Here is a 56,123-nt window from a genome sequence, read left to right as displayed (position 1 = left end):
TTGTCCGATTGGGCCCGCGGCCACGCCATCAACGCAGTTGCGCTTGGCCATACCGCCGACGATCAGGCCGAGACGTTCCTGATGCGCCTTGGCCGCTCCGCTGGTGTCACTGGACTGTCCGGAATGCGGGGGAAGCGATTGCGGGACGGGCTGACGCTGCTTCGGCCTATGCTTGGCGTGACTCGCCGTGACTTGCGCACGTATCTGACGGAGCAGGGGGTTGAGTGGGTCGAGGACCCCTCGAATCAGGACATTCGGTTTGACCGGATCAAGGCGCGGCAAGCGTTGTCTGACCTCAAGGACTTTGGCATCACGGCGCATTCGTTGACACGTGTAGCAGAAAACCTGACCCAAGCGCGTGAGGCTTTGGAGGTTTTTGCGCAAGAATCTGCCCGTTCGATGGCGCAGGTGGATGCCGGGGACATCTGCTTGGATCGAGCCGCCTTCCAAACGCTGCCCCAAGAAATCAAGCGCAGGCTGGTGGTCGGCAGTATCGGATGGATCGCGGGGCGAGGGTATCCGCCCCGTCAGAGCGCAGTCGACCAGGCCGTTCAGGCTATCGACAGGGGAACTGCAACCTCAATCGGTGGCTGCCTGTTGGTGCCTCAGGGCAATAAGATGTGGATTTGCAGAGAGCTAAACGCCGTCCAGGGTAAAATTGCGCGCCCAGGCCAGAAGTGGGACAACCGCTGGATCGTGACGGGGCCGTTGGTCGCTGATGCGCAAATCCGCGCGCTTGGCGAAGCGGGCTTGCCGCAGGTGCCAGACTGGCGAAACTTGGGCAAACCAAGACAAGTTTTTCTGGCCTCACCCGCCGTTTGGGTGGCTGATGAGTTGGTTGCGGCCCCAAATGCTGGTTTTTCCAACGGATGGCACGTAGAATTGGCCCCAGACTGGCCTCAGTTTCACTCTTCTTTTTTATCGCATTGAACCTGCTTGAATCATCTCTATTTTAAAGAGCAACCCGGCAGATCCCCACCTGCCGAAATCTTTTGGGAGATTTTCCTTGGGCAACGCTCGTAACATCGCCTTCTGGGTCGTTCTGTTTTTGCTGATCCTTGCACTGTTCAATTTGTTCAGCGGACCAGGCGGAACGCTTCAGAGCAATGAAAGAACCTATTCCGATTTTGTCACCGCGGTTGAAGCGGGCGAAGTCAAGAACGTGACGCTGGATGGCGAACAGATTCGCTATACCACCCAAAGCGGCGCGAACTATACGACGATCAAACCCGGTGACGCCGAAGTCACCAAACTGCTGATCGACGAGAACATCCCCGTTCGTGCTGAAAAGCAGCAGCAGTCGGGTTTCCAATCCTTCCTGATCACCCTGTTGCCGTTCCTGCTGCTGATCGGCGTCTGGGTCTATTTCATGAATCGGATGCAAGGCGGCGGCAAAGGCGGCGCGATGGGCTTTGGTAAATCCAAGGCCAAGATGCTGACCGAAAAGCATGGCCGCGTAACCTTTGACGACGTGGCGGGCATAGACGAGGCCAAGGAAGAGCTGGAAGAGATCGTTGAATTCCTGCGCAACCCGCAGAAATTCTCGCGTCTGGGCGGCAAGATTCCAAAAGGTGCTCTGCTGGTTGGCCCTCCGGGTACCGGTAAGACGCTGCTGGCCCGCGCGATTGCGGGTGAGGCGGGTGTGCCGTTCTTTACCATCTCGGGCTCTGACTTTGTTGAGATGTTCGTGGGTGTTGGTGCGAGCCGCGTGCGCGACATGTTCGAACAGGCCAAGAAGAACGCGCCTTGTATCGTGTTCATCGACGAGATTGACGCCGTAGGTCGCCATCGTGGTGCCGGTTACGGCGGCGGTAACGACGAACGCGAACAGACCCTCAACCAGTTGCTGGTCGAGATGGACGGGTTCGAGGCCAATGAAGGCGTGATCATCCTCGCGGCCACCAACCGTAAGGACGTTCTGGACCCCGCTCTGCTGCGTCCGGGCCGGTTTGACCGGAACGTGACCGTTGGCAACCCAGACATCAAAGGCCGTGAGAAGATTTTGGGCGTGCACGCGCGCAAGACACCCCTAGGCCCTGACGTCGATCTGCGCATCATCGCGCGCGGTACGCCGGGCTTCTCGGGTGCCGATCTGGCGAACCTTGTTAACGAGGCTGCGCTGATGGCTGCCCGCGTTGGCCGCCGCTTTGTCACCATGGAAGACTTTGAGAACGCCAAGGACAAGGTGATGATGGGGGCCGAGCGCCGCTCGATGGTGCTGACTCAGGATCAAAAGGAAAAGACCGCCTATCACGAGGCCGGTCACGCCGTGGTCGGTCTGGAGCTGCCTCTGTGCGATCCGGTCTATAAGGCAACGATAATCCCGCGCGGTGGCGCGCTGGGTATGGTTGTTTCACTGCCCGAGATGGACCGCCTGAACTATCACCGTGATGAGTGCGAGCAGAAGCTGGCGATGACAATGGCTGGTAAGGCTGCAGAGGTCATCAAGTATGGCGAAGATCACGTCTCGAACGGCCCCGCCGGTGACATCATGCAGGCCAGCCAGCTGGCACGTGCCATGGTGATGCGCTGGGGCATGTCCGACAAGGTCGGCAATATCGACTATGCCGAAGCCCATGAAGGCTATCAGGGCAACACCGCCGGGTTCTCGGTCTCGGCCCATACAAAAGAGCTGATCGAGGAAGAGGTAAAGCGTCTGATCCAGCAGGGTTACGAGCGTGCGCACCAGATCCTGACCGACAAGAACGAGGAATGGGAGCGTCTGGCGCAAGGTTTGCTGGAGTATGAGACCCTGACCGGGGATGAGATCAAGCGCGTGATGAATGGTGAGTCGCCAAACGAAGGCGATGACGAAGGCGACAAGCCCGATGAGGGTAGCGCGCCCAGTGTCACGGCCATTCCGAAGACCAAGGTCAAGAAAACCGCACCCGACGGTGGGATGGAGCCGGAACCATCGGCATAAATCAATCAGACCCGGGCATAGTCCCGGGTCTTTTTTCTTTTCATTCTGTTTGGTCTGCCTTCTAGTGCGGGATTGAAGATTTGCTGAACTAAGGGGCGGCCCAATGCCAGTGTTGCGCGAAACTGAATTCACCGGAGAAGTTGTCTGGCTGGGCCACGTGCCCGTGGGCGGTTCGATCCGGGCCCAAGCGGTTGATGTGCTGGATTTGGGTTTCGCCGGAGGAAAAGGCGAGCGGCACGAAGGCGAAAACCGAGCCTCATGTGTTCGCGTAAAGAACCTGTACCCTGAAGGCACCGAGATACGAAACGTGCGTCAGCTGTCGGTTCTGTCCGCCGAAGAAATGGGTGCCACAGCAAAAGAGATGGGGATGGATCGCTTGGACCCCGCGTTTCTCGGCGTCAGTATCCTTTTGCGCGGCATCCCTGACTTTACCCATATTCCGCCGTCCTCGCGACTGCAGGCCCCTGACGGCGCAACGATCACAGTGGATATGGAGAACCGGCCCTGCGTCCTTCCGGGCCGCGAGATCGAGGCGGACCAACCGGGATATGGCGCTGCGTTCAAGCCTGCCGCGCAAGGGCGCCGGGGTGTAACAGCCTGGGTAGAACGCCCCGGACAGCTGCGATTGGGTGACCGGATGACCCTGTTCGTGCCGGATCAACGAGCATGGGCACCATAAATGTCAAGTGTTTCCGATTTGAAACCGGTGAAATGACGCTACGCCGTTTCACGGCATGATTATGTCGGAATCTCTATCCATCGCGATTGTGCACAACGGTATGGATTGACCAGCACCGGCCTAGCTGTGCCGATTTGCAAGGAATTCAACCAGGGATCTTGCCCAATGAGCTATAAATCCGACATCGAAATCGCGCGTGAAGCGAACAAGAAGCCGATTCAGGAGATCGGCGCCAAGCTTGGTATCTCCAGCGATGATCTGCTGCCCTATGGCCACGACAAAGCGAAGGTCTGTCAGGACTTCATCAACTCGGTTCAGGACCGCGAAGACGGCAAACTGATCCTTGTCACCGCGATCAACCCGACCCCGGCGGGTGAAGGCAAAACCACGACCACCGTTGGTCTGGGTGACGGCCTGAACCGCATCGGTAAGAACGCGATGATCTGTATCCGCGAAGCCTCGCTTGGCCCGAACTTCGGCATGAAGGGCGGCGCTGCAGGTGGCGGTTACGCGCAGGTTGTTCCGATGGAAGAAATGAACCTGCACTTTACCGGTGACTTCCACGCCATCACTTCGGCGCACTCGCTGCTGTCGGCAATGATCGACAACCACATCTACTGGGGCAACGAGTGCGACATCGACATCCGCCGCGTTGCATGGCGTCGTGTGGTCGACATGAACGACCGCGCTCTGCGTCAGATCACCGCCTCGCTTGGCGGCGTCTCCAACGGTTTCCCGCGCGAAGCAGGCTTTGACATCACTGTGGCGTCCGAGGTTATGGCGATCCTGTGCCTGGCGACCGACCTGAAAGACCTGGAAAAGCGTCTGGGCGACATCATCGTGGCCTACCGTCGCGACAAGTCCCCGGTTTATTGCCGCGACATCAAAGCCGAAGGCGCAATGACCGTTCTGCTGAAAGACGCCATGCAGCCGAACCTGGTGCAGACGCTGGAAAACAACCCGGCATTTGTCCACGGCGGCCCGTTTGCGAACATCGCACACGGCTGTAACTCGGTCATCGCGACCAAGACCGCTCTGAAAGTTGCCGACTATGTCGTGACCGAAGCGGGCTTTGGTGCCGATCTGGGCGCCGAGAAGTTCATGAACATCAAATGCCGCAAGGCAGGCATTGCTCCGTCGGCAGTGGTGCTGGTTGCTACTGTGCGCGCGATGAAGATGAACGGCGGCGTGGCCAAGGCTGATCTGGGCGCGGAAAACGTCGACGCAGTTAAAGCGGGCTGCGCAAACCTGGGCCGTCATATCGAGAACGTGAAGTCGTTCGGTGTACCGGTCGTTGTCGCGATCAACCACTTCGTCACCGACACCGACGACGAAGTTCAGGCGGTCAAAGACTATTGTGGTGAGCACGGCGTCGAAGCGATCCTGTCGCGTCACTGGGAACTGGGTTCGGATGGCTCTGCGCCTCTGGCCGAAAAGGTTGTCGAAATCGTCGAAGGTGGCAGCGCGAACTTCTCGCCGATCTACCCTGACGAAATGCCGCTGTTCGAAAAGATCGAAACCATCGCCAAGCGCATCTACCGTGCTGACGAAGTTCTGGCCGACAACAAAATCCGCAACCAGTTGAAGGAATGGGAAGCAGCAGGCTACGGCAACCTTCCGGTCTGCATGGCGAAAACCCAATACTCGTTCTCGACCGACCCAACCCTGCGCGGCGCGCCCACCGGCCACTCGGTCCCTGTGCGAGAGGTTCGCCTTTCCGCCGGTGCCGGTTTCATCGTGGTTGTCTGCGGTGAGATCATGACCATGCCGGGTCTGCCGCGCAAACCGGCGGCTGAAACCATCTGCCTCAATGACGCAGGTGAGATCGAGGGCTTGTTCTAAGCGCCCGAATGATACATCTCGTGGTCCGGGGATATCCCGGGCCGTGAGGAGAAGAAAATGCCCACTCTGATACCGCCGCAAGACTGTCACTCGATGCAGGAATTGCGGCCTCAGATCGACAAGCTGGACCGCCAACTGATCGAACTGTTGGTGACGCGTGCAAGTTACATTGACCGTGCGTCGCAGCTGAAACCCGGCGAGGGGCTGCCCGCCCGCATCCCGGATCGTGTCGAAGACGTGGTGCAGCGCGTGCGCAAGAGTTCTGACGAGTTGGGTATGGACCCTGATCTTGCCGAGAAACTCTGGCGCATCTTGATAGACTGGTCGATTGCCCGCGAAGAACGCGTGCTCGGCCCCGACTAAAGACACGGGCGCTTTCTGCGCCCGATCCGTTTTTTGAAAGAAGGGATCAAAGGATGGTAGCGCAGGTTATCGACGGTAAGGCCTTTGCGGCTAAGGTTCGCGCCCAAGTGGCCGATCAGGTGGCAAAGCTGAAAGAGGAAAACGGCATCACCCCCGGTCTGGCCGTGGTTCTGGTGGGCGAAGACCCGGCCAGCCAGGTTTACGTGCGCTCGAAGGGCAAGCAGACCGTTGAGGTCGGCATGAACTCGTACGAGCACAAGCTGGACGCGGACACGTCCGAAGACGACCTGCTGGCCCTGATCGACAAGCTGAACAACGATCCCGCCGTTCATGGCATTCTGGTCCAGCTGCCGTTGCCCAAGCACCTGAACGAAGATCTGGTGATCAACTCGATTGATCCGGCCAAAGATGTTGACGGATTCCATATTTCGAACGTGGGCCTGCTGGGCACTGGTCAGAAGTCGATGGTTCCTTGCACTCCGTTGGGCTGTCTGATGATGCTGCGCGACTATCACGGCTCACTTTCAGGAATGGATGCCGTCGTGATCGGTCGCTCGAATATTGTAGGGAAGCCGATGGCTCAACTGCTGCTGGGTGACAGCTGCACCGTAACCATTGCCCACAGCCGCACCAAAGACTTGCCCGACGTGGTGCGCCGTGCCGACATCGTCGTGGCCGCCGTTGGCCGCCCCGAGATGGTGCCCGGCGACTGGATCAAGGAAGGCGCAACCGTGATCGACGTCGGGATCAACCGGATTGAGCGCGACGGCAAGAACAAGCTGGTCGGCGACGTAGACTACGCCAGCGCGGCCGAGCGTGCCGGTGCGATCACACCCGTTCCAGGTGGTGTTGGCCCAATGACCATTGCGTGCCTGTTGGCCAATACTCTGACAGCGTGCTGTCGATCAAACGGGCTGCCAGAGCCCGAAGGACTGACCGCCTGATTTGTTTGGTTGGGGCGCGAATTCGTGCCCCAACCACTTTCGTGCCGCCGAAGCACGCGTGTAGGCGAGGGTGACGAACTCGCCGAAAATTTCCCCTCTGTTAGAGTTTGAATGTCTGCGTGCCGCGTGATAGCGCTGGTTTCCCAGCTGGTTACAGTGCGTATCCGTAGGTTAATCGGGGCGTTTGGCTGGGCCCCTAGGTGTGGCGTTCAGTTTGGTATGTCGTCAAAGCTAAAACAGATTTTTAGTCCGTTGACTCCCCAGCGTGTGGTGGCTGGTCTCGTTTTCCTTCCAATGTTGGCCTACGCCTTCCCGCCTTTTCTTATGGCGGATTTACCTTTTGTCCTGTCCTTTGTGTTCTGGGTGGGGGTGATAGGCATCGCTTTAAGCGCGACGTGGTTGGCTCGTAGACTTATCCATGACAGCAAGGCCATCGCTAACCTTCCGATACGCGATTTGATGTACGCTGTGTTCGTCCTGTTGTTGTTCATCCCATCGCTTTGGGTACTGGCGCACGTCCTGTTTTCTATTGGTGGCCAATCAGGGCCGGATGTCGCGCGCATCGTGGGGTACAGCACATTGTTCACTGCCGGTCTGGTTTTGACTTGCCGAGTGGAGCCGCGAAGCAAGCCAGCACCCATTCAGCCGCCGGCTCCACGCCTTGTGCGACGGTTGCCGGACTCGTTTCAGGGGCAAATCTATCGCCTGACATCGCGCAACCACTATGTGGATGTGGTTACGTCCGAAGGTACGTTCACAATCCGATCCCGTCTGACCGATGCTGTTGCCGAGATGGAACCCATGCTCGGACACTGCGCACACCGATCCCATTGGGTTGTTAAAGACGCCGTCGCAGGGACCGAAAAGGTGGCTGATAGATCCTACCTGAAACTTGTGAACGGGGACCTTGTTCCCATCAGCCGGAAGTACAAGCCGCAGCTTGAAGAAGACGGCGTAATTTGATCCTAGCGCGGCATTGGGATGATATGCGGATGCGGGCCGGTCAGGATGGCCATTGCCCCGTCGTTCATAAGTTGGTTCAGAGTAGTGTCCGAGGTCAGCAAACCGCCCGTGTACGTGCCGTATGCCGGTAGGATTAACTTGGCATCGTCCAGCAGGAATGCAGGGCGGGTTATCACCCGGCCACTGGCTTTCAGCCGCGTTTTGGGGTGGTAATGCCCCGAAACCTCGCTTGCCGCACCGCGTAGGGCGATATGCCTGAACACCAACGGTCCTGCCGTGTATTCCGACAGGTGGGTACCCCCAAGATCGATTGGCCCCGGATCGTGATTGCCTTCAATCCAGACCCACTGACGCCCCGCCTGCAGAGTGGTCAGCGTCAGTTTTTCCGATGTGCCAAGGGCCGCCAAAGCGTCCAGATCATCAAAACTGTCGCCCAAGCAGATGACGGTTTGTGCCCCGGTCCTGTCAATGTCGGCAGACAGCCGGGTCAGGGTATCTCGGCTATCGTAGGGCGGCAGGGCCGGGCCGCCGCGCCGTGCCATGCGTTCCGATTTGCCCAGATGCAGATCGCTGACGCAAAGCAATGATCGGCCGGGCCACCACAGGGCACCAGAGCCCAAAGCGCGCAGGTCTTGCCCCACAAAGGAAAACGGCAATTCGTTCATGATCCGTTCTTTGCCTTTTTTGCGGTTTCGCGCAAGCGGAATTACCCGCCGCCCAAGCCTGCCGCCTGCAGCAGGCGCGCGCTCTCTTCGGCCAGCAATCGTTCTTCGGCAGCGCCTTTGACGGGGACCTTTCCAACCTCAAGAAACAAAGGGGCGGCCAAGGGCGAAACCCGGTTCAGTCGCACCAGATCAATCCGGTCGCCGATCCGGTCGATCATCGCCTCAATACGTCCGAAGTCCACTAGGCCGCGCATGGCTTCTTCGCGGGTGATCTGCATCAACAGGTGATCTGGGTCGTACTTCAGCAGCGTGTCGTAGAGGATGTCCGAGGAAAACGTTGCCTGCCGTCCGTTTTTGCGCTGACCGCCCGTATTGCGCTCGATCAGGCCGGCAATGGTGGCCGAGGCGCGAAAGGTGCGTTTCATCACCGCATTGCTCGCCAGCCATGTCTCCAGCCCAGAGCGTAGTGCGTCGCGCTGAAACAAGGGGCGCGGGTCGGTCACCGCGTCCAGGCCCCAGATCAGCGTGGCATAGTCGGTGGCCACGAAGCCAAGCGGAGCCAGCCCGGTTTCCTCCATCCGTTTGGTCAGCAACAGGCCCAGCGTCTGTTGCGCGTTGCGTCCGGCAAACCCGTAAACACACAGGTGTTCACGCCCGTTATCAGGAAAGCTCTCGATCAATAGCCGGTCGCGCTGTGGCAGGCGGGACATGTCCCGCTGCAGCGCCAACCAGTCAGCCGTATGCGCGGGCAGTTGCGGCCAGTCAGGTTGGGCGAACATGCGCAGAATACGGTCGCTCAGCTGCGTCGAGGTGGCGAATTTGGTACCCATGAAGGTGGCGATCTTGGGTTTCTTGTCAGCGCGGCGGCTGACCTCGACCACCATTTCGCGCAGGCCCTCATACCTCACGATCTGACCGCCAATCAGGAATGTGTCTCCGGGCGTGAGAGAGGCGGCAAAGGCCTCTTCGACCTCGCCAAGGGGTTTCCCGCCGCGATTACGCTTTAGGCGAACCTTGAGCGTGTCGGTGTCCTGGATCGTACCCAGGTTCATTCGAATGCGCGTGGCTGCCCGAGGGTCGCGGAGTTGCCATCTGCCATCCGGTCGCTGTTGCAGTCGCTGCCAGCGGTCATAAGCCCGCAGGGCGTAGCCACCGGTTGCGCAGAAATCCAAACATGCGTCGAACTCGACGCGTCGAAGGTCCGCGAAGGGTCCTGCCGTTGTCATCTCGGCATACAGCGCGTCTGCGTCGAACGGACCAGCGGCGGCGGCGATCAGGATGTGCTGACACAGCACGTCCCGGGGGCCGGCGCCTCGGGGGTCTCCATCCAGATCATGGGCCTTGGCGGCCTCAAGCGCTGCGATACATTCCACCACTTCGAAACGGTTGGCTGGAACCAACAGTGCTTTGGACGGTGCGTTGTAGCGATGATTGGCACGACCGATCCTTTGTACCAGTCGCTTTACGTTCTTGGGTGCGCCGATCTGAATCACCAGATCCACATCCCCCCAGTCGATGCCCAGATCCAGAGAACCGGTACAGACAATTGCGCGCAAGTCACCGCGCACCATCGCGGCTTCGACGCGTTCGCGCTGCTGTCGGTCCAGACTGCCGTGATGAATACCGATGGGTAGGGCTTCGTCATTGGCGAGCCACAGGTTGTGAAAGAAAATCTCGGCCTGGGCGCGGGTGTTGTGAAAGATCAGCGTGGTTTTGTGCTGTTTGATTTGCTCCAGAACCGCAGGGATGGAGTAAGCCGCGCCGCCCCCGGACCAGGGCGGCATTTCCTGCGTTTCCAGCATGCGAATGTCGGGATCGGGTCCGGGATCGGCTTGAATGATCTGGCAGGGATCGGGATTGCGGGCCAGGAACCGCGCGATGGTCTGAGGGTCTTCGACCGTGGCAGATAGGCCGACGCGGCGCAGATTTGGGCAAAGGCTTTGAAGGCGCGCCAGCGCTAGCATCAACTGGTCGCCTCGCTTGCTTTCCGCCAAGGCGTGAATTTCATCAACGATGACACGCTGAACATCCGCAAACATGCGCCCGGCATCCTCGTAAGACGTCAACAACGCCAGGCTTTCCGGTGTCGTCAGAAGGATATGCGGAGGGTCGACCCGCTGCCGTTTTTTCTGCGTGGCCGAAGTATCGCCCGTGCGATCTTCGATGCGAATGGGTAGCCCAATCTCATCTGCCGGACCCCGCAGGTTGCGTCGTATATCCGCGGCCAACGCCTTGAGCGGGGAGACATAGATCGTATGCAGGCCAGGTCGAAGATCAGCGGCCAGCTCGGCCAGAGTGGGCAGAAACCCGGCCATTGTCTTGCCACCCCCGGTGGGAGCGATCAACAAGGTCGCCGGGTCAGCCGCCCGGTCGAACATATCCTGTTGGTGCGGGTGGATAGACCAGCCTTTAGCGGCAAACCAATCCGTGATCCGTGTGGGAATCTGCGTCATGGACGCAGACTACCCGGCCTGTCCCGGAAATGGCACGGCGTTATTTTACGATGACTTCGTCTTTGACGAACATGTTTGCCCAGGCCCGGTCAATCAGGTCAGGGCTCATCTGATACGGGATGCCCTCGAACTCGCAGATCGAGATCATCTGGTCGATCAGGAAGATCGGCTGGTAGTTGGCGTAAACATTGTTGATGGTCGGGTATTTGACCTTCAGCAGATGCACCAGAGCAGCTTCGTCCAGTGGCATGCCGCGCTTGCGGGCGACCATAGCGAAGATTTTCAGGAAGTCTTCCTGGTTCGGCCCACCAATTTTGATCTTGAAGAAGATCCGGCGCAGGGCCGCTTGGTCGAAGATTTCGTTCGGGTGGAAGTTGGTCGAGAAGATGACCAGCGTATCAAACGGAACTTCGAATTTCTCGCCCGACTGCAGACCCAGAATATCCTTGTTTTCTTCCAGCGGAACAATCCAGCGGTTGATCAGCGCCTGCGGCGGTTCCTGCTGACGACCAAGGTCGTCCACGATGAAGATACCGCCGGTCGATTTCAACTGCAGCGGCGCCTGATACGTCCGCGCGGTCGGGTTGTAGACCAGATCCAGCATACTGAGCGACAGTTCACCGCCCGTCACAACGGTCGGGCGTTCACATTGGACGTAGCGCGTGTCGAACCGCTTGCGGCGACGCAGGCTGTTGGGGTCATCGGCTTCTTGTTCAATCGCTGTGTGTACGATCGGGTCATAAACGGTGATCACCTGACCCGCATATTCAATCGCCCGCGGGACATAGACGTTGTCGCCCAAAGCATCGCGAATACCGTTTGAAATCGAGGATTTACCATTGCCCGGAGGGCCATACATCAGGATGGATCGGCCCGCGCTGACCGCAGGGCCCAGGTGGTCCAGCAGGCTGTCGGGCAGAACCAGATGGCCCATGGCTTCGGTCAACTGGTCCCGGGTAACCTGAATGTTCCGGATCGACTGACGCTTGACCTGTTCGCGATAGACATCCAGCGGAACTGGCATAGCGCCAAAGTATTCGGACTGGCTCAGCGCGTCCAACGCTCGGGCTTTCCCGGCATCGGTAAGCTGATAGCCCATTTCGTTACCGCTGTTGGCATTCAGCGTACCCGTCGCCTCAAGCAGTTTCTGTTCGCGCGCGATGTCGATCAGTTCCTGCGTAACCGCGCCAGGCAGACAAATCGCGTCGGCGACCTGACTGACTGTATCCACGTTTTTGCGGAACATTGTTTTGAGCAGAATGTCCCGCATCATAACGATGGGCAGTTTCATTTCGCCCAGGCCCTTGGGGGCAGGGGGGGCCATAACCGAGGTCGTCTGCATATTCATGAGCGTTGCCCGTCTATCCAGTAATCACGCCAAAAGCCCCAATTCAGGGCTGCTTGCAGAAAGTCTTAACCTGATTTGTGTCAGTACCAAGGCGCGGAAAAGGCGGACTGATGATAGTTTAGGAACCGGAAACAGTACCCAATATCAAATAGATCGCCAGACTGGCCCCAAAGGGAAATCCCATCGGAAACTTTTTGCCCCGATCCCAGCTTTCCCAATCCGGGGCAATGGTTCTTAGCCGCGTGTATCTCGCCAACCTGTGGGTTATGTAAGCGCCAAGTATCGCGCAAGCCATGATGACGGACACCAGGATTATGTCTCCGACCCAGACAAAGGCTGAGGCCGCGGCCAAGAACTTAGCATCGCCGGCTCCCATAGCGCCGGCCGCGTTGAAGAGAATCCCCAGAAACAAAACGACAACGATGTGCACCAATTGCCACAGGTAGGGCGGCAAGGTCAGCACAATCGGACCGATGCTAAAGGATGACCATTCAGTCGCCCATGGCGGAAGCACAAAAAAGCCGACAATGACAAAAACCGCTGTCAAAGCCAGGACCGCATGGTTCTTGATCAGCATGCTACGCAGATCGGTGAAGGCCACGTAAAAGCAGATCGGCAGCACAAATGGCAAAAACCACGCCGCCGCCGTCGCTGGGATCTCCATGAATCAGGCTTCCTCGAGCGCGCGAAGCGAACGAACGGCTTCCTCATAATGCTGCGGGTGTGTGGCGATGGCTTCGCGGAACAGGTTCTTCGCAGTTGTGACATCACCCTGCTTGACCGCAGAAATGCCCATGGTATTCAGCAGCATAGCCCGTTCCACCTGCGTCATGGGAATAACCGGCATGCTATAGTTACCCTGAGCAGTTCTTGCCAGAACCAAGTTGTTCTTCGCGGTGAAAAGGGAACTGTCCTGGCGGATGGCGTCCGAGAACAGACGTTCCGCAGCGGTGAAATCACCACGTGCCAGTTTGGAGTAGCCCCAGTTGTTCATCACGCTTCCGGGGCGCGTGGTCAGGCCAACTGCCGTTTCGTAGAAATGATCCGCCCGCTTCCAGTCTTGTCTAGAATCCGCAACAACCGCCTCAAGGCGATAGCGTTGAAAGGTCTCATAAGTTGGCGGTACGGAATCCAATGTGGCTTTGGCATTTGTCCAGTCCCCGGCTTTGACCAAGGCGCCTGCGTATTCGACCTTGTCGACGTTCGAAGCGCCCTTCATGGTCGTGACTTTCTTCCACGCAGCGGCGGCTTCGGTTGAGCGTTTCGCGCGGGAGAGAGATATCGCAAGGCCACGCTGAAGGTCGATGCGCCCGGGGTTCTTGGCGGCAGCACCTTTGAAATAGGTAACGGCCTCATTCGGGTCCGCAGCGGTCAGCAGAACCTCGTTCAGGTTGGTTTCGTCGATAACGTTCACCTCTTGATAGGTGCGTTCGACCTTCTCCTCTTCGGTTTCTTTTTCACAGGCGGACAAGACCAGTCCGCAAAGAACCATCGTCGGAATCAAGAATTGTTGGCGCATTTTTTGCGTCCCTTACTGCTCTTGCCAATTTTACGGGAGCTTGCGCAGCTTAAATTGCCCGTCGCCTTGCTGCTCCAGTGTATATTCTTGTTTTTCCGTGACAGTATTAACAGGATTTTCCATTTTTGCGAGGGCTAAGCGCAGATTGTCCAGGATTGCGTCACTTTCGCCATTGTCCAGCGCGAAGGCCCGCCGAAACATCTGTGACGCCTCAGGATATTCGCCCTTTTCCATCAATAGAACGCCAAGATTGTTCCAAGCAACGGGCCAATCCGGTTCGTTCGCTACAGCGCGGCGCAAAAGCTCTTCGGCCTGGCCCAGACGTCTCAGGCCCAGGTTTGCTGTTCCCATCGATGTCAGGATCTGAGTGGTCATCCCCTGATCCAGAGCCGCGCGAGTAAAGGCGGCCAGAGCAAGTTCATACTCGCCCGAAGTCATCAACCGGTTCCCCACGGTCACGGGGTCCACGCTTTGTTCTTTGGGATCAACGCCTGGAGGTTCCAGGTCGTTTGACAAGCCCGTTTCCGTGCAAGAGGCCACCACAGCAAAAACCATGGCGGCCTGTAACGCACGGCGTATCCCAAAATGGATGCACCCGAATCTTGATTTCATCGGGAATCTATCCCCCACTGGCAGCAAAGTCTGCGATGCCTTTCGCCGAGGGGCCGACAAGAATAACCAGCAGCGGAGGCACCGTCAGCATCATTGTTGCAAGTGTCATTTTGGTTGGCAACTTGTTGGCTGCTTCTTCGGCGCGCATCACACGTTTATCCCGCATTTCGCTGGCATAAACCCGAAGTGCTTCAGCGATTGACGTACCAAAGGTCGCGGACTGTATCATCACGGTCACAAAAGAGCTGACGTCCTGAACGCCGCAGCGCGTCCCAAAGTCGCGCAGAACCGTGTCCCGGTCCTTACCGGCTTTGAGTTCGTAGGCAACAACCTCAAACTCTTGCGCGATGTCCGGGTAAGAGACCTTCATCTCGGCTGCCACGCGCACAATAGCCTGATCAAGAGACTGACCCGCTTCGACGCAAACCAGCATCAAATCCAATGTATCAGGGAAGCCTGCGATAATGGCCTCTTGCCGTTCAGCGACACGTCTTGTGATCCAGTAACGGGGCAAGAAGTACATTGCGCAAGCAGGCACAAGAACGCGAATGGCCATTTGTGCTGGCGTGAACTCCTGATCGCCGACAAAGACAGTCACCAGAGAAACACCAATTAAAACGCCAATAATTCCGAGTGCAAACTGGGCGAAGTGAAAGAAGCGGACAGCGTCCTTCGAGTGGTAACCCGCCTGACGCAGTTTGAGCTCCATAGCAGATAGCTCTTCTTCGTTTTGCGGCTCCAGAAAGGTTGCAAACTTTTGCAGTTGTTCGTTGCGACTTCCCTGACGCAGGGCATCCTTTTTGTCTTTCTTGCCCGCTTTCGGTGCTGCATTGGTGCGTTGAAGCTTTTTAAGTGGGTCTTCCGGCTGATTCAGCATAAGTGGCAAAGCCACTAAAACCATGAACAGTCCTAGTACGCCCACAACAATAAGCGGTCCGAAAGGGCCCAGTTTGTCGGTCAGGATCGTGTTGATTTGGGTCAGAAATTCCATACTCGAGCCCTCATACCTTGATGTTCGTAAGAACGCGCATGACGATCAGGTTCAGTGACAGCATTATTCCGACGAAGAAACAGGCTGGTATGAACCAAGCGTGGTCCACAACGTCGTCATAGTATCCTGGGTCGTTTACAAGAATAAATAATAAGCAGAAGACCGGGAATCCAGACAAGAACTTGCCGGACCACTTTGCCTCGGCGGTGATAGCGTTCACGCGTCGGAACAAACGGAAACGTGCGCGAATAACTTGTGCAAGACCAGCCAAAATTTCGGCGAGGTTGCCACCGGATTGCTGCTGGATACCCACAGCAACAGACAGGAACCGAAGATCCTGCATATCCAGGCGTTCCGCCAGATCCTTCAGGGCTTCGCCGACGTCGCGTCCATAGGCACATTCGTCAGCGATGACCCCAAATTCGGTCCCGAGAGGATCTTGAACTTCGTTAGCTACAATCTGGATCGTTGAGACAAACGGGTTACCAACGCGAAGCGAACGCACCATCAGTTCGACTGCATCGGGCAATTGCTCTTCCATCATGCCCATGCGCTTTTTGGCCTTGTGGTTGACCCAAGCATAGACTCCACCAACGCCGATCGCCACTGACAGTGCGACCCGAAGTACGGTTTCCGTTGCGGTACCGATGCTCAGCCCAACGTATGCGAAGCCAGACACTAGCGCCATAATCATGATCAGTTGCTTGGGAGAGAAGGCGATTGCTGCCTTTTGCGCCTTGTCGGCCAAAAGCGAATAGAGCGGGATGCTCTGCGACTTCATATGCTGCTGCATTTCCTTGCGCAGCTGTTCCAGAACCTGTTCGCGTCCGACCCCTTTGTCCAGCATGTCCAGACGGCGGTTTACTCGGCTGTTCAGGCTGATCGATTTGCCAAAGGCTACGAGATAGATACCTTCGACCAGCAGAAGTACCGCGACAAAGATCACGACATAGATAAGGGCCTCAATGGGCAGTTGCATGGCCGGACCTCCTTATACGGTGGTTGGTTCGTAAATGGACGGAGGCAGATCAAAGCCCCACAGACGGAAACGTTCGGAGTAGTGGCTGCGAACGCCCGTTGCAGTGAAGTGACCGATGATCTTGTTGTCAGGTGTCAGGCCAACACGCTGGAATTTAAAGATTTCCTGCATCGAAATCACATCACCTTCCATCCCGGTGATTTCGGTGATGGATGTCATGCGGCGCGAGCCGTCCTGCAATCGGCTGGCCTGGACGATCAGGTTCACAGCGCTTGAGATTTGGCTGCGGACAGCTTTGATCGGCATTTCGATACCTGCCATCGCAATCATGTTTTCCAGACGCGAGATCCCGTCGCGGGCCGAGTTGGCGTGGATCGTGGTCATCGAACCGTCGTGGCCGGTGTTCATTGCCTGCAGCATGTCGATGACCTCGGCGCCACGCGTTTCGCCGACGATGATGCGGTCGGGGCGCATACGCAGGGCGTTTTTCAGACAGTCGCGAGGGCTGACCTCGCCTTTGCCTTCCACGTTAGGCGGGCGGCTTTCCATCCGGCCCACATGGGTCTGCTGCAGTTGTAGTTCCGCCGTATCCTCAATCGTCAGAATGCGTTCGGCATCGTCGATAAAGCTGGACAGGGCGTTCAACGTGGTTGTTTTACCAGAACCCGTACCACCTGAAACAATGATGTTCAGGCGCGTGGACACGGCGGCCTGTAGATAGGCGGCCATTTCTTCAGTGAAAGCGCCGAAATTAACAAGATCGTCGATGCCCAGCTTGTCTTTCTTGAACTTACGAATGGAAACTAGCGAGCCGTCGACGGCAATCGGAGGCACCATTGCGTTGAAACGCGAACCATCGGCCAGGCGAGCGTCAACGTAAGGGTTAGATTCATCAACACGACGCCCCACCGCGGATACGATTTTGTCGATGATCCGCATAAGGTGCTTTTCATCCTTGAACGTAACATCGCTGAGCTCAAGCTTGCCGAAGCGTTCGATGAAGATCTGCTGAGGTCCGTTCACCAAAATATCGTTGACGCTGTCATCTTGCAGCAAAGTCTCAAGCGGCCCTAGGCCTGTCACTTCGTCGTACAGCTCTTTGTTAAGCTGTGTGCGGTCCTCGCGGTTCAGAACGATATTGCGGGTCTCAAGAATTTCGCTGGCAATAGCGCTGATTTCCGCGCGCAGTTCGGATTCGCCAGCGCTTTCCAGCGCTGCCAGGTTTAGGTTCTCCAGCAGCTCGCGGTGTAGTTCGATCTTGATTTCGCCCAGTCGCTCTTTGCGCTTGCGGTCCTTGTCAGAGACCGCAACTTCTGCAGCCTTCTTTTGAACAGGGCGGCGCGCAACGGCATTTGCTGTTGGGGCTTTTTTTTCCGCAGTAGCTGCTGGTGCTGCCGCCTGTGGCGCAGTTGCGGTTTCAACCGGTTGAGCAGCGGGCTGCTTTTTGTATCTGGAAAACACGGCGACTACCCCTCTGAAAATTTACTATGCGGCCTCAGCACCGCTGCTGCCCAAACTGTGAAGCGACTTTGCGAGTTTTGCGATTTCGCGGCGCAGCGGGTTTTTGGTTGCAGATTTTGCCAGTGGCAAACCATGGTCGCCGCTCTGCATGACCTGTTTGCCACCCTCGGGCAATTGCAGGTCGATCGAAATGCCCAGGCTTTCGCCCATGCGCTTGACGCGGCTTTTGCCGTTCAGGTCAGTGAACTTCGGAGCCCGGTTCAACGCGAAGCGAAGCTTGTTGAACGGTAGCTCTTCTGCTTGTAGCGCACGTTTCAGCCTCAGCGCGTTTTGAGCCGAGCGCATATCTAGCTCGATCATCGCAAAATATACATGTGCGGCTTGCAAAACCGTCTCGGACCACAAAACCAGAGTTTTTGGCATGTCGATGATCACATAGTCGAACTTTCTGCGGGCGGTATTGATAACCTTTTCAATATCTTCCGGAGTGATCAGATCCAGCGGCACCATATCGGAGGGGGCGGTCAGGACGCTCAGCTTTTCCCCATAAGTCTGAAGGGCTTGAGAGAATACGTCGTCGTCCATAGATGCCGTATCCGAAAGCATCTCGAACACGGTTTCCCGGCGGGGCAGATCCAAGTATGTTGACACGCTGCCATATTGCAGGTCGAGGTCGATGATACAGACCGAAGGTGCATCTTTGTCAGACGCAGTCGCGAGTTCCCAGGCCAGGTTCACGGCCAGGGTCGTCGACCCCACGCCACCGGCCAGACCGTGCACAACAAATAGCGCGGCTTCTTTTGATTCTCCCTGAACCGCCGGAACCGAGGCGACCTGGGCCGCAGCAACCGGTTCAGGTTTGTTCATCCGGTCGATGGCTTCTTTCAGCTCACCTTCGGGAAGAGGATAGGGGACAAATTCGTCAGCGCCCTTGCGGAGCAGCTGGTGCAGGGACGCCGGAGTGACATCCTCAGCAATCAGCACGACCTTGATCTTCTTTTCCTTGGCCTGCGTGATGATTTCACCCATCAAGGACAGGTTGTCCTCATCGTCGCCGTCGATGGCAAGCGCAACGAAATCAAGGGTTTCAGCTTCGGGTTGGCCGAAAAACGCAAGCGCTTCTGCGAACCCAAGGTCGCCCCAGCGTTCACCCAAAATGGCTTCCATGTCCTCGATCAACAGATCGAAATTCTGGACGTCGCGACTGATCGTGCAAGCCAGAATGGCAGTCCCATCATCTTGCGTCGTGGCGCTTGTCATTAACACAATCCTCGTCGTCAGGGCGCCCGAACTGGCCGAACCCGTTTGGCTCGGCTCAGCTTGCTGTTGCCCGGTCGCGACCAATTCGGGCCGCACTTCACCTAATTGTTGAAAAGGTGGCTTGGAACTTAGGCAAGATTTAGGCGCAAAAGAACCAATTGTAGGGAATTGGGCGACGATGCCGCCCAATTCCTAGGTATTATTCACTATCGTCGCCGCCAACGTCATCGCGCTGGATATAGCTTTCGCGTCTGGCGCTTTCGACGTACTCGCGGTAGATCACTTCGGCGTATTTTCCATCCAACAGCTGATTATTTCCGTCAGAAAGGCCAGAAACTTCAGTCACCGTACGGCGGTTCCGACGGTCCCGCTCATTCGTGTCGATTAGCGGGCGTGTTTTACCGAACGAAACAACAGCCTCCAATCGTGACCGCGAAATACCCTGTTGCGTGAGGAAAGCAACGGCAGCATTCGCGCGCCTTTGACCCAGACGTTGGTTGTAAGACGCCGATCCAACTCTGTCGGTGTGGCCGTATACACGGAACCGAGCCTCAGGGAACTGTTTGATCCAGTCCGCCTGACGCAATAGAATCCGTCGCGCCGCTTCATCCAACTGTGCACTGTCGAAGGCAAAGTTGATCTGCGTTGGCACTTCGGCCGCGAATCGCTGCCCCAGGATCTGAGCGAAAGATAGTTCGCCATTCATGACCTGAGTGTTGTTGAGCGTCGCATTGCCAAATGCGCCTTGGTCGACTTCGTACCCGGCCTCACGTGTACATGCGGCGACAGCGACCGAAAGACTCAGTGTGAGTATCCACTTCTGCATTGGTCCTATCCTCCTATCAATCCAGAACGTAGCCGTAAGAGCTTCCGAAGTCCTGTTTGGCAACTTCAGAGGCCGCACCGGCACCCGGACGCGTTGTACGGGCGGTTCTGCCGTTGATGAACAGATCAAATTCGCTGGGTGGTTGAACCCGATCGGTAGGCAGAGCCAGAGCTTCACCACGAGTAGGCGAGACCAGATGTGCCGTTACGATGACGACCAGCTCAGTTTGCTCACGCTGGTACTGCGCGCTTCGGAACAATGACCCCAGTATAGGAATGTCGCCGACCCAAGGGATTTGGCTATTTAGATCTGCAAAGTCGTCCCGAATCAGACCTGCAATCGCAAAGCTTTCACCGTCCCGCATTTCAACCGTTGTCTTTGTTTGACGCGAGATAAATGTAGGAACGTTGTTACCAGCGATTGTGAACTCAGAGTTCGGGTCGATAGCGGACACCGACGTCCCCAGTTCCAGATTGATCAAATTGCCGTCGACAACACGCGGTGTAAACAAAACTTGAACACCGAAGTTGCGGTACTCGATTGCGATGTTCCCGTCGTCTGCCGGAACCGGAATTGGCACCTGGCCGCCAGCTAGGAATTCGGCTTCCTGACCGGATAGAGCCGACAGGTTTGGTTCCGCCAAAGTGCGAACAAGCCCCTTAGTTTCAAGGGCTTCAAGGAGTAAGCGAACCTGCGTCGAACCGGCGCCAAAGCCGAACAGGATGGCACCCGTATTGGTCTGTTGGAGCGGAATGTTGTTGTTCAACGCATTGGCCAGCGCACCAGCGGTGTTCAAAGTGTTGAAACCACCGGTCACATCACCGCCACCGAAACCAAGCGATGCGGTCAGGCTTTTGGCGACCGACCGGTTCATCTCAGCAAAGCGCACTTTCAACATGACCTGTTGCACGCCGCCGACCGACATAAGGTTCGATACACGTTCGGGCGCATAGCGCTCGGCAAGTTCGAGAGCGCGAGCAAGCTTTGCCGAACTGGAAATCGTACCTGACAGGACGATACCATCATTCGCTGTTCGAACTTCGATGGGCTCGTTCGGAAGAATCTGACGCAGTCTTTCTTTGAATTCAGACACATCCGGTGACACACGAACGCGAACGTTAGCTAGCAAATTGCCAGCGCCGTCAAACAACGTCAGGGTGGTCATACCAGGTGCCTTACCCAAAACATAAATTGTACGATCGGAAAGTGAAGAAATGTCAGCTATGCCAGCGTTGGCGATGCTGAGTTCCGCGAAGGGTGTCTCACTTTCAACTACTATTGCACGATTCATTGGTACGTCTAGCGTTTCCGCCGTACCGTTCTTTACAACACGCAGTGTTTCAGCATGGGCGGCACCGCCCACCACGCTGATAGCAAGCGCCAAACCCAGAAGGGTCGCGCTGATCCAAGATTGTATTTTCATGTGACCTGCCTCTCCGATCACGCCTCGTTTTAGGTCTAATGCCTTATGTAGGTTAACACTGCGCGAACTGAGAATTTATTGCAATAATCAATGGTTTCTGGAATTTTCCTTATGTGGGTAATCAGCAACATCTGAAATGAAATAAGCCGCGCAAATGGCGCGGCTTGGGGCGTTAAGGCTTTGATTTCACGTTAGTTTGTACAGGGTATCTGAGTTTTGACAATTTCCCCGCCGCGGCGTGTGTTTACGGTGCAGATTCTTTCTTGGACTGGAGCTGGCGCAGGCGCGACTTCCTTGATTCCCAGCAATTTTCTCTGGTCGACTTCGATCGCGCTAGCGACTGTTTCGTCTGCTAATCCGACCAATGCCAGAGACAGTCGACCTGTGTTCCGAGCTTGGGCAAGAGCTGCAATTTGCTCTGGGGTCGCGGCGACTGTTACTGTTCGCGCGATCGTTGCTCCGGTCACGTCCGAACCAGTGGTCTGGTCCACCGCGATAAGTTCAATATTCGTTTGGATTAATCGGGTAATCTCACCTGCTCGGCCACCGGCGTTAATGGAACCTGTCCAGTAAACATCTACACTGTCGCCGGGGCGCAAGAAGCCCGATACACCAGAAGCCACATCGACGCTGATCGCAAACGCGCGCATGCCTTTGCCCAAGCGCGAAGTCAAACCTGCTGCTTCGCCCGGTTTGGTAATTTTTACTTCAAGAAGGGCTTCGTCTTTTTCCATTGCTCTAAGAACAAATCGATCGCCCTGGGCGTCTTCTGGAAACAACACCGCGGCGTCCGAAAAAGTGCCTTCCGGGATAGCGTCCTGGGGCCATTCAACGGATCGCACGTCCTCTTGTGTGAGGCGTTCACCGTACTTCAACGCTCGATTCACAACAAAGACATCAACTGTTGAAATTGTCTTTACGTTGGCAAGCGCTTCTTGAGTGGCGCGTCTTTCCCGTTCAAGCTCGGCCTGAGTTTGTTGGATATAATCTTGGGCCAAGTACACGGCACCACCTGCCAAAGCGACCCCTACAATAAGGACAAGTCCGAATACCGCACGCATTTACGTCCCCTCACGCTACATTGTTTTTGCTAGGTGTCGTATCATTTACGACACCTGTCGACCTCGTGTAACTGTCAATTGTGTCGAAAACGCGGACAATGTGAGGTTTTCTCAACGACCATTTGCCATGGTTGGCATCTGTGGCACGAGCGCTTCAAATCTAGTCGCTGAAATTCACTGTGATTGTCATGGTATCAACTTGATCAGCAACCGTGTCCATTGCTGCGCCGTTTTTAGTGTCAATCGTTCTGACCGGCCCGGAGATGTAAGTGGCCACAACGCCGCCCATAAAAGCAACAAATGCCGTTAGCACCACCCAGTCAACCGTCACAGCCCCGTCTTCACGATTGTAGAAGTTAGAAAGCGTTCTAAGCATGGGGTACCACGATTAAGGTTGGAAAAAATGGCGGGGCCGAGTCAGATAACCCAGCCCCAGCTCGTAGTGTAAATAAGGCCAGAAACTTAGTCAGTCGCCGCCGACGGGTTGATTTGAACTTCGCTGACAACCTTACCACCGGTGGTGTCCAGCGCGCTACCAACACTGTCAGCAACGTTACGCGTGCCATCGCCAATTGCGGTATATGCAACAGCGGCCAGGCCAACAACAGCAGCGGTCAGAACAACCCAGTCTACAGTTACGGCGCCGTCTTCGTCTTTGCGGAAGTTCTTGATGAACTTGATCATGTTACGTCCCTCCTAAAGGATCAAATTAGTCACTTAAACCTAGGGGCCTTCCAGAGCTTTCTCTCTCAGTCCGCTCCCGACCATCTCGGTATGGCACTATGATTGCCTGCTGTGCGTGGCAGGAATTGGGCCAAACCTCATTTTTTTTCGAGGAAGTTTAACTTTTTGGTAGTTTTTTTCGCAAAGCATTGAAAGGAAAAGAAAAAAAATCCTATTGGAAATGGCTTGCCCTGCCGCGCCGATGCAAATTTACGGCAAATGAGGCGAAATTGCCCCATTTCACGGGGTTTTTCTGGCTTTACGGGCGGTTTCAGGGTTCAAATCAACCAAAAGATAAAGAACGAGGCAGGCAAATGAATCTCCGGGACGCAATGACTTGCGCCGGTTTGGCGGTGTTGGTGATGGCTGGCCCCATGCCGGTCGTGGCAAACGAGACCGAACCGCGAGGGGTTTACAAACGGGTGAAAGCCCCCAAACCGGGCACACGGCCCCGCGTGACGGTTCAGATCACCCCAGAAGAACACGCCAAATCACCGTCTGCGCCCAGCACCGGTACGGCAATAGTCGAACCGGAGATCATTGCGCGTACGCGTGTTACTCCGCCGACTGGTCCCGGTACGGCGGGGGCAGCGAAAAAGCCCGTCGGATCATACAAAGCGTTCTGGGAGCGTATCTCACCGGCTTTGGCTGAGGCCGGGTCAGGACGTTTGGACGATGCCATCAACGCTTTGGCCGCAACCAATGTTGCCTCGCCGCGTTTACAGACCCTGCAAAACATCGCCCAGCAGCGCGGAGTAGATATCCTGCGCTCCACCGTGGGTACGAATGTGTCACCGGCTCTGGTACTCGCAGTGATTTCGGTAGAATCGGCCGGGCGTACCAATGCTGTCAGCTCGGCCGGGGCACAGGGGTTGATGCAATTGATGCCCGCAACTGCAAAGAGGTTTGGGGTTAAGGACAGTATGCAACCGTCGCAGAACATCGCGGGTGGTGTGAAATACCTGAACTGGCTGATGGAGGAATTCGGCAATGACCCGATTCTTGTCCTTGCCGGGTACAATGCGGGCGAAGGGGCTGTGCGCAAGCATGACGGAGTGCCGCCTTATGCCGAGACCCGCGACTACGTGCCTAAGGTTCTCGCTGCGTTTCAGGTTGCGCGCGCTTTGTGCTCGACGCCGCCTCAACTGATTTCGGACGGCTGCGTCTTCCAAACTCAGAATTGAGTAAAGGCCCACCTGAAATTGGTGGGCCTTTTTCATTGGATGGCTTCAGTTGACGATATTGGCCTCGGTTGCGGCGCGAATCTCGTCCTCGGTCACGCCCTCAGCGATCTCGATGATTTTCAAGCCGCCATCAACCACGTCCAGAACGCCCAGATTGGTGATGATGCGATTCACCACCTTCTTGCCGGTCAGGGGCAGGGTGCATTTCTTCAGCAGCTTGGATTTGCCGTGCTTGTTGGTGTGGTCCATCACAACAATCACACGGCCGACACCAGCCACCAGGTCCATCGCGCCGCCCATGCCTTTGACCAGAACGCCGGGAATCATCCAGTTGGCCAAGTCGCCCTCTTCGTCGATTTCCATCGCGCCCAGAACAGCGGCTGCGATTTTACCGCCACGGATCATCGCAAAGGAGGTCGCGCTGTCGAAGTAGGACGTGCGAGACAGTTCGGTGATCGTCTGCTTACCGGCATTGATCAGGTCTGCGTCCTCTTCACCCTCGAACGGGAAGGGACCCATGCCCAGCATACCGTTTTCGGACTGAAGGGTGATATCTTTGTCACCCACATAGTTCGCCACCAGCGTCGGAATCCCGATGCCGAGGTTCACATACATGCCGTCTTCCAACTCTTGTGCGGCGCGGGCGGCCATCTGATTGCGATCCCAAGGCATTATGCTTCCTCCTTCTTACGGGTGGTGCGCTGTTCGATGCGCTTTTCGTGCTCGCCCTGAATGATGCGGTGCACATAGATACCGGGCAGGTGGATCGCGTCAGGATCCAGCGAGCCGCGCGGTACGATCTCTTCAACCTCGGCAATGCAGATCGTGCCACAGGTTGCAGCTGGCACGTTGAAGTTTCGGGCGGTCTTGCGGAAGATCAGGTTGCCGGTGTCGTCGGCTTTCCAGGCTTTGACGATGGCCAGATCGGCAAAGATGCCTTCTTCTAGAATGTAAGTCTCGCCGTTGAAGTCTTTGTGCTCTTTGCCTTCGGCGATTACGGTGCCCACGCCGGTCTTGGTATAGAAACCGGGGATGCCCGCACCGCCGGCGCGCATGCGCTCGGCCAGAGTACCTTGGGGATTGAATTCCAGCTCCAGCTCACCGCTGAGGTATTGGCGCATAAACTCGGCGTTTTCGCCGACATACGAGCTGATCATCTTTTTGACCTGCTTGGTCTGCAGCAGGATGCCGATCCCGAAATCGTCGACGCCGGCGTTGTTGGACGCAAAAGTCAGGTTCTGAGCACCCGAGTCCTTGATTGCCTCAAGCAGCAGTTCGGGAATACCGCAGAGGCCAAAACCGCCCGCTGCGATCATCATGCCGTCCGAGATCACTCCATCGAGTGCCTCGGTGGCATTGGCATAGACTTTCTTCATGGAAAACTCCCCCAATGACATGGTGATGGGCCGGTTGTGCCGCCACGTCACGGGGAAGTCAATGAAACCAAGGGGTAGGTGGTATTTCTACCTAGCCAGTACTCAAGTGGCCGCCTTTTTGGTCGTCTTCTTGGCGGCTGTTTTATTCTTAGGTGCCGCCTTTTTCTTTGTGCCCTTTTTGGCGGCGCGCTCGTTGACCAGTTCGATTGCCATTTCCTGCGTCACGTCCTCGGGCTTGATGTCCTTGGGAATGGTCGCGTTGACCTTTTCCCATTTCACATACGGTCCGTAACGCCCATCCAGGACCTGCATTGCGCCGCCATCGGGGTGTTCCCCGAGCTCTTTGAGCGGCTTGGCTGCCGCGCGACGGCCCCGGCCAGGGTTGGCACGCTTCTCGGCCAGCATTTCGACCGCGCGGTTCATGCCGATCTCAAACACATCGTTGGGGTCTTTGAGGTTGGCATAGACCGGCTTGGCCTCTTCCGGCAACTGATGCATCAGATACGGCCCAAACCGCCCGAAGTTTGAGCTAATCATGCCGCCTTCGGGGTGTTCGCCGATCTGGCGGGGCAATGACAGCAGCGTCAGAGCCTTATCCAAGTCCATGTCGTCCTTGCTCCAACCGCGGGGCAGGGAGGCTCGCGGCGGTTTCTTGTTCTCTGGCGTTGGCTCGCCGCGTTGCACGTAAGGACCAAAGCGGCCGGACTTTAGCCAAATCTCATCGCCTGCGTCTTCACCCAGCAGGCGTTCATCGCCTTCGGCCCCTTCGCCAGCGATGGGGCGGGTATAGGTGCATTCGGGGTAGTTTCCGCAGCCAACAAACCCGCCCGTGCGCGAGGTTTTCAGGTGCAGTTGACCAGTGCCGCATTTCGGGCAGCTCCGAGGATCAGAACCGTCTTCACGGGGCGGATAAAGCTGTGGTGCCAGCGCTTCGTCCAGCTTGTCCAGAACCTCTGAAATCCGCAGGTCCGACGTCTCGCCAATCGCGGCCGAGAAATCGCGCCAGAACTTGCCCAGCAGGTCTTTATAGTCGCGGTCCCCGGCGCTGACGTCGTCGAGCTGTTCCTCGAGATTCGCCGTGAACTCATAGCCCACATACTGACGGAAGAAGTTCAGCAAAAAGATAGTGACGATCCGGCCCTTCTCTTCAGGAATCAGCCGGTTCTTGTCCTTGCGCACATATTCCCGGTCCTGAATCGTGGTCACGATCGACGCGTAGGTCGATGGTCGACCGATGCCAAGCTCTTCCATCCGTTTGACCAGCGTGGCCTCGGTATAGCGGGGCGGAGGTTGGGTGTGGTGCTGCAAGGCCAGAACGGACTCATTGTCGGACAGAATTGCGGCCTTTTCCGAATCTCCGGTGACCTTGGCGAACTGATCCCGCAATGAGGTCTTTGCAAATCGCGCCGGATCGCCCTGCATGATCTGCGGCAGGCGCTTTTCGTCCTCATCGGCGACATCGTCACGGCCTTCTTCGTAGACGCGCATGAACCCGTCGAACAGCACCACCTGGCCCGTGGCGCGCAAACCGACCTGCCCGTGATCGCTGCCGATCTCGACGGTTGTACGCTCCAGCCGGGCGGCAGCCATTTGGCAGGCAATAGTGCGTTTCCAGATCAGGTCATACAGCTTGCGCTGATCCTCATCCGTGACTTTCAGCGCCTTGGCATCGCGCGACATGTCCGTCGGGCGGATACACTCGTGCGCTTCCTGCGCGTTCTTGGCCTTGTTCTTGTAGATACGTGGGCTGTCTGGCACGTACTCCGCGCCGTAGCGATCGGCGATGGCGTCGCGGGTGGCGGCCACAGCCTCGGGCGCCATGTCGATACCGTCGGTCCGCATATAGGTAATGTAACCCGCTTCATACAGTCGCTGCGCAACCTGCATCGCGTGGCGCGCACCCATGCCGAACTTTCGGCTGGCCTCTTGCTGCAGGGTCGAAGTCATGAACGGCGCGCTTGGGTTGCGTGCGGCGGGTTTGGCCTCGACCGAAGTGACGCTGAGGGCTCGGCTGGTGATTGCCTGAACCGCCAGCTCGGCCTGAGTGGCGTTGGCCAGATCGTGCTTGTCCAGCTTTTTGCCTGCCAGAGTGACCAGACGTGCCTCATAAGTCTGGCCACGCGGTGTCTCGAACAGCGCTTTGACCGACCAGTATTCCACCGGTTTGAAGGCCTCGATCTCCATCTCGCGCTCAACGATCAGGCGCAGACAAACAGATTGCACCCGTCCTGCAGACCGCGCACCCGGCAGTTTGCGCCACAGAACCGGAGACAAATTGAAGCCGACCAGGTAGTCCAAAGCGCGGCGAGCCAGATAAGCCTCGACCAGCGGCATGTCGACCTCGCGCGGGTTTTGCATCGCTTCGGTCACGGCATCCTTGGTGATCGCGTTGAAGGTAACGCGGCTAACCGGCGTGTCTTTCTTGATCGAGCGGCGCTTGGTCAGCGCTTCCTGCAAGTGCCAGCTGATGGCCTCTCCTTCGCGATCGGGGTCGGTCGCGAGGATCAGGGCGTTGTCTTCCTTAAGCGCGTCGGCGATGGCTTTGACGTGTTTGCGGCTGTCGTTCCCGACCTCCCATTTCATCGCAAATTCATGCTCGGGATCGACGGAACCATCCTTTGGCGGCAAGTCCCGAACATGGCCATAGGACGCCAGAACCGTGTAGTCAGGACCAAGATATTTGTTGATTGTTTTGGCCTTGGCAGGAGATTCTACAACAACTACAGGCATTTAAGGGAAAACCTCGCTCGACATAAAGTGCGTCTTCTATGATCGTGCAAAATGTGGAGGGCAAGGGCGAATTGTCAATGCGTTCCTTTGAACACTTAAATAATGGGGCGATTTCAACAGCCTGAGAGGGGATTGAAGACGCCGACTCGGCTTTGGTCGATCACGCGGTCAAAGACAACAGACCACCCGGCTGACGTTGAACGCGCCCGTCGAGCTCCAGATCGATCAGGGCCGGGCCGATCTCTCCTGCCGTAGCTGCAATGTCGCGGATCAACTGATCCTCGGCAATCGGGGACGGCCCAAGGCGTGCCAGAATTTCTTTGTGCAACGCGGTGCCTGTGACCGATGGCGTTGCGTGCAGCTCTGGTAAGCTCGGTTCGTTGATCGGCTGCACGTCCTGTTTCGGCAGGGCTTCTACCACGTCCTCGGCTGACCGTATCAGGGTCGCTCCATCCCGGATCAACAGGTTGCACCCGGCGGCGCGGGCGTCGAAAGGGTGGCCAGGGACAGCCAGGACCTCACGGCCCTGATCCAGCGCGTCCCGCGCAGTGATCAGGCTGCCGGACTTGGCGGCAGCTTCGACCACGACGACCGCTTGTGCAAGGCCGGATATGATCCGGTTGCGGCGCGGAAAGTGACGCGCTTGCGGCGTGACACCCATGGGCTGCTCTGAAACGCGCAATCCGGTCTGCGAGATCTTCTCTGCAAGGGCTGCGTTCTCGGCGGGGTAAACCACATCCACACCACCTGCCATGACAGCAACGGTTCCCGTTTCGATGGTCGCGAGATGGGCGGCGGTGTCGATTCCGCGCGCCAATCCGGAAACGATGACGTAGCCTTGCTTGCCGAGGTCCGTCGCCAGCCCTCGTGCCATTCGCGCGCCAAGCGACGAACAGTTGCGTGCGCCAACCAACGCTATCGCTTGGCGTTTCAGCAGAGAGACATCGCCAACAGCCCACAGCATCGGTGGGGCGTCGGGCAAATCGTTCAAAGCATCCGGAAAATCAGCGGACCCAAGGCACAAAAGTTTTGCGTTCGCAGCTTTTGCCGCCCTGAGTTCCGCCTCAATCACGCCGGGGGGGCAGATTTCATACCCATCAATTCCGGCAGCGCGTGCCATTTCAGGCAGCGCGGTCAGCGCATTCTGCGCCGAGCCATGTTCCCGCAGCAGTCGCCGAAACGTCGCCGGACCAACTTTGCGAGAGCGCAACAGACGAAGCCAGGAAAACCGATCCTCTTCCGTGGTGGGTGGGAGTGTGGGGTGATAGGAAGAAAGCTGCTCTTCGGTCATCCGATGCTCCGCCTGATTGCAGAACTGGTTTACGGCTGACGGGGTTAACAGCTTGTGAATCTCTTCAAATTATCCGGAAAATTTTCGAGGTCTGGCGTTGGTATTAGTTTAAGTACTTGAAAATTATAGGATAAACCTGCCAAGCTTTTGGTGCGGTTAAATCCCCCAACTCCAAAACCTGCGGGAATCGAGAGCGCCGAGTTAACCGAACGCTCTCTGATCTGACGCCAGCGATTCTTGATCAGGCCGCCGATCCGCCGACGGTCAGGCCGTCCATCAAAACGGTTGGCTGGCCAACGCCGACCGGCACCCATTGACCATCCTTGCCGCACGTTCCCATGCCCGGATCTAGCGCCATGTCATTGCCCAGTCCACGAATGCGCTTCAATGCCGAAGGTCCGTCTCCGATCAGGGTCGCGCCTTTGACAGGGGCGCCAATTTTGCCGTTCTCGACGCGATACGCCTCGGTGCAGGAGAAAACGAATTTGCCATTGGTGATGTCCACCTGACCTCCGCCAAAACCAACGGCCCAGATACCGTCTTTGATGTCGGCCACCAAGGAGGCAGGATCGGCATCGCCGCTTAGCATCACGGTGTTGGTCATCCGTGGCATGGGTTTGTGCGCATAGCTTTGCCGCCGGCCGTTTCCGGTTGGCGCGACGCCCATCAGGCGTGCGTTCTGGCGATCCTGCATGTAGCCGGTCAGGATACCGTCCTCGATCAGAACCGTGCGCGAACTGGGTGTACCCTCGTCATCCAAGGTGATCGAGCCGCGGCGATCCGGGATCGTGCCATCATCCACGACGGTCACGCCTTTGGATGCGACCTGCTGACCCATCAGACCGGCAAAGGCTGAGCTGCCTTTGCGGTTGAAATCACCCTCCAGCCCGTGCCCGATTGCTTCGTGCAGCAGGATACCGGGCCAGCCGGGGCCAAGCGCAATTTCCATTACGCCAGCAGGGGCGGGGATTGCGTCCAGATTGACCAAGGCGATGCGCAGTGCCTCGCGCGCTTTATCCTGCCAATCGCTTGGGTCGATCAGCCCGTCCAACCCGACGCGCCCGCCACCTCCGGCCGAGCCGCTTTCACGGCGGCCATTCTGTTCAACGATGATCGAAACGCCAAGGCGCGTCATCGGGCGCACGTCGCGCACCAGCACGCCGTCAGGGCGCAGGATTTCGACCTCTTGGACGCTTGCCGCAATGGTTGCGCTGACCTGTACTACACGGGGGTCGAGATCGCGGGCAAAGGCGTCGATCTCGCGGAGCGTCTCAATCTTGACCGGGAAGTCGGCAGATTCGATCGGGTCTTCGTCCGTATAGAGGCGGGTGTTGGTGGGGCGGGGCGCATCGGCCAGCGTGCCGCCGCCATCGCCAACGGCCAATCGTGCCGTCTCGGCCGCCCTTTTCAACGCCGGGATCGAAACGTCGGTGGAATGCGCATAGCCCGCGACCTCGCCCTGAACGGCCCGCAGGCCGAACCCTTCGGATGCGTCATAGGATGCGGTTTTCAACCGACCGTCATCAAAGACCAGAGACTCGGATTTTCGCCGCTCGACAAACAGTTCTCCGTCCTCGGCCCCCGCAGTTGCAGACTGCAGAACCGCAAGCGCTTCGTCCTGCGGAATAGCGCTTTCAAATGGGCGAAACGGGTCGTTGGGCATGGGTTGGGACCTTTCGAGTTTGATCCAGATCAAAAATAGCGTCTGTTTGACGCAAGCATTTTGCTTTATCTACCCGTCGGAATATGGTTTTTAACGCGGCCAAAGACAACGGGAGAGGTGCGACTGATTCACACCTTTTCGCCAGAGAAGCAAAGATCAGACGATCAGGACAGAAAATGAAGAATGCTTTGATGCTTTCGGGGCTCATGACAGCCCTCTCCAGCCTTCCCGCTATGGCTCAGGAGCTTGAAATTATTGGTAAGCCGGTCGATGGCGGCCTGGGCTTCCAGCCAGCAGCGACCAGCCTGGCCGAAGGGATTCAGCGGCTGGACGCCATGATTTTGGTAATCATCACCGCGATCTGCGTGTTCGTGGCCGGTCTGCTGGTGTACTGCATCGTGCGTTACAACCGTCGCGCAAACCCGGAACCGGCGCGATTCTCGCACTACACACCGGTTGAGATTGCGTGGACCATTGTCCCGATCCTCATTCTGGTCTTCATCGGTGCCTTCTCGCTGCCGGTTCTGTTCAAGCAGCAGGAAATCCCAGAAGGCGATATCACCATCAAGGTCGTGGGCAACCAGTGGTACTGGACCTATGAATACGTCGATCACGATTTCGCATTCGACAGCTATCTGCTGGGCCACCCGGCCACATTGGATGAGGGTGCCCGCCCTGCCGATGCGGATGTAACTCCGTTTGTTCTGGATGACGCGATGCGCGCCAAGCTGGCAGACGCGGGCTACGGGGAAGATGAATGGCTGCTGGCCACCGACACCGCTGTTGTTGTGCCCGTTGGCAAGATCATCGTCATGCAGGTCACCGCATCCGACGTGATCCACTCGTGGACCATCCCGTCCTTCGGCGTGAAGCAGGATGGTGTTCCGGGTCGTCTGGCAGAGCTTTGGTTTGAGGCAGAAAAAGAAGGCATCTATTTCGGCCAGTGTTCAGAACTGTGCGGCAAGGACCACGCCTATATGCCGATCACCGTCAAAGTCGTTAGCGAAGAAGCGTACGAGCAGTGGCTGCAAGGCGCGTTGGAAGAATATGCGGGCCAGCCTGCATCCTTCCAGGTCGCATCGAACTGACCCCGCCGCGGGCTGAATGCCCGCGCATCACGTAATGCAGGCTGCGCGAAAATCGCGCAGCTTTCGCCCCAAAAGGACCGGAAATGAGCGACGCAAGCATCAATGCCAGCACGGTACGCGCCAAGTCCCAAGAGGATGAGGCCAGCTTTGGCGATTTCTTTGCCCTGCTGAAGCCGCGCGTCATGTCGCTGGTCGTGTTTACGGCTCTGGTCGGTCTTCTGGCGGCTCCGGTTCCTGTGCACCCGTTTGTCGGTTTCTGCGCTATCCTGTTCATCGCCATCGGCGGCGGCGCCTCGGGTGCGCTGAATATGTGGTGGGATGCGGATATCGACCGGGTGATGAAGCGCACGAAGAAGCGCCCGATTCCTGCCGGTAAGGTGGAAGAGGGTGAGGCCTTGGCGATCGGACTGGCGCTGTCCGGCCTCTCCGTCATCATGCTGGGCCTCGCGACCAACTGGTTTGCAGGGGCGTTCCTGGCGTTCACCATCTTTTTCTACGTGGTCATCTACACGATGTGGCTGAAGCGCTCGACGCCGCAGAACATTGTGATCGGTGGCGCAGCCGGGGCCTTCCCGCCAGTTATCGGGTGGGTTGCGGCCACGGGCTCGATGTCGCTTGAGCCGTGGCTGATGTTCGCGCTGACTTTCATGTGGACCCCTCCGCATTTCTGGGCCTTGGCGCTGTTTATGCGTTCGGACTATGACGATGCGGGCGTTCCGATGCTGACCGTCACCCATGGCCGCCGCGCCACGCGCTGGCACATTCTGGTTTACACTGCTCTGCTGGCCCTTCTGGCGGTTGGGACGGCCTTTTCCGGTATCGGCGGGCCGATCTACCTGACAGTTGCCGTTGTGCTGAACGCGCTGTTCTTGCGCGGTGCATGGCAGATTTCGCGCCGGTCCGAGGATGACGCCGAAGCTGATGACTTCAAGGTCGAACGCTCGTTCTTCAAGCTCTCGCTGTTGTATCTTTTCCTGCACTTCGGCGCGATTCTGGTTGAGGCGCTGTTGAAACCCTATGGTCTGGGAGGTTGGTCATGAGCTTGCGAAAGCCCCACGAACTTCACCAACGCCGGTTTAGCCGCAATCTAGGGGTCGGCCTGACTCTGGCAGCATTCATCGTGATCATCTTTGGTCTGACGGTTGTCAAAGTGTCTGGCACCGACTTCAGCCTTGCAACGCAGGAGGTTCAGAACTGATGGCTTTGACGGGTCCACAGAAAACGGTTGCGCAGACAGTTGGTGTGGTTGTCCTGATGGGGAGCCTGGCCTGGGCCGCTGTTCCGTTTTACGACTGGTTTTGCCGTGTCACCGGGTTTGGTGGCACCACCGGGGTAGCCGAGGCCGCGCCCGAAGAAATCCTGGATCGCAAGGTGACTGTCCGTTTCGATGCCTCGAAAGCCAAAGGGTTTGGTTGGGAATTCAAACCGGTCGAACGCGAGATGGAAGTGCGCATCGGTGAAACCGGACTGGCCTTTTATGAGGCATACAATCCGACCGATCGCCCCATTGCCGGACAGGCATCTTACAACGTAGCGCCCTATTCGGCGGGCGGGTATTTCCAGAAAATTGCCTGTTTCTGCTTTGAAGAGCAGGTGCTGCAACCCGGCGAACGTGTTGAGATGCCGATAACCTTCTTCGTCGACCCGGAAATGGTCGATGATCTCGAAGCAAAGTATGTTCATACGATCACGCTGTCGTATACATTCTACGAAATTGACCTGCCCGAGGGCTATGCTGCCCTTGAGACGCAGGCTGATACAACAACGAACTAACGCCTTAGGTGAGGGACGCTGATGGCACACGCAAAAAACCATGATTATCACATTCTGGCCCCGTCGATCTGGCCTCTGATCGGCGCGATCGGTGGCTTTGTGATGCTGTTCGGAGCCGTCCTTTGGATGCACGGCTTGACGCCGTGGATGTTCTGGGCCGGGCTCGTCGCTGTTTTGTACACCATGTTCGCCTGGTGGTCCGAAGTTGTGGTCGAAAGCCGCCAGGGTGATCATACGCCTGTTGTGCGTATCGGTCTGCGCTATGGCTTCATCCTGTTTGTCATGTCCGAGGTGATGTTCTTCTTCGCCTGGTTCTGGTCGTTCTTCAAACATCGCATGTATCCGATGTACGACTATGCCGGTACGGAATACATCCAGCCAGACATTCATGCGGTGGATCCGTTCCACCTGCCGCTGATCAACACTCTGGTCCTGCTGCTGTCGGGCTGTGCGATCACCTGGGCTCACCATGCGCTCGTACACGACAACGATCGCAAGGCGCTGATCAATGGTCTGGCAATCGGTATCGTTCTGGGTATCCTGTTCACCCTGCTGCAGGCCTATGAATACTATGAGCTTCTGGCCCATGAAGGTTGGGAATTCGGTGGCGACCAGTTCTATTCGAACTTCTTCATGGCGACCGGGTTCCACGGCGCACATGTGATCATCGGGACCATCTTCCTGACCGTGTGTCTGATCCGAGCTCTCAAGGGTGACTTCACGCCCGAGAAACACGTCGGTTTCGAAGCTGCCGCATGGTACTGGCACTTTGTCGACGTTGTTTGGCTGTTCCTGTTCTTCGCGGTTTACATCTGGGGTCAGGCTCCGCTGATGTAAGGCCAGAAGGGCAATCAAAATGCGAAAGCCGCCCTTTTTGGGGCGGCTTTTTCTCTATCCGGGGCGCAATATTGCGCCCCATACAATTGCGTGGTTGCCTTTCGGCAGCTGCAGCCCTTAACAAGACGCCGGCTCTGTCAAAGCTATCGAACAACGCAACTTGGTCCTGAAATGCGCCGCATCTTATTCCTGCTGATTTTTGGTGTTGCCGGTCTGGCGATCCTTGTGTCGCTGGGTGTCTGGCAGATGCAGCGTCTGGCATGGAAGCAGGGTGTGCTGGCTGAAATTGAAAGCCGGATTTCTGCGGAGCCGGTTGGTTTGCCAGATACGATCTCACCGGATGCCGACAAGTACCTGCCGGTCACGATCACCGGCGATATGGAGCCGGGCGAGATCCACGTCCTGGTTTCGGTCAAGCAGGTCGGCGCAGGATACCGCATCATTCAGTCTTTCAGCACTGAGGATCGGACGATCCTGGTTGACCGCGGCTTTGTACCCGTGACAGCCAAACAGGACGAGCGCCTATACGGCCCGATGCAGGTGACTGGCAATCTGCATTGGCCGGATGAGATCGACAGCTATACGCCCGAGCCGGACATCGACGACAATATCTGGTTTGCCCGCGACGTTCCGAACCTGGCCGCTGCCTTGGGGGCCGAGCCGGTGTTGCTGATCGCGCGGTCGCATACCGATCCGGCCATCACCCCTTTGCCGGTCGACACTGCGGGCATCCCAAATGACCATTTGCAGTATGCAATCACCTGGTTTGGTCTGGCCCTGGTTTGGGCCGCGATGACCGGGTACTTCCTGTGGCGCAGCCGCGCCCCTTCTGAGAGTGACGCGACATGAAATACATCTCGACCCGTGGGCAGGCGCCCGAACTGAGTTTTGAAGAGGCGATGCTGACCGGGCTGGCTCGGGACGGCGGTCTGTATCTGCCTGCCGAAATCCCAGTGATGTCGCAGGATGAAATCGCGGCTTTGGCTGGCCAGCCGTACGAGGAAATCGCATTCCGCGTGATGTGGCCCTATGTCAGCGGCTCATTCGCAGAGGACGAGTTCAAACAGATTATCGCTCGCGCGTACGAGGGCTTTGGCCATGACGCCCGTGCGCCGTTGAAGCAATTGAACGAGAACCACTTCCTGCTGGAGCTGTTCCACGGCCCGACGCTGGCGTTCAAAGACTTTGCGATGCAGCTGATTGGTCAGCTGTTCCAGGTCGCCTTGAAACGTCGCGGGGACCGCGTGACCATCGTCGGCGCGACCAGTGGCGATACCGGCTCGGCCGCGATTGAGGCGTTCCGGGGGCTGGATGCGGTGGACGTGTTTATCCTGTTCCCGCATGGCCGTGTCTCCGAGGTGCAGCGCCGCCAGATGACGACGCCTGCGGATAGCAACGTGCATGCGCTGGCCGTGGATGGAGATTTCGACGATTGTCAGGCCGCGCTGAAGGATATGTTCAACGATTTCGACTTCCGTGATGGTGTGAAGCTGGCCGGTGTGAACTCCATCAACTTTGCGCGGGTTCTGGCGCAGATCGTGTATTACTTCTCGGCGGCTGTCAGCCTTGGCGCGCCGCATCGCAAGGTCAGCTTTACCGTGCCCACCGGTAACTTTGGTGACATCTTCGCGGGCTATCTGGCCAAGCGTATGGGGCTGCCGATCGACCGTCTGGTTGTCGCCACCAATCAGAATGACATCCTGCACCGTTGTTTGTCGGGCGAGGGGTATTTCAAGGGGGACACCATTCCTTCGATCAGCCCGTCGATGGATATTCAGGTCAGCTCGAACTTTGAGCGCGCGCTGTACTATGCCTATGGCGAGGACGGCGCAGCAGTGGCGCAGTTGATGGATGAACTCAAGACCGGAGGGTTCAACGTCAGCCAGGGCGCGATGGAAGCGCTGCGCGAAAGCTATGACTCAGGCCGCGTATCCGAAGACGAGACACTCGAAACGATCAAACACACTCTGGCGCATAGCGCCGAGCTGGTTTGCCCGCACACCGCCGTTGGTATCAAGGTCGGCGAAGAGCATCGCAATGCCGATGTTCCAATGATCACTCTGGCCACGGCGCATCCCGCGAAGTTCCCGGCAGCGGTCGAGAAGGCAAGCGGTGAACATCCGCCTCTTCCATCCCGCATGTCTGATCTGTATGAACGGTCGGAACGGGTGACCCGCATTGCCAACGACCTGGGCACCCTTGAGGAACATATCAAAAGGCATATTGCTGAGTGACTGTCAGACAAGACCAACTGAAGAACGGGTTTCGTATCGTCAGTGAACATATGCCGGGGCTGCAATCGGCGGCCATCGGCATCTGGGTGACCGCCGGCGGGCGGCATGAGCGGATCGAACAGAACGGCATCGCGCATTTCCTTGAGCATATGGCGTTTAAGGGAACTGAACGGCGCTCTGCGCTGCAAATCGCCGAGGCGATCGAGGATGTGGGCGGATACATCAACGCCTATACCTCGCGCGAGGTGACGGCCTATTACGCGCGCGTTCTCAAGGATGACGTCGCGCTGGCGATGGACGTGATCGGCGACATCGTCCTGAACCCTGTGTTTGACCCTCGCGAGATTGAGGTCGAACGGGGCGTGATCTTGCAAGAGATCGGCCAGGCCTATGACACGCCAGACGATGTGATTTTCGACTGGCTGCAGGAACAGAGCTACCACGATCAACCTTTGGGCCGCACCATTCTGGGGCCGTCCGAGCGGGTCAGCGCGTTTTCGCGCGAGGATCTGTCCGGTTTCGTGGCCGAGCACTATGGCCCCGAACAGATGATCCTGTCGGCAGCGGGTGCCGTTGATCACGATGCGCTGATGAAAATGGCCGAAGAGATGTTTGGTCATCTGCAGCCGCGTAAAGGGCTGATTGCCGAAGCGGCACGCTTTACGGGCGGTGAAGCGCGGCAGGAGAAAGAGCTGGAGCAAGCCCATTTTGCACTGGCGCTGGAAAGCCCCGGCTATCGCGATGACGCGATCTATACTGCCCAGATTTACTCGACCGCTCTGGGCGGCGGCATGTCCTCGCGCCTGTTTCAGGAGGTGCGCGAAACGCGTGGCCTTTGCTATACGATTTTTGCGCAGACGGGGGCTTATGCCGACACCGGGACGACCACGATCTACGCCGGTACATCGGCAGATCAGGTCGCTGAGCTGGCAACGATCACCATCGATGAGATGAAGCGCGCTGCCGAGGATATGAGCCCGGAAGAAGTCGCTCGTGCCCGCGCCCAGATGAAGGCTGGCATGCTCATGGGGCTGGAAAGCCCGTCGAACCGCGCCGAGCGCTTGGCGCGGCTGGTGCAGATCTGGGGCCGGGTGCCATCGCTCGAGGATACGGTGGCCAAAATCGACGCGGTCAGCACCAAGGACGTACGTGCCTTTGCCGAGAACATGGCGGTAAAGGCCCCCGCTGCGCTGGCGCTGTACGGTCCGGTCTCGGGCGCGCCATCGCTGGCTGAGCTGCAGGAGAGGCGTGCAGCGTGATGCTACTGGGCAGACGCAAGCTGAAACTCGAGACCGAGCGCCTGAGCTTGCGCCCGCCTGTGCATTCCGATTTCAACGACTGGGCGGCGCTGCGGCGCGCGTCCAAGGAATACCTCACCCCGTGGGAGCCGATCTGGGCCAGGGATCACCTGAGCCGCAAATCGTTTACCAACCGGGTCTATTGGGCGCAGCGATCCGTGGCCAGCGGCACTGCGATCCCGCTGTTCTTGTTTCGCCGGGCGGATGATGTGCTGGTCGGTGCCATTACGCTGGACAATGTGCGCCGTGGCCCGGCTCAGGCGGGAACGCTGGGGTATTGGACCGGACAGGCCTTTGCACGGCAGGGGTACATGCGCGAGGCCATCGGCGCGGTTGTACATCACGCCTTTACGCGCCTTGACCTGAGCCGGATTGAGGCCGCGTGTTTGCCCGAAAACAAGCCTTCGCGTGGTTTGCTGGAGAGTTCGGGCTTCAAATACGAAGGCGTGGCGCAATCCTATCTTCAGATCAACGGGCGCTGGCGGACGCATGTGCTGTATGCCTCGCTTCGTTCGGACCGGCGCGGCAAGACGGATGCGGGCTAGGGGGCTCTGCCCCCGCCGCGGCAAGCCGCGACTCCCCCGAGGTATTTTTGGCCAGATGAACAAGGGGCATGACTTGGCGAGCGCTTGCGCTAGTATTGGCCATGCGGTGGATTCTTGTCGGGCTTATGATGATTGTGGGTGGGGCTGTGGCGCAGGAGCGTCGGCCGAGCCATTGCATCGCTATCGCGGACGCTGCACCGGGTATTAAGTACATTCACCAAGCCGCCTGGCAGGACCCGGTTCCTGAGTTCTCGGTCAGGATCAGTTACATTGCCCATGCCTCCTTTCTGATCCAGACCCAAGGCGGGTTGAACGCTGTCACGGACTTTACCGGATTTATCGGGAGCGCTGATCTGATCCCGGATGTGGTGACGATGAACCATGCCCACAGCACCCATTGGACGGCTAACCCGGACCCGGCCATCCCGCATGTGTTGCCGGGTTGGGGAGAGTTCGGGCAGGGGATCGAGCACTATCTGGACCTGGGTGAGATGCTGGTGCGCAATGTGTCGACGGATATCCGGTCATCCTATGGGGGGTATGAAGAAAGGGGAAACTCGATCTTTGTATTCGAAGTTGAGGGGCTGTGTGTTGGACATTTGGGACATCTGCATCACGTGCCCTCGGACGAACAATTCGCTGCGCTGGGTCGGCTGGACGTGGTCATGGCGGCTGTGGATGGCGGAACGACCATGCCGCTGCCTGACATGATCACCGTGCTCAAACGCCTGAAAAGCTCGGTTATTATTCCTATGCACTGGTTCTCGGGGTTTTCGCTGGATCGGTTCCTGGTCGATATCCGCAATGATTTTCCGGTCGAGCGAAAAGGCGTGTCTGAGATCACGGTGTCCCTGCGCAACTTGCCGGACCGACCGACGGTCGTGGTATTGGAGCCTCAATACCTGATTGACTTGGAATAGGGCTTGCCGGGGCGTGGCACTTGGGCAAGGAAAGGGTATGACACTAAACCCTGCTGACGACACATTCGCCCAGTCAATTCGCGCTGAACTAGGCGAAGAGGTGTTGCGACCCATAGACCCCCGATACTTGGAAGAGCCGCGCCGCAGGTTTGCGGGCCAGGTGGGCGTTCTGGCCTTGCCCCGGACGGCACAAGAGGTTGCGACCTTGGTGCGGTTAGCCTGCGACGCTTCGGTCCCGGTTGTGCCATACGGCGGCGGCACCGGTCTTGTGGGCGGGCAGGTAATGGGCGAAGGCCCGGCACCTTTGCTGATTTCGCTGGAACGTATGGCGGCCATACGTGCGGTTTATCCGGCTGAGAACATTTTGATTGCTGAGGCTGGCGCGATCTTGGCGGATGTGCAGGCGGCTGCAGAAGAGGCGGAACGGCTGTTCCCGCTGGCGCTTGCGGCGCAGGGATCATGCCGGATCGGTGGCAACCTTGCGACCAATGCCGGGGGCGTCAATGTTTTGCGATATGGTAATGCACGTGACCTGTGCCTTGGGCTTGAGGCGGTTCTGCCGAATGGTGAAATCTGGCGTGGCCTGAGCCGATTGCGCAAAGACAATACCGGTTACGACCTGCGAAACCTGCTGATCGGGGCAGAAGGGACGTTGGGCATTATCACCGCGGCGTCTCTTAAGCTGTTTCCACGCCCTCAAGGTGTGGGGACGGCCATGTTTCAAGTGGCATCGCCGGAAGCTGCGATTGATCTGCTGGCATTGGCGCGCGATCAGGTGGGAGAGGGCGTCAGTACCTTTGAGCTGATCCACAAACAGGGTCTGCAGTTCCTGTCTGAGGTGTTGCCGGATATCCGTCAGCCCTTTGCCACGCAACCTGAATGGATGGTGTTGATCGAGTTGGGGCTGTCTGGCGGAATATCACCGTCGGAAGCTCTGATGGCTCTGTACGAAGCGGCAGAGCATCGCGATTTGGTGAGCGATGCGGTGATTGCGCAAAGCGAAGCGCAGCGTTCGGAACTGTGGGCCGTGCGTGAACAAATCCCCGAGGCCAACCGGTTGATCGGGTCGGTGTCCAGTCACGATATCTCGGTGCCGATCTCGCGGATTCCCGAGTTTATTGAGCGCGGGTCCGATATCATCGGCGCCTTGGGGCCGTTCCGGAGCAACTGTTTCGGACATTTGGGCGACGGCAATCTGCACTACAACGTCTTCCCACCTGCGGGGCACACCCGTTCTGAATACGATGCACAACGTGGGCCAATCAAACGCGCGGTTCATGACTTGGTTAATGAATTTTCGGGGTCTGTCAGTGCCGAACACGGAATTGGTCGTCTAAAGACCGATGACCTGGAACGATACGGAGACCCGGTCAAACTGTCGGCAATGCGGGCGATCAAAACGGCCCTTGATCCAAAGGGTATCATGAACCCCGGGGCAGTTCTGAAGGCGTAAGAGCGGCCCGTGTGGCACGGACCGCCCGCAGAAGTTACGATTCAGGCAGGATCACCTTGTCGATGACATGGATCACGCCATTCGACGTCTCGATATCAGCCTGAACAACATTCGCGTCGTTGATCATTACGCCGTTATCCAGATCGATCGTGATCTCGCCGCCCTGAACGGTCGCGGCTTTCATGTCGTCAGACAGATCACCGGACATCACTTTGCCGGGCACCACATGATAGGTCAGGACCGCGACAAGCTGGTCTTTGTTTTCGGGTTTCAGCAGTGTCTCAACCGTGCCTGCGGGCAGGGCGGCGAATGCTTCATCCGTGGGGGCAAAGACGGTGAATGGGCCTTCGCCTTTCAGCGTGTCCACCAACTCGGCGGCTTGTACTGCTGCGACGAGGGTTTCAAAGCTTCCAGCTCCGACTGCTGTGGCGACGATATCCTTGGAGTGGCCGTCAGCGTAAGCGGCAGTTCCCACGAAAAGGCTTGCGACACCGGCGATTGCGAGTTTGCGAAACATGGTTTGTATTCCCTTGTTGGTATGCCCTTGGTGGCATCAACGGGGGTACGCGCCTCTCTCAAAAAGAGATCACTGAATGTGTCGATAAGTTTGGGTTGAACGGTATGTGAACCGGGCTAAGCCAGCACGGTTCCAAATTTCCACTCACGTTTTTGTGATTGCGCGAGGACTCACAGCCCTTCGAATTCGCACAGGACGTGAACGTCCATGCCCATTTCTTCAAGCACTTTGCGTCCGCCCAGTTCCGGCAGGTCGATGATGAAAGAGCACGAGACAATCTCGCCGCCCAGCCGCTCGATCAGTTTGATGCCCGCCGCCGCAGTGCCGCCGGTGGCCAGAAGATCGTCAACAACAAGGATCTTCTCGCCCGGTTGGATAGCGTCGTCGTGGATCTCGACGATGGCTTCGCCGTATTCCAGTTTATAGTCCTGGCTGATGGTAGTGCCGGGGAGTTTGCCCTTTTTGCGGATCGGGACAAAGCCGACGCTCAGCTGGTGTGCGATGGCGCCGCCAAGGATGAAACCGCGCGCCTCAAGCCCGACGACTTTGTCGATGCGTTCACCCGCATAAGGGTGCAGCATCTGGTCGATGGCCATGCGGAAACCACGTGGGTCAGCAAACAGGGTGGTGACATCCCGGAACATGATCCCTTCGTGCGGGAAATCAACGATGGTCCGAATGTAATCCTTGACCGACTTGTTTCTGGACATGGCCAACCCCTCTGGCGTCAAAACACGCTGGGCTGTTTGACCCATTGGGGTCAGTCATGCAAGGAAAGATTACCGTCAGGTTTACTTGCGGTGTTCCGGCGTTGCCTTGGGCAGTCCATAGTAACGGTACAGCGCGGCGGGTAACCACGACAGGTGCGGTTTGCGCCAATTGCGCTGATCTCGCAAAAGAAATGCCTGAGCCACATGAAGGTTCATTGCCATAATCCTTTTTTATTGTTACTTGCTCGATAACTACAACTTCTATGCGATGTATATACAATGCATCGCAAAAAGAATCAAGGTTTGGTAGGGATAGAACGCGTGGGCAAGAAAGACGGCAAGGGCTCGACCAAGAAAAACAGTCAGTTGGTCCTGCGCCTGGACAAGGATGAACGGGACGCTTTTGTCGAGCTGTGCAAGGAACTTGACACTTCAGCCGCGCGGGAAATCCGGCGGTTCATTCGCGGGTTCATGAAGGAACACGCCGAGGAATAAGCGTCAGGCCGGGCGGCGTAAAACCGCTGTGGCCACTCCCATTCCAATCAGTGTCAGCCCTCCGAACCGGGTCATCGCGGTGATGACACCTGCGCGGCCGATCATTCGGCGCAGCCTGTCGGCCAACAGTGCATAGGCCAGCGCGTTCAGCCATGCCAAACCGACGAAAGTGGCGATCAGGATCACAAACTGCGGCCCCAAAGGGTCAGCCGGACGCAAGAACTGCGGGACAAATGCGATGAAGAAGGCGATGGATTTTGGGTTCAACGCCGTTACGGCGGCGGCATGCCCAAAGACGCTTTGCGCCGTGACATCACGTCCAGTATCGACCGTCTCCAAACCGCTCGATGGCGCGCTGCGCAGCAGTTTGACGCCCAACCAGATCAGATATGCAGCCCCAACCCATTTCAGCGCGGTGAACAACGTGGCCGAGGCCAGAACCAATGCTCCCAATCCCAAAAGCGAAGCGGTCATCGCCACCAGATCGCCAACGGCCACACCCGTCGCCGAGGCCACCGCAACGCTCCGCCCCTTGGACAAGGCATAGCTGAGCACCAGCAAAACGGTCGGGCCGGGGATCAGCAGCAAGGCTGTGGAGGCAGCAACAAAGGCAAGCCAAAGGTCGAGGGACATGAGAAACCCTATCTTTGCATTTTCCGCAGCAAGCCTTGGCCGGAGCCGAAGGTCAAGCCCCTCGTGGCTGAGTGACAAACCGCATCAGCGCTTCAAGTGGACCGCGTTTGAATTTTCGCGACCAAAGCAATGCAAAGATGGATGACGCAACGCAGAAGGCCAACGCACAGGCAAAAACCTGCGGCGCGCTGAGAGAGCCGTCCAGCAACCCGGCTTCCTCCAGAATGCCCATGCCGATCAGGATATGCGCCATATACAAGGTCAGGCTCTGCCGTCCTGGCGCGATCAGGGCTGGGCCGATTCCCAGTCTCTCGATCTTTGGCCAGAGTTTCAGGAGCAGCCCGATCACGACACATGCCGAACCAGTGCCTGCAACGATATAGAACGGCCCCGGAGGGATGGCCTCGGTGCCCAGATAGGTCGCCAGATCGGGGTCTGTCGCCAACATTTGTGGAAACAGCGCAAACACGGCGGCTCCGAAACCCCACATGATCAGCCGGTGCTGGATGCATAGTGTGTGGAGCTCGGACCGACCGATGGCCATGCCGATCAGCAGGAAGGCGGCCCACGGCAGAACCGGGTGCCAGCCGTTGAAAAACAGGTTCCGCAAAAAGCCGGGAAGGGTCCAAAGATCGGTGTAGGTCAGCGTATCCCAATCCCAACCTAGGTCGTAGTTGAAGATCATGGTGGCACTGACAGCCAGCGTGACGACCCCGGCGGCCCCTAGCCACAGCACGCCGGTGGAGGCTGTCAAAAACATCGCGCCCACGACGAAGTATAGGGCGTAGAAATGCAGAATGTCGGCGTCGAACAATGTCATGTTGATCAGGCCCAAAACAAACAGGAACGCTGCGCGCCGTAGCAGAACCGAGGTTGTAACGGTCGACAGCCCCACTCCGATACCGGCCAGAACGACGAACAGGGCTGCCGCACGTCCTTCCAGCGAGCCGATCACGACCGAGGCCCAATCGTGACCGGGTTCAACTTGGGCTGCGATGCGAAAGTTCACCAGAACCATTCCGCAGAACGCCAGAAAGCGGGCTGCGTCCAAAGCGGCGAGTCTTTGCATGTTATTCCTCTGGTTTGCCAGTGGCTTGGTGGGCATTGCTTGGGCAACAGATCGGTGGGCAGAGCGCCTCGTTTCAAGATGGCTTGGAAAAAAGAAAGCGAGCTGTGCAATGGGGCAACAAGTATAAAGATTGGATTAACTCTGGAACGTGTGGCTTGAAACGGAACAGCCCGTCCCCAAACTTGGGCCATGTTTCACGGAGAAGCCGATGGTTCAGACTGATCACACAAATGCAGGTGCCGCACCGGATACAGGCCCGTCGCTGGGCGTTCGTGTCAAGGGCGCGCTTATCCTGATGGTACCACTGCTTGCGGTGATCTACGCGGGCATCGTCGGCTATATGTATGTGAACCAGCAATCGTTGCTGTTCAAACCAGAAGGTGAACTGCCCGCGCCCAACATGGTTGGTCTGGCCGATGTCGAGGCCATTTCGCTGACGATGACCGATGGTACCGCACTGACTGCCTGGTCTGCCCCGCCCGCAACCGAAGGTGCGCCAACGGTTCTGTTCTTTCACGGTCAAACGGGGAATCTGGGCGACCGGGCCGACCGGATGAGAGAGATCCTGAACAGCGGCTTCGGCTTGCTGGCCCCCAGCTATCGCGGTTATCCGGGCAGCGAGGGCGAGCCGTCCGAATGGGCACTGATCTCTGATGGCGTTCAGATGTATGATCAATTGGACAGCGACGGCGCGCCGGTCGTGCTGCTTGGTCAAAGCCTTGGAACCGCCGTGGCGGCTGCTGTGGCAGAACAACGTCCGAATGCGCAATTACTGGTGCTTGAGGCTCCGTTCACTGCAACGGTCGACGTTGCGGCGGAAAGGTACCCCTGGTTGCCGGTGCACGCCCTGATGCGGGATCAATTCGCGACCCGTGACCTGATCGAAGGCATTTCGGTTCCGACGCTGATCTTCCACGGGACCGAAGACGAAACGGTCCCGCTGCATCATGGCGAAGCGCTGGCTGCAATGGCAGGGGACACGGCGGAAATCCACGTCATCCCGGATGGCACTCACAATGATCTGTGGTCGCACGGACTGTGGGATCAGGTGCAGCAAGCCTTGCCCACGAACTGATTGCGCTGATCAGAGAACCCGACCGGCAACCGCATCCAGCTTGGCCAACAAGGCGGGGTCACGCTTTTCCGGCGCTGTCAGGATGGCATATTCCAACGCTCTGTCGCAGCCATGAGGGCAGGGCGCGCGCTCGGCCCCCAGTAGATCAGGCAGACCTTTGACCAAGGCACGGCCTTTGTCGGCATTCCCGGTCAGCGTCGCGATGATGGCGGTCACATCAACTTCGCCATGGTCCGGATGCCAGCTGTCGTAGTCGGTGACCATCGCGATAGAGGCATAGCAAAGCTCGGCCTCGCGGGCGAGTTTGGCCTCGGGCATGTTGGTCATGCCCACCACATCACAGCCCCACTGCTCGCGGTACATCTTGGATTCCGCCAGGGTCGAGAACAGAGGGCCTTCCATTGCCAGATAAGTGCCGCCGCGGTGGATGTTGATCCCAGCCGCCATGCCAGCCGTCTCGCACGCGTCCGACAGACGCGGGCAAGTCGGGTGTGCGACGCTGACATGGGCGACGCAGCCGGTGCCGAAAAAGCTTTTGTCGCGCGCAAAGGTCCGGTCGATGAACTGATCAACGATCACGAAATCTCCCGGAGCCATGTGTTCCCGGAACGACCCACAGGCCGAGACCGAGATTACATCCGTCACGCCCAACCGTTTCAGCGCGTCAATATTGGCGCGATAGGGTACCTCGGTCGGAGAATGTACGTGACCGCGCCCGTGCCGGGGCAGAAAAGCCATCTCGACCCCGTTCAGTGATCCGGTCAGGATCTCGTCCGAGGGCTCCCCCCATGGCGTTTCCACAGTGACCCATTCCGCATTCTCCAGCCCGTCGATGTCATAAATGCCGGATCCGCCGATGATAGCGAGTTTGGTTTGGGTCATGGCTGCTCTCCGCAAGAAAAACTGTTTTCAGATTTCTGCGTGGCAGTTGATGGTTTGGCAAGTGGCTTCAAGGGTTTGTGTAGTTCTTAAGGCAGCTATGCGCAGGGCGCATATCAGGGTCCCGCTGAGCGCGGTATCTCATGCCGCATGGGATGGGTAAAAGGCGCCTTTCGCGCGCACAAACCCACAGGACGTCCTATGCCCCGAGCCATGCTGGCAAGCTTTGCCAATCGTATAGCCAAACCCGATCTCCGTTGGATGCCGGATGAGGGGCTGACGGTCTCGCGCCTGCGGATCGAGCTGTTGTCGGGTCTGACCGTGGCGCTCGCGCTGGTTCCCGAAGCTGTGGCTTTTGCTTTCGTGGCCGGCGTTCACCCATTGGTTGGGCTTTATGCGGCATTTCTGGTTGGTCTGATCACTGCGCTGATTGGCGGCCGTCCTGGCATGATCTCGGGTGCAACTGGCGCGTTGGCCGTTGTGATGGTGGCGCTGGTGGCCGAGCACGGCGTGGAATACCTGTTCGCGACAGTGGTCTTGATGGGCATCCTTCAGGTCATTGCGGGCGCGATGCATTGGGGCAGGTTTATCCGTTTGGTGCCCCATCCGGTTATGCTGGGCTTTGTAAATGGTTTGGCGATCGTGATTTTCCTGGCCCAGATGGGTCAGTTCAAGGTCCCGGGCACGATGGAAAACACTGGCCACGGCGTAGGCGGTGGAGAATGGCTGTCGGGCCTGCAGCTTTACACCATGCTGGGACTTGTTGCCCTGACCATGGCGGTGATCTGGATCATGCCGCGCATCACGCGCATCGTTCCTGCACCCTTGGCCGGGATCGTCGTCGTTGCTGCACTGGTAATCGGCTTTGGGCTGGATGTGCCCCGTGTCGGTGATCTGGCCTCGATCGAGGGCGGACTGCCGCAATTCCACATCCCGATGGTGCCGCTGAACTGGGAAACCTTCGAGATCATTCTGCCTTACGCTGTCATCCTCGCGGCCATCGGTCTGATTGAATCGCTGCTGACCCTGAACCTTGTCGGAGAGATCACGGGCAAGCGCGGCGGCGCGTCACAAGAATGCATCGCCCAAGGCGCGGCCAACGTTGTCACTGGCTTCTTTGGCGGAATGGGCGGCTGCGCGATGATCGGTCAGTCGATGATCAACGTGAAATCCGGCGGTCGCACCCGCATCGCGGGGATCGCGGCGGCGCTGTTCCTGCTGATCTTCATTCTGTTTGCTTCGCCTCTGATTGAACAAATCCCACTTGCTGCGCTGGTCGGAGTGATGTTCATGGTGGTGATCGGCACCTTCGCGTGGAACTCGTTCAAGATCATGCGCAAGGTACCCCTGACAGATGCCTTCGTCATTGTGCTGGTAACCGTTGTAACCGTGATGGAAGACCTTGCGGTCGCCGTTGTGGTTGGCGTGATCGTCTCAGCTCTGGCCTATGCCTGGAACAACGCCAAACGCATCCACGCTGTAACGCGTGACTCGGCCACAGAAGAGGGTGCCAAGGTGTATGAGATTCAGGGGCCGCTTTTTTTTGGCTCGTCCGATGGGTTTATCGAACTGTTCGACGTTCCGAACGACCCGGACACGGTGATCGTGGACTTTGCAGAAAGCCGTGTTGTCGACCAATCGGCGTTGCAGGCAATTGAAAACATCGCTGCCAAGTATGAGGCAGCTGGCAAACGCGTGATGCTGCGCCACCTGAGCCGCGATTGTCACAAGCTGCTGAATAAGGCCGGTCACCTGATGGTCGACAGCGACGATGACCCGGATTACGAACTGGCGGTGGATTACTCGGTCCGTACCGGCATTCTGGGCGGCCACTGAAAAATAGGCGGCCGATTTGGCCGCCTTTTACTTTGGAGCGATCCGTTCCAATTCATCGATATTTCCAGCCAGCAGCGCCTCTTCGGCGTCGGCGATCATCTCGGCGGGCCAATCCCACCAACTCAATGTCAGAAGCCGGTCGATAGTGTCTTTTTCGAACCGGAAGCGTCGCACTTCGGCCGGGTTTCCAGTGACGATCGTATAGGGCGGTACTTCGCCGCGCACGACGGATCCGGCTCCGATGATTGCCCCGGAACCGATCCGTGCACCGGGCAGGATCATTGCGCCATAGCCGATCCAGACATCGTGCCCGATAAGCGTGTCGCGCGTATCGGGCTGGTAGCCTGTCATCCGCTCGGGGTCGAATACCGGAAACGGAAAACTGGTCAGCCCATCCATCGCGTGATTGGCCGAGGATGTGATGAACCGAACGCCATGGGCGATCTGGCAGAATTTGCCCAGCACCAGCTTTTCCCGAGAAAAGGGGAATAGGTAGGGTGCCAGACGAGTGGCCCAATCCTCTGGCGCGTCGAAATCCGAAGCATAGCTGAACGCGCCGGCCTCAAATCTTGGATGATCGATAGCTTGCGACAGAAACACTGTGCCACGATGCTCGGCACCGTCGGGAAGCGTGACCGGGTATCTACGAGATGGATCAGGTAGGGGCATCAATCATCCGGTCTGGAAAGGCTGAACAACTCGGTGACAACCGAGTAGTCCCGATACCCAAGCCGCGCCAGCGGTTGGAACGTTGTGACGTCAAACATGCCGTCCTTCAGGCAATCGTCGCGCAGATGCACGCCGGTGACCTCTCCAAAAACAACCCGATTTGCCTCGCCCGGCAAGGTTACGATCTGCGTCAGCTTACATTCCAAGGCCGCCGGTGCACCGTCGATCCGCGCGCATGGGATGGTTTCACATTCGATCGGGGTCAATCCCGCATGCCCGAATTCGTCTACATGTTTAGGCAGGCCGGCCGAGCTTGCGTTCATTGCATCCCGATGTGCATGAGCCACCACGTTGACGCAGAAGACGCCAGTCGCCTCGATATTGGCCAGGCTGTCCTTTGTTCCATCCTGATCATGCTTGGTTCCTGTTGAGGCAAACATGACCTGTGGCGGAGTATAGGCGACCCCGTTGAAGAAGGAATAGGGGGCCAGGTTGTTGATCCCATCGGCGTCGCGGGTCGAGATCCAGCCGATTGGCCGCGGCGTGATAATTGCATTGAATGGATTGTGCGGCAGGCCGTGGCCGTCTTCGGGGCGATAGAACATAAGGTCTCCAAGCGTTTGCCCAAGGCGTACCGAAGTGCTAGGGCGAATGCCAGCAAGGAAAAGAGGGCAGGGGTGCAGCAGTTCGAGATCAGGCCGGAAAAGCCCGACGACTGGTGGGAGGTCGAGGCTCTTTATGACCTGTGCTTTGCGCCCGGGCGCGAAGCGCTGTCCTCATACCGTTTGCGGGATGATGTTCCGCCGGTGACCGGCCTGTCTCTGGTCGCGCGCGATGGGCAGGGCATTCTGGCCGGTGCGATCCGGTTCTGGCCGGTTCACGTAGGTCGACATGATGCGCTGCTGTTGGGGCCTGTGGCTGTTCACCCGACCCATCAGGGCGAAGGATTGGGCGGTTTCCTGATCCATCAGGGGCTTGAGGCGGGCCGCGAAAAGGGTTGGCGCAGGGTGATGCTGGTAGGCGATGCGCCTTACTATGCGCGGTTTGGGTTCACTCGACTTGCGGGAGTAGAGATGCCGCCCCCGACCAACCCTGAACGGGTTTTGGGCGTGGAATTGACACCCGGTGTCTGGTCCAACGTTCGGGGTGCGGTGACCCGCTGGACGCGCTGAACTATTGAAACCGCAGCGTTCAGCCCCGATGTTTAATCGCAGGAGGGCTTTTATGCAGGACGTGCTTCTTGTCGAGAAACTGGATGCCGAGGCCGAGCTGGATCGGCTGGCCAAATACTACCGGTCTGCCGGAGGTCCGGGCGTCAAGCTGTTGAACAGTTTGGGCGGTTCGGCTGAATCGCTGTTGGAACAGCTTCCCGAACCTATACGGCAAGGGTTGACCGGGGCGACTGAACAAGCGCTGTGGTTGGCAATGCATGCGGCCGAGGGGTCGCGCCGCGCTGTCCCGGATCAAAAGCCCTGGGTCAACACTGCGGTCGCCACTGCGATGGGGGCAGCAGGCGGCATGGGTGGTGTTTCGACGGCCCTGATGGAATTGCCTGCAACCACCGCCATGCTGCTGCGTGCGATCCAGGGGGCCGCATCCCGCGAAGGGTTTGATCCGTCCGAAGAGGGCGTCAAGTTCGATTGCGTTCAGGTTTTGTCAGCAGCCGGGCCACTGTCCTACGACGACGGTGCTGATCTGGGCTTTTTCTCGGTTCGCCTGACCTTGACAGGCCCAGCCATGCAGAAGCTGATTGCCGCCGTCGCACCGCGTTTGTCGATTGTCTTAGGCCAAAAGCTGGCGGCGCAATCGGTTCCGGTTCTTGGCGCGATCGCCGGAGGTGGTACGAACTATGTGTACACACGCTATTATCAGCAAGTGGCCCGAGTACATTTCGGCCTGCGACGACTGGCGATTGATGCCGATATCCCGCATGAGGATCTGGTGCGAAAGTTGGCGGCGCGTCTCTAGTGCTGCTCGAATTTCTTGGAAATTTCCCCTTCATATAGTATTCTGACTTTAGCCAATCGCAAAATAGTCAAAAATACCAAAGGTTGGCATCGAGGAGCGGAATAGACTTGAAAGGCGGTTTGGCGTGACTGATGCAAGGCTTTCAGCCCGCTTGCAGCTCAAGGGTAAACACCTTGGAATTGCCCGACAATCTGCGGCTCTGTGCTATAGGGTCAAAGAGCGTCGGCTTGAGGTTCTGCTCATTACAACCCGCAAGTCCAAGCGTTGGATCATACCCAAGGGTTGGTTGAGCGAAGGTATGTCCGCCGCTCAGACCGCCACGCAGGAAGCGTGGGAGGAAGCCGGGGTCAGGGGCTCATGCGCGCCCGATCCGATGGGATTGTTCACCCATATCAAAAACCGAACCGAAAAAAGGCCTGTTTTGTGTCAGGTGGATGTGTTTCCTCTCCATGTGACGTCGACCTCGGAAAGCTTTCCTGAACAGGGTCAACGCAAAAGCAAGTGGGTGTCGCCCAAAAAAGCGGCTGATTTGGTTAATTCACCGGAACTATCCCAATTGTTACGGAAACTGGCTGCAATTCTGCACTAACTCGCCTTGCCAAGGGCTTGATCTTGCCATGTCTGTCGGTATCTATTTGGCTACCGAAAATTGGACGGACCATGATTCAATACGCATTGAAATGCAGCAACGGCCATACATTTGACAGTTGGTTTCAATCGGCAGCCGCTTACGACAAACTGGCATCTGCGGGGATGGTGACATGCGCAGTGTGCGGTGACGTGCATGTTGAAAAGGCCATCATGACCCCGCGCGTGCGTCCGGCGCGCAAGGCTCAGCCTTCGCAGCCAGAGGAAAAGCCGGTCGAAGTTGCAACCCCGTCGCCGGATATCGAAAAGGTTCTGGCCGAGTTGCGCCGAAAGATTGAAGAGAATTCGGACTATGTCGGCAAGGATTTTGCCAAAGAGGCGCGCAAGATTCATCTGGGCGACGCGCCTGATCGCGCGATCTATGGCGAGGCCAAGCCCGATGAGGCGAAAGCACTGATCGAGGATGGCGTGCCGGTCGCACCGCTTCCTTTCCTGCCCACCAGAAAAACGAACTGATCCATGCATATCGTTATTACCGGTGCCAACCGGGGAATTGGCCAAGCTTTGGCGGCTCGCTACCGGGCGCAAGGCCATGACGTGACCGGTACGGCCCGTGACGGAAGCGCACAGGTCGTTCTGGATGTCACGGATCCCGTGCAGCATGGCGCAATGGCCGAAGGGCTGGCGGGGCGTCCGGTGGACTTGTTGATCTGCAACGCGGGTGTTTACCAGGATAAGGGCCATGGCATGGACGGCTATCCGGCCGAGATGTGGGCCCAAAGCTTTGCCACCAATGTGACCGGCGTGTTTCTGACGGTGCAGGCTTTGTTGCCTAACCTTCGGGCCGCGAAGGGCAAGATTGCGATCCTGTCGTCACAGATGGCCTCGCACACGCGGGCGCCGGGCGGCAGCTATATCTACCGCGCGTCCAAGGCGGCGGCACTGAATTTGGGGCGCAATCTGGCGACGGACCTGCGCGGGGATGGTGTCGCCGTAGGAATCTATCATCCGGGTTGGGTGCAGACCGACATGGGCGGTGCGCAGGGCGACATTACCGTTGATCAGGCGGCCGACGGGCTGGTCGACCGCTTTGGTGCGCTGTCAATTGAAACAACCGGGTGTTTTGAGACCTGGGACGGCCAACCGCACGCTTACTGACGTTTTAGTGCCGCGGTTGGAACCTCGTAAACCTCATCGGGGTCGATGAAGATCACCGTCAAGTCCCCGCGTGTTTCATGGCTGATGCGGGCCGGAGAGCTGCTGGAGCTTGGTACACCATCCGTGAAATAGATGCTGCGCACTTCGCCGCCGCCCAAACCGACCGCAAGGGTCGTGGTGCCATCGTCGTGATGGCGCAATTCGGCGTGACAACTGCTAAGCGCTGCGCCGGCTTTGGCGCAGGGGATGGTTCCCAGTGCATTCTTGCCATCAGTTGCGGCCAGCGTGGACACTTGCGCAAGGGCAGGTGAGGACAAAAGGACAAGGGCTGCAGCGACGCGGAACATGGGGTACCTCTGGGATAGTATTCGTAGTTAGGCTGACAGCCTCGGGTTCGCTTGTAAAGCGATCAGGTGCGGCCATCCGACTGGTTTTGAACTCTTGCCCTTGCGGCCCCCCTCGCATAAGACGCTCGGGATCAGAAATCCAAGGCGCGGAGACACCTGCCCCCATGCCCTTACTCGTGATGAAATTCGGCGGCACATCGGTTGCCAACCTTGACCGTATCCGCCGCGCTGCGAAACGCATCGGTGTCGAAGTGGCCAAAGGCTATGACGTGATCGTCATCGTCTCGGCCATGTCCGGCAAGACGAACGAGCTTGTAGGCTGGGTCGACGAAACATCGCCGTTGTATGATGCGCGCGAGTATGACGCCGTCGTGTCCTCGGGCGAGAATGTGACCGCCGGTCTGATGGCGCTGACGCTGCAGGAAATGGATATACCTGCGCGCAGCTGGCAAGGCTGGCAGGTGCCGCTGAAAACCACCAGCGCCCATAGCCAGGCTAGGATCGAAGAAATCCCGACCGACAACCTGAACCAAAAATTCGGTGAAGGAATGCGGGTCGCCGTCGTCGCTGGCTTCCAGGGCATCAGCCCCGAAGGCCGCATCACTACCCTGGGTCGGGGTGGCTCGGACACGACGGCTGTGGCGTTTGCCGCGGCCTTCGATGCTGAGCGGTGCGACATCTATACGGATGTGGACGGCGTCTATACCACCGACCCGCGCATCTGTGAAAAAGCACGTAAACTGGACAGAATTTCGTTCGAGGAAATGCTCGAACTGGCCTCGCTGGGGGCCAAGGTGCTGCAGACACGTTCGGTCGAACTGGCGATGCGGTACAAGGTGAAACTGCGCGTTCTCTCAAGTTTCGAAGAACAATCCGACGAGGCCGGTACACTGGTCTGCGACGAGGAGGATATCATGGAATCCAATGTTGTGGCCGGTGTGGCCTATTCCCGCGACGAGGCCAAGATGACCGTCGTTTCCGTGGCGGACCGCCCGGGTATCGCCTCGATCATCTTTACCGCGCTCAGCGATGAAGGCGTGAATGTGGACATGATCGTGCAGAACATCTCGGACGAGGGGCGCACGGACATGACCTTTTCCTGCCCGACCGATCAGGTTGCGCGGGCTGAAAAAGCGTTGCTGGCGATCAAGGATGCGGGCGAGCTGAACTATGCCGAGCTGGTCGCAGATACCGATGTTTGCAAGGTCTCGGTTGTGGGGATCGGGATGCGGTCGCAGTCCGGTGTTGCGGCCAAGATGTTCAAGGTACTCTCGGATGAGGGGATCAACATCAAGGTCATTACAACCTCTGAGATTAAAATTTCCGTCCTTGTCGACAGGAAATACATGGAACTTGCTGTTCAGGCACTGCATGATGCCTTTGAACTGGACAAGGCGGCCTGAGCATTTCAGCCAAGGGTCTCGCCTGACACCATAAACTGGTTGGGTCATGGCAGAAGGCACCGAAACAGAATCACGCAAGCTGCTGGGGCGGCTGCGCGAAGAGATGGCGAGCGAGGCCGCCGGTCAGGAACGTCTGGACCGGATCACCAGCCTGATTGCTGACAGCATCCGGGCCGAGGTCTGTTCGATTTACCTGTTCCGGGATTCCGAGACTCTGGAACTGTGCGCAACCGAGGGCTTGTCGCCCGAAGCGGTGCACAAAACCCGGATGCGGTTGGGCGAGGGCCTAGTGGGTCGCGTCGCCCAATTCGGCAAAATCGTAAACACCGCAGACGCGCCGTCGACCAAGGGCTTCCGCTATATGCCTGAAACGGGTGAAGAGCGGTTTTCGTCATTCCTGGGTGTTCCGATTCAGCGCCTGGGCGAGAAATTGGGCGTTCTTGTCGTCCAGTCCCGCGATGCGCGCGAATACTCCGCCGACGAGGTCTATGCACTGGAAGTTGTCGCCATGGTTCTCGCGGAAATGACCGAGCTTGGCGCATTTGTGGGCGAGGGCGCGGCCCTGTCGCCACGCCACCAGCAATCGGTACAGTTCAACGGCGGCCCTGCGCAGGAGGGATCGGCCGAGGGGCATGTCTGGTTGCACGAACCGCGTGTTGTGGTCACCAACCCGATTGCCGACGACCCTCACCGTGAACGCGAACGCCTGACCGAGGCTGTGGATGAGCTACGCGTAGGCGTCGACAAGATGCTTGAAATTTCGCAGGGCGGCGACAAAGAGCAACTGCAGGTTCTTGAAGCCTATCGGATGTTTGCCAATTCCAAAGGCTGGATGCGCCGGATGGAAGAGGACATTGCCCTTGGCCTCAGCGCCGAAGCGGCGGTTGAGAAAGAACAGTCGCAAGCCCGTGCCCGCATGGGGCAGGTGACTGACCCCTATTTGCGCGAACGTCTGGCCGATCTCGATGACCTCAGCAATCGGTTGTTGCGTATTCTGACCGGGCAGGGGGCCACCAATGGGGCCGACCTGCCGCCCGATCCGATCCTGATTGCACGTAACATCGGACCCGGTGACCTGCTGGAATATGGACGGTCTCTGAAGGGCATCGTGCTCGAAGAAGGCTCGGTCGGTAGCCACGCAACCATTGTGGCCCGCGCGCTGGCGATTCCGCTGGTTGTTCATGTCGGGCACATCACGACCGAAGCGTTGAATGGTGACCATATTCTGGTCGACGGCGATCAGGGCATGGTCCATCTGCGCCCTGAAGATACCGTCGTCACTGCATTCCGCGACAAGATCGCGATGCAGGCGAAAGCGCAGGAGCGTTATGCCTCGATCCGCGATACCC

The 56,123-nt window shown here is 57.9% G+C and carries 58 protein-coding genes (2 of these 58 only partly in view); 29 read left to right on the top strand and 29 right to left on the bottom strand.

What is annotated here, in order from left to right; genetic code table 11:
- The 7 genes from tilS to GOV53_RS08975 all read left to right on the top strand — a co-directional run.
- Nucleotides 1–930, top strand: the 3' portion of a protein-coding gene (gene tilS / locus GOV53_RS09005) for a tRNA lysidine(34) synthetase TilS (protein WP_254439240.1). Its footprint begins 303 nt before the window's first position; the window shows 930 of its 1,233 coding nt (coding positions 304–1,233); its start codon lies beyond the left edge, outside the window; its stop codon occupies nt 928–930.
- Between the two features lie 76 nt (nt 931–1,006).
- Entirely contained in the window at nt 1,007–2,923 is a 1,917-nt protein-coding gene (ftsH, locus tag GOV53_RS09000) for an ATP-dependent zinc metalloprotease FtsH (RefSeq protein ID WP_170465564.1), read from the top strand.
- Between the two features lie 103 nt (nt 2,924–3,026).
- Entirely contained in the window at nt 3,027–3,602 is a 576-nt protein-coding gene (locus GOV53_RS08995; protein WP_170465562.1) for an MOSC domain-containing protein, read from the top strand.
- 165 nt (nt 3,603–3,767) lie between these two features.
- Nucleotides 3,768–5,444, top strand: a complete 1,677-nt coding sequence (locus GOV53_RS08990; RefSeq protein WP_170465561.1) for a formate--tetrahydrofolate ligase — start codon at nt 3,768–3,770, stop codon at nt 5,442–5,444.
- Between the two features lie 57 nt (nt 5,445–5,501).
- Complete coding sequence (locus GOV53_RS08985; RefSeq protein ID WP_170426711.1) at nt 5,502–5,807, top strand: chorismate mutase; 306 nt, start codon at nt 5,502–5,504, stop codon at nt 5,805–5,807.
- A 53-nt stretch (nt 5,808–5,860) separates the two neighbouring features.
- On the top strand, nt 5,861–6,751 hold the full coding sequence (gene folD, locus GOV53_RS08980; RefSeq protein WP_170465559.1) for a bifunctional methylenetetrahydrofolate dehydrogenase/methenyltetrahydrofolate cyclohydrolase FolD: 891 nt from the start codon (nt 5,861–5,863) through the stop codon (nt 6,749–6,751).
- 399 nt (nt 6,752–7,150) lie between these two features.
- Nucleotides 7,151–7,714: a LytTR family DNA-binding domain-containing protein gene (locus GOV53_RS08975; protein ID WP_254439238.1), complete on the top strand. Its 564-nt coding sequence runs from the start codon at nt 7,151–7,153 to the stop codon at nt 7,712–7,714.
- A gap of 2 nt (nt 7,715–7,716) precedes the next feature.
- On the opposite strand, the gene pdeM is transcribed toward GOV53_RS08975, so the two are convergent.
- The 15 genes from pdeM to GOV53_RS08900 all read right to left on the bottom strand — a co-directional run bounded on the left by pdeM (nt 7,717) and on the right by GOV53_RS08900 (nt 22,996).
- Complete coding sequence (gene pdeM / locus GOV53_RS08970) at nt 7,717–8,379, bottom strand: ligase-associated DNA damage response endonuclease PdeM (RefSeq protein ID WP_170465555.1); 663 nt, start codon at nt 8,377–8,379, stop codon at nt 7,717–7,719.
- A gap of 41 nt (nt 8,380–8,420) precedes the next feature.
- Nucleotides 8,421–10,832, bottom strand: a complete 2,412-nt coding sequence (locus tag GOV53_RS08965) for a ligase-associated DNA damage response DEXH box helicase (RefSeq protein WP_170465553.1) — start codon at nt 10,830–10,832, stop codon at nt 8,421–8,423.
- Nucleotides 10,833–10,872: 40 nt separating this feature from the next.
- The gene (locus GOV53_RS08960) at nt 10,873–12,180 is read right to left on the bottom strand and encodes an ATPase (protein ID WP_170465551.1); all 1,308 of its coding nucleotides are present in this window, start codon (nt 12,178–12,180) and stop codon (nt 10,873–10,875) included.
- A gap of 118 nt (nt 12,181–12,298) precedes the next feature.
- Entirely contained in the window at nt 12,299–12,844 is a 546-nt protein-coding gene (locus GOV53_RS08955; protein WP_170465549.1) for a prepilin peptidase, read from the bottom strand.
- A gap of 3 nt (nt 12,845–12,847) precedes the next feature.
- A complete protein-coding gene (locus GOV53_RS08950) occupies nt 12,848–13,699 on the bottom strand; it encodes a tetratricopeptide repeat protein (protein ID WP_170465547.1) in 852 nt (283 codons plus the stop codon).
- 30 nt (nt 13,700–13,729) lie between these two features.
- A complete protein-coding gene (locus GOV53_RS08945; protein ID WP_254439237.1) occupies nt 13,730–14,311 on the bottom strand; it encodes a tetratricopeptide repeat protein in 582 nt (193 codons plus the stop codon).
- Between the two features lie 7 nt (nt 14,312–14,318).
- On the bottom strand, nt 14,319–15,302 hold the full coding sequence (locus GOV53_RS08940; protein ID WP_170465545.1) for a type II secretion system F family protein: 984 nt from the start codon (nt 15,300–15,302) through the stop codon (nt 14,319–14,321).
- Between the two features lie 10 nt (nt 15,303–15,312).
- Entirely contained in the window at nt 15,313–16,281 is a 969-nt protein-coding gene (locus GOV53_RS08935) for a type II secretion system F family protein (RefSeq protein ID WP_170465543.1), read from the bottom strand.
- A 12-nt stretch (nt 16,282–16,293) separates the two neighbouring features.
- Nucleotides 16,294–17,742 (bottom strand): CpaF family protein, encoded by a 1,449-nt coding sequence (locus tag GOV53_RS08930; protein WP_170465541.1) that lies wholly within the window; start codon nt 17,740–17,742, stop codon nt 16,294–16,296.
- A gap of 24 nt (nt 17,743–17,766) precedes the next feature.
- On the bottom strand, nt 17,767–19,002 hold the full coding sequence (locus tag GOV53_RS08925) for an AAA family ATPase (protein WP_170465539.1): 1,236 nt from the start codon (nt 19,000–19,002) through the stop codon (nt 17,767–17,769).
- A gap of 199 nt (nt 19,003–19,201) precedes the next feature.
- Nucleotides 19,202–19,828 carry an OmpA family protein gene (locus tag GOV53_RS08920; RefSeq protein ID WP_170465537.1) on the bottom strand — a complete coding sequence of 209 codons (627 nt, stop codon included), beginning with the start codon at nt 19,826–19,828 and terminating at the stop codon, nt 19,202–19,204.
- A gap of 16 nt (nt 19,829–19,844) precedes the next feature.
- On the bottom strand, nt 19,845–21,251 hold the full coding sequence (locus GOV53_RS08915; RefSeq protein WP_170465535.1) for a type II and III secretion system protein family protein: 1,407 nt from the start codon (nt 21,249–21,251) through the stop codon (nt 19,845–19,847).
- A 191-nt stretch (nt 21,252–21,442) separates the two neighbouring features.
- Nucleotides 21,443–22,312: a Flp pilus assembly protein CpaB gene (gene cpaB, locus GOV53_RS08910; RefSeq protein ID WP_170465533.1), complete on the bottom strand. Its 870-nt coding sequence runs from the start codon at nt 22,310–22,312 to the stop codon at nt 21,443–21,445.
- Nucleotides 22,313–22,472: 160 nt separating this feature from the next.
- The gene (locus GOV53_RS08905) at nt 22,473–22,688 is read right to left on the bottom strand and encodes a hypothetical protein (protein ID WP_170465531.1); all 216 of its coding nucleotides are present in this window, start codon (nt 22,686–22,688) and stop codon (nt 22,473–22,475) included.
- An 86-nt stretch (nt 22,689–22,774) separates the two neighbouring features.
- A complete protein-coding gene (locus GOV53_RS08900; RefSeq protein WP_170465530.1) occupies nt 22,775–22,996 on the bottom strand; it encodes a Flp family type IVb pilin in 222 nt (73 codons plus the stop codon).
- A 353-nt stretch (nt 22,997–23,349) separates the two neighbouring features.
- On the opposite strand from GOV53_RS08900, the gene GOV53_RS08895 reads away from it, so the two are divergent.
- Entirely contained in the window at nt 23,350–24,219 is an 870-nt protein-coding gene (locus GOV53_RS08895; protein ID WP_170465528.1) for a lytic transglycosylase domain-containing protein, read from the top strand.
- A gap of 45 nt (nt 24,220–24,264) precedes the next feature.
- Here GOV53_RS08895 and GOV53_RS08890 read toward each other — a convergent pair whose 3' ends face one another.
- The 5 genes from GOV53_RS08890 to tldD all read right to left on the bottom strand — a co-directional run bounded on the left by GOV53_RS08890 (nt 24,265) and on the right by tldD (nt 31,279).
- Nucleotides 24,265–24,891, bottom strand: a complete 627-nt coding sequence (locus GOV53_RS08890; protein WP_170465526.1) for a CoA transferase subunit B — start codon at nt 24,889–24,891, stop codon at nt 24,265–24,267.
- Entirely contained in the window at nt 24,891–25,595 is a 705-nt protein-coding gene (locus tag GOV53_RS08885; protein WP_170465524.1) for a CoA transferase subunit A, read from the bottom strand. The genes GOV53_RS08890 and GOV53_RS08885 overlap by 1 nt, the downstream gene beginning before the upstream one ends.
- A 102-nt stretch (nt 25,596–25,697) precedes the next feature.
- Complete coding sequence (gene topA / locus GOV53_RS08880; RefSeq protein ID WP_170465522.1) at nt 25,698–28,325, bottom strand: type I DNA topoisomerase; 2,628 nt, start codon at nt 28,323–28,325, stop codon at nt 25,698–25,700.
- Between the two features lie 160 nt (nt 28,326–28,485).
- Nucleotides 28,486–29,616: a DNA-processing protein DprA gene (gene dprA, locus GOV53_RS08875; protein ID WP_170465519.1), complete on the bottom strand. Its 1,131-nt coding sequence runs from the start codon at nt 29,614–29,616 to the stop codon at nt 28,486–28,488.
- 241 nt (nt 29,617–29,857) lie between these two features.
- Nucleotides 29,858–31,279 carry a metalloprotease TldD gene (gene tldD / locus GOV53_RS08870; RefSeq protein WP_170465517.1) on the bottom strand — a complete coding sequence of 474 codons (1,422 nt, stop codon included), beginning with the start codon at nt 31,277–31,279 and terminating at the stop codon, nt 29,858–29,860.
- Nucleotides 31,280–31,455: 176 nt separating this feature from the next.
- Here tldD and coxB point away from each other — a divergent pair, with 176 nt between their 5' ends.
- The 11 genes from coxB to GOV53_RS08815 all read left to right on the top strand — a co-directional run bounded on the left by coxB (nt 31,456) and on the right by GOV53_RS08815 (nt 41,427).
- Nucleotides 31,456–32,367 (top strand): cytochrome c oxidase subunit II, encoded by a 912-nt coding sequence (gene coxB / locus GOV53_RS08865; protein WP_170465515.1) that lies wholly within the window; start codon nt 31,456–31,458, stop codon nt 32,365–32,367.
- Nucleotides 32,368–32,450: 83 nt separating this feature from the next.
- Nucleotides 32,451–33,407: a heme o synthase gene (gene cyoE / locus GOV53_RS08860; protein WP_170465513.1), complete on the top strand. Its 957-nt coding sequence runs from the start codon at nt 32,451–32,453 to the stop codon at nt 33,405–33,407.
- The gene (locus tag GOV53_RS08855; protein ID WP_170465511.1) at nt 33,404–33,565 is read left to right on the top strand and encodes a hypothetical protein; all 162 of its coding nucleotides are present in this window, start codon (nt 33,404–33,406) and stop codon (nt 33,563–33,565) included. Before cyoE ends, GOV53_RS08855 begins: the two co-directional genes overlap by 4 nt.
- Nucleotides 33,565–34,140 carry a cytochrome c oxidase assembly protein gene (locus GOV53_RS08850; RefSeq protein WP_170465509.1) on the top strand — a complete coding sequence of 192 codons (576 nt, stop codon included), beginning with the start codon at nt 33,565–33,567 and terminating at the stop codon, nt 34,138–34,140. Before GOV53_RS08855 ends, GOV53_RS08850 begins: the two co-directional genes overlap by 1 nt.
- Before the next feature lie 21 nt (nt 34,141–34,161).
- Complete coding sequence (locus GOV53_RS08845; protein ID WP_170465507.1) at nt 34,162–34,977, top strand: cytochrome c oxidase subunit 3; 816 nt, start codon at nt 34,162–34,164, stop codon at nt 34,975–34,977.
- A 171-nt stretch (nt 34,978–35,148) separates the two neighbouring features.
- Nucleotides 35,149–35,826: an SURF1 family protein gene (locus GOV53_RS08840; RefSeq protein ID WP_170465506.1), complete on the top strand. Its 678-nt coding sequence runs from the start codon at nt 35,149–35,151 to the stop codon at nt 35,824–35,826.
- Nucleotides 35,823–37,211, top strand: coding sequence for a threonine synthase (thrC, locus tag GOV53_RS08835; protein ID WP_170465504.1), 1,389 nt, complete (start codon nt 35,823–35,825; stop codon nt 37,209–37,211). Before GOV53_RS08840 ends, thrC begins: the two co-directional genes overlap by 4 nt.
- Nucleotides 37,208–38,470: a M16 family metallopeptidase gene (locus tag GOV53_RS08830; protein ID WP_170465501.1), complete on the top strand. Its 1,263-nt coding sequence runs from the start codon at nt 37,208–37,210 to the stop codon at nt 38,468–38,470. Before thrC ends, GOV53_RS08830 begins: the two co-directional genes overlap by 4 nt.
- A complete protein-coding gene (locus GOV53_RS08825; RefSeq protein WP_170465499.1) occupies nt 38,470–39,054 on the top strand; it encodes a GNAT family N-acetyltransferase in 585 nt (194 codons plus the stop codon). Before GOV53_RS08830 ends, GOV53_RS08825 begins: the two co-directional genes overlap by 1 nt.
- Before the next feature lie 101 nt (nt 39,055–39,155).
- A complete protein-coding gene (locus tag GOV53_RS08820; protein WP_254439235.1) occupies nt 39,156–39,974 on the top strand; it encodes an MBL fold metallo-hydrolase in 819 nt (272 codons plus the stop codon).
- A 37-nt stretch (nt 39,975–40,011) separates the two neighbouring features.
- Complete coding sequence (locus GOV53_RS08815) at nt 40,012–41,427, top strand: FAD-binding oxidoreductase (protein WP_170465497.1); 1,416 nt, start codon at nt 40,012–40,014, stop codon at nt 41,425–41,427.
- Between the two features lie 34 nt (nt 41,428–41,461).
- Here GOV53_RS08815 and GOV53_RS08810 read toward each other — a convergent pair whose 3' ends face one another.
- The 3 genes from GOV53_RS08810 to GOV53_RS21440 all read right to left on the bottom strand — a co-directional run bounded on the left by GOV53_RS08810 (nt 41,462) and on the right by GOV53_RS21440 (nt 42,870).
- Nucleotides 41,462–41,944: a fasciclin domain-containing protein gene (locus GOV53_RS08810; protein WP_170465495.1), complete on the bottom strand. Its 483-nt coding sequence runs from the start codon at nt 41,942–41,944 to the stop codon at nt 41,462–41,464.
- 170 nt (nt 41,945–42,114) lie between these two features.
- Nucleotides 42,115–42,654: an adenine phosphoribosyltransferase gene (locus GOV53_RS08805; RefSeq protein WP_170465492.1), complete on the bottom strand. Its 540-nt coding sequence runs from the start codon at nt 42,652–42,654 to the stop codon at nt 42,115–42,117.
- A gap of 81 nt (nt 42,655–42,735) precedes the next feature.
- Nucleotides 42,736–42,870: a hypothetical protein gene (locus GOV53_RS21440; RefSeq protein ID WP_280636802.1), complete on the bottom strand. Its 135-nt coding sequence runs from the start codon at nt 42,868–42,870 to the stop codon at nt 42,736–42,738.
- A gap of 105 nt (nt 42,871–42,975) precedes the next feature.
- Here GOV53_RS21440 and GOV53_RS08800 point away from each other — a divergent pair, with 105 nt between their 5' ends.
- A complete protein-coding gene (locus tag GOV53_RS08800) occupies nt 42,976–43,149 on the top strand; it encodes a hypothetical protein (protein ID WP_170426676.1) in 174 nt (57 codons plus the stop codon).
- A 3-nt stretch (nt 43,150–43,152) separates the two neighbouring features.
- Here GOV53_RS08800 and GOV53_RS08795 read toward each other — a convergent pair whose 3' ends face one another.
- Both GOV53_RS08795 and GOV53_RS08790 read right to left on the bottom strand, forming a co-directional pair.
- On the bottom strand, nt 43,153–43,782 hold the full coding sequence (locus GOV53_RS08795) for a LysE family translocator (protein ID WP_170465490.1): 630 nt from the start codon (nt 43,780–43,782) through the stop codon (nt 43,153–43,155).
- Nucleotides 43,783–43,834: 52 nt separating this feature from the next.
- Nucleotides 43,835–44,851 (bottom strand): DUF418 domain-containing protein, encoded by a 1,017-nt coding sequence (locus GOV53_RS08790; protein ID WP_170465488.1) that lies wholly within the window; start codon nt 44,849–44,851, stop codon nt 43,835–43,837.
- 208 nt (nt 44,852–45,059) lie between these two features.
- Here GOV53_RS08790 and GOV53_RS08785 point away from each other — a divergent pair, with 208 nt between their 5' ends.
- Nucleotides 45,060–45,926: an alpha/beta hydrolase gene (locus GOV53_RS08785; RefSeq protein WP_170465486.1), complete on the top strand. Its 867-nt coding sequence runs from the start codon at nt 45,060–45,062 to the stop codon at nt 45,924–45,926.
- A 9-nt stretch (nt 45,927–45,935) separates the two neighbouring features.
- On the opposite strand, the gene GOV53_RS08780 is transcribed toward GOV53_RS08785, so the two are convergent.
- A complete protein-coding gene (locus GOV53_RS08780; protein ID WP_170465484.1) occupies nt 45,936–46,808 on the bottom strand; it encodes an S-methyl-5'-thioadenosine phosphorylase in 873 nt (290 codons plus the stop codon).
- Nucleotides 46,809–47,006: 198 nt separating this feature from the next.
- Here GOV53_RS08780 and GOV53_RS08775 point away from each other — a divergent pair, with 198 nt between their 5' ends.
- The gene (locus tag GOV53_RS08775; RefSeq protein WP_170465482.1) at nt 47,007–48,641 is read left to right on the top strand and encodes a SulP family inorganic anion transporter; all 1,635 of its coding nucleotides are present in this window, start codon (nt 47,007–47,009) and stop codon (nt 48,639–48,641) included.
- A 27-nt stretch (nt 48,642–48,668) separates the two neighbouring features.
- Here the strand turns inward: GOV53_RS08775 and GOV53_RS08770 are convergent, their stop codons facing one another.
- Entirely contained in the window at nt 48,669–49,310 is a 642-nt protein-coding gene (locus GOV53_RS08770) for a CatB-related O-acetyltransferase (protein WP_170465480.1), read from the bottom strand.
- Nucleotides 49,310–49,915 (bottom strand): flavin reductase family protein, encoded by a 606-nt coding sequence (locus tag GOV53_RS08765; protein WP_170465478.1) that lies wholly within the window; start codon nt 49,913–49,915, stop codon nt 49,310–49,312. Before GOV53_RS08765 ends, GOV53_RS08770 begins: the two co-directional genes overlap by 1 nt.
- Before the next feature lie 72 nt (nt 49,916–49,987).
- Here GOV53_RS08765 and GOV53_RS08760 point away from each other — a divergent pair, with 72 nt between their 5' ends.
- From GOV53_RS08760 to GOV53_RS08740, 5 genes are all read left to right on the top strand, one after another.
- Nucleotides 49,988–50,482: a GNAT family N-acetyltransferase gene (locus GOV53_RS08760; protein WP_170465476.1), complete on the top strand. Its 495-nt coding sequence runs from the start codon at nt 49,988–49,990 to the stop codon at nt 50,480–50,482.
- 52 nt (nt 50,483–50,534) lie between these two features.
- Nucleotides 50,535–51,278 (top strand): EcsC family protein, encoded by a 744-nt coding sequence (locus tag GOV53_RS08755; RefSeq protein ID WP_170465474.1) that lies wholly within the window; start codon nt 50,535–50,537, stop codon nt 51,276–51,278.
- A gap of 124 nt (nt 51,279–51,402) precedes the next feature.
- Nucleotides 51,403–51,867, top strand: a complete 465-nt coding sequence (locus GOV53_RS08750; protein WP_170465472.1) for an NUDIX hydrolase — start codon at nt 51,403–51,405, stop codon at nt 51,865–51,867.
- A gap of 71 nt (nt 51,868–51,938) precedes the next feature.
- Nucleotides 51,939–52,382: a DUF1178 family protein gene (locus GOV53_RS08745; RefSeq protein WP_170465470.1), complete on the top strand. Its 444-nt coding sequence runs from the start codon at nt 51,939–51,941 to the stop codon at nt 52,380–52,382.
- A 3-nt stretch (nt 52,383–52,385) separates the two neighbouring features.
- Complete coding sequence (locus tag GOV53_RS08740; protein WP_170465468.1) at nt 52,386–53,024, top strand: SDR family NAD(P)-dependent oxidoreductase; 639 nt, start codon at nt 52,386–52,388, stop codon at nt 53,022–53,024.
- Here the strand turns inward: GOV53_RS08740 and GOV53_RS08735 are convergent.
- Complete coding sequence (locus GOV53_RS08735) at nt 53,018–53,371, bottom strand: hypothetical protein (RefSeq protein WP_170426663.1); 354 nt, start codon at nt 53,369–53,371, stop codon at nt 53,018–53,020. The two genes, GOV53_RS08740 and GOV53_RS08735, sit on opposite strands and share 7 nt — an antisense overlap.
- 164 nt (nt 53,372–53,535) lie before the next feature.
- Here GOV53_RS08735 and GOV53_RS08730 point away from each other — a divergent pair, with 164 nt between their 5' ends.
- A complete protein-coding gene (locus tag GOV53_RS08730; protein ID WP_170426662.1) occupies nt 53,536–54,774 on the top strand; it encodes an aspartate kinase in 1,239 nt (412 codons plus the stop codon).
- A 46-nt stretch (nt 54,775–54,820) separates the two neighbouring features.
- Nucleotides 54,821–56,123 carry the 5' portion of a phosphoenolpyruvate--protein phosphotransferase gene (gene ptsP, locus GOV53_RS08725; RefSeq protein WP_170465467.1) on the top strand. It continues 941 nt past the right edge of the window, so 1,303 of the gene's 2,244 nt are visible here — the first part of the coding sequence; its start codon is at nt 54,821–54,823; its stop codon lies beyond the right edge, outside the window.

Source organism: Ruegeria arenilitoris (assembly GCF_013035315.1).
Lineage (GTDB): Bacteria > Pseudomonadota > Alphaproteobacteria > Rhodobacterales > Rhodobacteraceae > Ruegeria > Ruegeria arenilitoris_D.
Note: the sequence above shows the minus strand (reverse complement) of the source record. Positions and strands in the feature narration are given on the sequence as shown.

Bases quoted from the DNA above. Each gene is read 5' to 3' on its own strand.
- GOV53_RS08995 (WP_170465562.1), top strand. From the start codon at position 3,027: ATGCCAGTGTTGCGCGAAACTGAATTCACCGGAGAAGTTGTCTGGCTG.
- GOV53_RS08990 (WP_170465561.1), top strand. From the start codon at position 3,768: ATGAGCTATAAATCCGACATCGAAATCGCGCGTGAAGCGAACAAGAAG.
- GOV53_RS08985 (WP_170426711.1), top strand. From the start codon at position 5,502: ATGCCCACTCTGATACCGCCGCAAGACTGTCACTCGATGCAGGAATTG.
- folD (WP_170465559.1), top strand. From the start codon at position 5,861: ATGGTAGCGCAGGTTATCGACGGTAAGGCCTTTGCGGCTAAGGTTCGC.
- pdeM (WP_170465555.1), bottom strand. From the start codon at position 8,379: ATGAACGAATTGCCGTTTTCCTTTGTGGGGCAAGACCTGCGCGCTTTG.
- GOV53_RS08965 (WP_170465553.1), bottom strand. From the start codon at position 10,832: ATGACGCAGATTCCCACACGGATCACGGATTGGTTTGCCGCTAAAGGC.
- GOV53_RS08960 (WP_170465551.1), bottom strand. From the start codon at position 12,180: ATGAATATGCAGACGACCTCGGTTATGGCCCCCCCTGCCCCCAAGGGC.
- GOV53_RS08955 (WP_170465549.1), bottom strand. From the start codon at position 12,844: ATGGAGATCCCAGCGACGGCGGCGGCGTGGTTTTTGCCATTTGTGCTG.
- GOV53_RS08950 (WP_170465547.1), bottom strand. From the start codon at position 13,699: ATGCGCCAACAATTCTTGATTCCGACGATGGTTCTTTGCGGACTGGTC.
- GOV53_RS08945 (WP_254439237.1), bottom strand. From the start codon at position 14,311: ATGAAATCAAGATTCGGGTGCATCCATTTTGGGATACGCCGTGCGTTA.
- GOV53_RS08940 (WP_170465545.1), bottom strand. From the start codon at position 15,302: ATGGAATTTCTGACCCAAATCAACACGATCCTGACCGACAAACTGGGC.
- GOV53_RS08935 (WP_170465543.1), bottom strand. From the start codon at position 16,281: ATGCAACTGCCCATTGAGGCCCTTATCTATGTCGTGATCTTTGTCGCG.
- GOV53_RS08925 (WP_170465539.1), bottom strand. From the start codon at position 19,002: ATGACAAGCGCCACGACGCAAGATGATGGGACTGCCATTCTGGCTTGC.
- GOV53_RS08920 (WP_170465537.1), bottom strand. From the start codon at position 19,828: ATGCAGAAGTGGATACTCACACTGAGTCTTTCGGTCGCTGTCGCCGCA.
- GOV53_RS08915 (WP_170465535.1), bottom strand. From the start codon at position 21,251: ATGAAAATACAATCTTGGATCAGCGCGACCCTTCTGGGTTTGGCGCTT.
- cpaB (WP_170465533.1), bottom strand. From the start codon at position 22,312: ATGCGTGCGGTATTCGGACTTGTCCTTATTGTAGGGGTCGCTTTGGCA.
- GOV53_RS08905 (WP_170465531.1), bottom strand. From the start codon at position 22,688: ATGCTTAGAACGCTTTCTAACTTCTACAATCGTGAAGACGGGGCTGTG.
- GOV53_RS08900 (WP_170465530.1), bottom strand. From the start codon at position 22,996: ATGATCAAGTTCATCAAGAACTTCCGCAAAGACGAAGACGGCGCCGTA.
- GOV53_RS08895 (WP_170465528.1), top strand. From the start codon at position 23,350: ATGAATCTCCGGGACGCAATGACTTGCGCCGGTTTGGCGGTGTTGGTG.
- GOV53_RS08890 (WP_170465526.1), bottom strand. From the start codon at position 24,891: ATGCCTTGGGATCGCAATCAGATGGCCGCCCGCGCCGCACAAGAGTTG.
- GOV53_RS08885 (WP_170465524.1), bottom strand. From the start codon at position 25,595: ATGAAGAAAGTCTATGCCAATGCCACCGAGGCACTCGATGGAGTGATC.
- topA (WP_170465522.1), bottom strand. From the start codon at position 28,325: ATGCCTGTAGTTGTTGTAGAATCTCCTGCCAAGGCCAAAACAATCAAC.
- dprA (WP_170465519.1), bottom strand. From the start codon at position 29,616: ATGACCGAAGAGCAGCTTTCTTCCTATCACCCCACACTCCCACCCACC.
- tldD (WP_170465517.1), bottom strand. From the start codon at position 31,279: ATGCCCAACGACCCGTTTCGCCCATTTGAAAGCGCTATTCCGCAGGAC.
- coxB (WP_170465515.1), top strand. From the start codon at position 31,456: ATGAAGAATGCTTTGATGCTTTCGGGGCTCATGACAGCCCTCTCCAGC.
- cyoE (WP_170465513.1), top strand. From the start codon at position 32,451: ATGAGCGACGCAAGCATCAATGCCAGCACGGTACGCGCCAAGTCCCAA.
- GOV53_RS08855 (WP_170465511.1), top strand. From the start codon at position 33,404: ATGAGCTTGCGAAAGCCCCACGAACTTCACCAACGCCGGTTTAGCCGC.
- GOV53_RS08850 (WP_170465509.1), top strand. From the start codon at position 33,565: ATGGCTTTGACGGGTCCACAGAAAACGGTTGCGCAGACAGTTGGTGTG.
- GOV53_RS08845 (WP_170465507.1), top strand. From the start codon at position 34,162: ATGGCACACGCAAAAAACCATGATTATCACATTCTGGCCCCGTCGATC.
- GOV53_RS08840 (WP_170465506.1), top strand. From the start codon at position 35,149: ATGCGCCGCATCTTATTCCTGCTGATTTTTGGTGTTGCCGGTCTGGCG.
- thrC (WP_170465504.1), top strand. From the start codon at position 35,823: ATGAAATACATCTCGACCCGTGGGCAGGCGCCCGAACTGAGTTTTGAA.
- GOV53_RS08825 (WP_170465499.1), top strand. From the start codon at position 38,470: ATGCTACTGGGCAGACGCAAGCTGAAACTCGAGACCGAGCGCCTGAGC.
- GOV53_RS08820 (WP_254439235.1), top strand. From the start codon at position 39,156: ATGCGGTGGATTCTTGTCGGGCTTATGATGATTGTGGGTGGGGCTGTG.
- GOV53_RS08815 (WP_170465497.1), top strand. From the start codon at position 40,012: ATGACACTAAACCCTGCTGACGACACATTCGCCCAGTCAATTCGCGCT.
- GOV53_RS08810 (WP_170465495.1), bottom strand. From the start codon at position 41,944: ATGTTTCGCAAACTCGCAATCGCCGGTGTCGCAAGCCTTTTCGTGGGA.
- GOV53_RS08805 (WP_170465492.1), bottom strand. From the start codon at position 42,654: ATGTCCAGAAACAAGTCGGTCAAGGATTACATTCGGACCATCGTTGAT.
- GOV53_RS21440 (WP_280636802.1), bottom strand. From the start codon at position 42,870: ATGAACCTTCATGTGGCTCAGGCATTTCTTTTGCGAGATCAGCGCAAT.
- GOV53_RS08795 (WP_170465490.1), bottom strand. From the start codon at position 43,782: ATGTCCCTCGACCTTTGGCTTGCCTTTGTTGCTGCCTCCACAGCCTTG.
- GOV53_RS08790 (WP_170465488.1), bottom strand. From the start codon at position 44,851: ATGCAAAGACTCGCCGCTTTGGACGCAGCCCGCTTTCTGGCGTTCTGC.
- GOV53_RS08785 (WP_170465486.1), top strand. From the start codon at position 45,060: ATGGTTCAGACTGATCACACAAATGCAGGTGCCGCACCGGATACAGGC.
- GOV53_RS08780 (WP_170465484.1), bottom strand. From the start codon at position 46,808: ATGACCCAAACCAAACTCGCTATCATCGGCGGATCCGGCATTTATGAC.
- GOV53_RS08775 (WP_170465482.1), top strand. From the start codon at position 47,007: ATGCCCCGAGCCATGCTGGCAAGCTTTGCCAATCGTATAGCCAAACCC.
- GOV53_RS08770 (WP_170465480.1), bottom strand. From the start codon at position 49,310: ATGCCCCTACCTGATCCATCTCGTAGATACCCGGTCACGCTTCCCGAC.
- GOV53_RS08765 (WP_170465478.1), bottom strand. From the start codon at position 49,915: ATGTTCTATCGCCCCGAAGACGGCCACGGCCTGCCGCACAATCCATTC.
- GOV53_RS08755 (WP_170465474.1), top strand. From the start codon at position 50,535: ATGCAGGACGTGCTTCTTGTCGAGAAACTGGATGCCGAGGCCGAGCTG.
- GOV53_RS08745 (WP_170465470.1), top strand. From the start codon at position 51,939: ATGATTCAATACGCATTGAAATGCAGCAACGGCCATACATTTGACAGT.
- GOV53_RS08740 (WP_170465468.1), top strand. From the start codon at position 52,386: ATGCATATCGTTATTACCGGTGCCAACCGGGGAATTGGCCAAGCTTTG.
- GOV53_RS08735 (WP_170426663.1), bottom strand. From the start codon at position 53,371: ATGTTCCGCGTCGCTGCAGCCCTTGTCCTTTTGTCCTCACCTGCCCTT.
- GOV53_RS08730 (WP_170426662.1), top strand. From the start codon at position 53,536: ATGCCCTTACTCGTGATGAAATTCGGCGGCACATCGGTTGCCAACCTT.